Consider the following 56,961-nt stretch of genomic DNA (forward strand, 5'->3'; position numbering starts at 1 on the left):
TTTCAATAATGGAAGAAACGGGCTACATGAGCCGCGTGGTTTATTTAATGGACAGATGGTTAAAACCATTTGGATTAAGCGGAAAAAGTGTCGTTCCGTTAATTTCTGGAGTTGCCTGTGCCGTTCCTGCAATCATGTCTGCACGTAATATCGAAAATGACAAAGAGCGTCTATTAACGATACTTGTAACGCCTTTTATGACGTGTTCGGCTCGTTTACCAATTTACATCGTTTTAATTGCTTTAGTAATTCCCGACGAACATATTTTTGGATTAAGTTACCAAGCTTTGGCGTTATTTGTGATGTACATTTTAGGTGTTTTAGGCGCATTGGGAAGTGCTATTTTATTGAATTTAATCATTAAAGCAAAACATAAAAGTTACCTAATTTTAGAAATGCCAACATACAAACTTCCTGATTGGAAAAATGTTGGAATTAATGTTTGGGAAAAAACGTTAGGATTTTTAGTTGATGCGGGTAAAATCATATTTGCAATTTCGATTATTCTTTGGGTTTTAGGAACTTTCGGACCTGGAGAACAATTCAGAAATGCAGAAGAAATTGTAACTGCTCATCATCCAAAAATGAATGAAGAAGATTTAGCAAATGAAATTGCTTCTTATAAATTAGAACATTCTTATTTGGGTAGATTAGGGTCAGTTATAGAGCCAGTTGTAGAGCCATTAGGATACGATTGGAAGATGGGAATTGGTTTGATTTCGTCATTCGCTGCGCGTGAAGTTTTTGTCGGAACAATGTCAACGGTTTACAGTTTAGGAGAAGTTGATGTAGAGGACAATGGTCAAAAAGATCGTTTACTTCATCGTATGAAAAATGAGATTAACCAAAATACAGGAGAACCAGCATATAATCTTGCTACAGGAGTTTCGTTGTTGTTATTTTATGCATTCGCAATGCAATGCATGAGCACAATTGCAATCGTAAAACGCGAAACAAATTCTTGGATATGGACATTGATTCAGACAGGGTTTATGACAGGTTTGGCATATGTAGTTGCATTTATTGCATATCATTTTTTAAAATAATAGTATGGACAATATTTGGATACAATATATTTTTATCGCTTTCCTTTTCGGATTTGCAGTTTGGTATGTTGTAAAATTAATTAGAAGCTCATTTAGTTCAAAAGGAGATGGATGCTCAAAAGGCTGTGGTTGTTCTCCAAGCAAAGATGAATTTCAAAAAAGGGCTAACTCTTAAAAGTTAGCCTTTTTTATTTCAAAATTTCGGAGTATTTTTACAATAGTATAATCATTGAAAATCAATTATTTTAATGATTATCAATTGGTTTTATTTTATTAATTCGGAATATAAATTTTACAAAAAATGGAAACTTGGTTAATCATTTTATTATTAATTTCAGCGATAATTATCTTAGGATTAATTATTTACTTTGTTTCCAAAAAAACTAAACAATCAACTGAGATTTCTGTCGAAGAAATAAGTTCTGTAAAAGAGATTAAAGAAATTCCTTCTGAACCAATCAAAGAAGAGGTTACAAATAAAATCATTTCTCCAACTCCACCAACAGAGGTTATGATTGAAGAAAAACCAACGAATAACCTTAGCATTTCATCTAAAACCGAGAATGACTTACTTCGAAAATTAGAGTTATTTGAGAAGAATAAAGGCTTTACTAAGAAAGATATTAACCTTGCTTCATTATCAAAACAATTTGAAACGAATACAAAATACCTTTCCGAAATCATTAAAACTCATCGTCAAAAACAATTTAATTCCTATTTAAATGAGTTGAGAGTAAATTACATTGTGAATCGCCTTCAAAATGAGCCAAAATACATTAATACGAAAGTAAGTTATTTAGCAAGTGATTGCGGATTTGCTTCTCATAGCACATTTACCACAACTTTTACTCAAATCATGAACGAATCTCCTTCTGCTTTTGTAAAAAGAATTAAAGAGGAACAAAAAAAATCCTAATTACGAATTAATAAAGTTTATACAAATGAATTTTAAATAGATAATCATTTATATTCATTTTATTTTTTACACCAATTAATACAAGAGCAATATAAAACAACTTCACAAATTTCGATTGTATTTTTTTATTCTTAATTAAGACTTTATCTTTAATCTAAGATTGTGTCTTATGCGAAAAATTGACCCCGAAATACTTGCTCAAAAAATAAAAGAAGGCGATCGTTTTGCCTTATCAAGAGCTATTACACTAGCCGAAAGCAATCGTTTAGACGATTTGAAATTAGCGCAACATATCATTAGTTTATTACCTGTTTCCAAAACTTCAAAAAGAATTGCCATTACAGGAATTCCCGGTGTTGGTAAAAGTACTTTTATCGAATCTTTGGGGAAATATATTCTAAGTAAAGGTGAAAAAGTAGCGATTTTAGCAATTGATCCAAGTAGTTCCCTTTCAAAAGGAAGTATTTTAGGCGACAAAACACGCATGGAGGACTTATCGCGAGAAGAGAATGCTTATATACGTCCAAGCGCTTCTAACGGTTCTTTAGGTGGTGTTACCTCACGTACATATGAAGCAATTTTATTATGCGAAGCAGCAGGGTTTGAAAATATTTTGATTGAAACTGTCGGTGTTGGACAATCTGAAACCTTAGTAAATGAAATTTCAGATCTCTTCTTATTTCTTCAACTTCCGGGTTCTGGAGATGATTTACAAGGAATAAAACGAGGAATTATGGAAATGGCTGATTTAATTTTTGTCAATAAATCAGATTCGTTTCAAGAAAAATTAGTGAAAGATGCAAAATTGGATATTGTTCGTTCATTGCAATTTTTACCAACCAAATCTTCTCAATGGAAAAGAAAATCAATTATCGGTTCTGGATTAATCGGAAAAGGAATTCCTGAACTTTGGGAATTGGTCAATGATTATTTCAATTTTATTAATGAAAATAATTATTACGCATCAAACCGAGAAAAACAACAGCTTAATCAAGCGGAACGCTACACAATTGATTTGATTAATCAACAATTTTTAAAATTACTTAAGGAACACCCACTAGAATTAAGCAAAAATTTATCTGCATTCGAAATGGCAAAAGATTGGTTGAATAACCACACTGAAATTGATGAATTTCTTAATAAGTAAGTTTACGATTATTGAATCAAAATAACAAAAAAACGGCTCAAAATTGAGCCGTTTTTTTGTTAATCATCTTTATCAACTCCTGTTTTTTTGTTGATATTTTCTTGTATTTTTTGATAATATTCTTTCTCAATTTTATCAAATTCTGGTGTCGAAATTACTTTTCCTTTCGTTGGTTTTTGTAGTTTCAGCTTATCGTCAATCGAAATTGATTCTAACTTATAAGTTGTATACTGATTTTCATCTTTCAAAGAAGTTTTCTTCAGTTCTAATAATAATCCTGGCAAACCATTGTATTCATCTGGTCCACATTTTGATTTTATCGAAGGAACATACCACGCTTCTATGTTGAAATTAGCGTCAACAGCTACTGCTTTTCGTACATCATAACCTTTTATTTTTTTGGATTCTCGCGTAATACTCCATTTATAAGTTGCAATGGAATCAGAGATATTATACAATTTGGAATCCATTTCTCTCATGATTATTTTTGAATTCGTATCGAAATCATAAAAGCTTTCCAAATCTTTAAAACCACCTAAAACTTTCATCGAATATTTTGGTCCTTGCGAATTATCAATTCGTTCTATTTCTTGTGAAAGACATTGATTTGCATCGACAGAAAGAGCAATATATTTTGGTTTCGAAAACATTTCCTCTCTTAATCTTTTCGATTCTGGATTCGGATCATTCAAATTAATAAAATTCCGTCTTTCATATTCTACTTTAAATTTTTCTTGACCAAAAACTGAAACTGAAAACAACAACAATAAGATATACTTCATTTTAATGCAATTAGAAATTTAAAGATAACAAAAAAAGCTTCACCATTTCTGATAAAGCTTTTTGATTAAATATCCCTCTTGTTTTTAGAAAACTCTTACCAACAATTCTTGTTCTATTTTATCGTGACAATTTTCTAATGCATTTTTCTCTGCTTTTCCAGCTTTCCAATGCGATGTACAATAAAATTCGTCTTTTTTCCATTCTAAATCATCTTTAAAAAATGATTTTATTTCCTTTACAGATTTAGATTCCCCCGCAACATAAGCAAAACGTTTTCCATCTTTGCGTTTCGGAAATTTCTGATTTTTTGTCAAACTATATAAAGCTATTCCGCTTCCTACATTTTGATTCACAATCCATTTAAATTCTAAATTTGCTTTCGTTTCAATTTGGTGAATATCATCTTCTGTTGGGACTTCCACACAAACAATTCCGTTTGTTTTAGCAGGAAGCGACTCTATAATTGCTGAAATTACAGGCAAGCCTGTTAAATCTGCAGCCAAGAAAATGAAATCTGTTTTTGGAGCCAAATCTTTTTTTTTCGACTTCATCGAAACTCCAATCATATCTCCAACTTTCGCCTCATTTGCCCAACGCGATCCTGGACCATTCAATCCATGATTTGCAATATCAATCACAATCACATTGTTTTTTGCATCAATATCGCGCAACGTATAGGTACGAGAAACTGGTTTAAATTTTTCTGATGGCGAAATCCATTTTTGATTCTCTTCATCATACTCAGCATAGTGAATATCACGGATCCCAAGCGGAGGAAAAAGTAATTTACATGTTCCGCCCAACGTTGTATCCTTAAAAAAAGATACATCATCATTTTCCAAATGAACGCGAATAAGATGTGGTGTCACAAATTCTTTCTTTTTTAAGATGAACTTCTCCTTCGCAATTTTCACTTTATCTCCCATCAGATTATTTAGATTTATTCTAATTCTATGCGAATATAAAGTAAATTTAGATTGAATAAGAATAATAAAATGTTAAAGTAAAAAGTTATACTTTTTTTAATACGATTTTAATATGATAACTAAATAATTAACCTTAACTTTTACATATTAAAAATAACCTAAAAAACGAACAGAAAATGGAAAATACTTTATGCGAAATCTCGCTCGGACAATGAACTCTTCCACTTGAAGGCGGATTTAATTGCAGAGATTTAGGTGGAATAATTAACACAAAAAATGAAGTCATTAGAAAAGGATTGTTAATTCGATCTGATGATTTAGCAAATTTGACAGATGATGATTTGGAGATTTTAAACGATTTTCCAATTCGAACAATTATTGATTTACGCACGACTTACGAACGTTTAAAAAATCAAGATCGCATTCCAAATAGTTGTAATCACGAAGTTCATTTGGATATTTCTTCTGGACATTTCGAAAATTTAGTGAAACAATTCAAAGCTGGAATTTCAAATCCAAAAGAATTTATGTGTAAAATCTACGAGGATTTTGTTTTAGATAAGACGTGTCAAACGCAATACAAAAGCTTTTTTGATATTATTCAACATAAAAATAGAACGCCAATTTTATTTCATTGTACTGCAGGAAAAGATCGAACTGGATTTGCAACAGCAATGATTTTATCTGCTTTGAAAGTCGATTTAGATACAATTATGGATGATTACTTGGCTTCTAATATCTTTTTGGAACAAAAATATGCACACATCTTAAAGATCGATCCGAATTATAAATATCTAATTGATGTTTTACCTGAATATTTGGAAAGCTCTTATGAAGCGATTAATAAGAATTTTGGTTCAGTCGAAAATTATTTAACTGATATTTTAAAGGTTGATTTAGATTTGATGAAAGATTTATACATAAAAAAATAAGCGATCAATTGATCGCTTTATTTTTTATCTAAAATTTCATTCGTTGAATTCGAACAGCATTCAAAATTGCTAATAAAGCAACACCTACATCTGCAAAAACAGCTTCCCACATATTGGCAATTCCTTCTGCTCCAAGGAAAAGCACGATAATTTTAACGCCCATTGCTAAAATGATATTCTGAATCACAATCTTTTTTGTTTCACGACCAATTTTTATCGCCGTTGCAATTTTAGAAGGTTGATCGGTTTGGATTACAACATCTGCAGTTTCTATCGCAGCATCGCTTCCAAGTCCACCCATCGCAATTCCGACATCAGAAAGCGCTAGAACAGGCGCATCATTGATTCCATCACCTACGAAAGCCACCACTTGATTTTGATCTTTTTTCAATGCTTCAACTTTCTCTACTTTTCCTTCTGGTAACAATCCACCAAAAGCTTCATCAACACCAACTTCTTTTGCAACTTTTTGCGTAATGGTATTTTTATCTCCACTCAACATAATCGTTTTCGAAACACCTAAAGCTTTCATTTTCTGAATTGCTTGTTGCGCATCTTCCTTGATTTTATCAGCAATTGTAATATATCCAGCATATTTTTCATCAACTGCAACCACCACAATGCTTTCTACAATATCATGAATTTCTTGTGGATATTGAATCGAGAAATAATCTAATAATTTAGTATTTCCAGCTAAAACTATTTTTCCATCAACTTTTCCTTTCAAACCTTTTCCAGAAATTTCTTCCACCTCTATTGCTTTCAATTCTGATGGATGACTTGCCACAATCGCTTTCGCAATTGGATGTGTAGATTGCTTTTCTAAAGCCGAAACAAGATTTAAAAAATCATTTTCAGGGAGATTCGTTTCAATTTTTTGCACTTCGAAAACACCTTCTGTCATTGTTCCAGTTTTATCCATCACAACTGTGTTTACTTTCGCCATTAAATCTAAAAAGTTAGAACCTTTTACTAAAATTCCGTTACGAGAAGCCGCTCCAATTCCACCAAAATAACCCAACGGAACCGAAATAACCAACGCACAAGGACAAGAAACAACCAAGAAAACTAAACCTCTGTACAACCAATCATGAAAATCATAATTGTCAACAAAAAAGTAAGGAATAATTACCAAAGCTGCAGCCAAAAAGAAAACGATTGGTGTATATATTTTTGCAAATTTTCGGATAAATAATTCAGTTGGTGCTTTGCGAGAAGCCGCATCTTGAACCATTTGTAAGATTTTTGCTATCGAACTATCTTCAAATTTTTTAGTCGTTTGAATTTCGATTACATTTTCAAGATTTAACATTCCTGCCAAAACAGTTTCTCCAGTTTTATAAATTGAAGGCTTACTTTCTCCCGTCAAAGCAGCAGTATTAAAACTTCCTTTATCTGAAATCATAATTCCATCTAACGGAACTTTTTCCCCAACTTTTACCTGAATTGTTTCTCCAATTACCACATCTTGCGGTTTTATTGTTTCGAAATTACCATTGCGTAAAACATGCGCTGTATCTGGGCGAACATCTAACAAGGCTTTGATATTTCCTTTTGCCTTATTAACCGCAGCTTCCTGAAACATTTCGCCAATAGTATAAAACAACATTACCGCTACACCTTCTGGATATTCTCCAATAATGAAAGCACCTAAAGTTGCAATTCCCATCAACGAAAATTCATTGAAAAAATCTAGCTTTTTAGCTAATTTAAAGGCTTCTCCCCAAACAGGAAATGCTACTATAATATAAGAAATGCCAAACCATATCAAACGAATAGTTTGATTATCAACAAACCAAGTTGGTTTTAAAACATATTGAACAAAAATCCCAGCAAAGAAAATAGCTAAACTGGCACCTAATAAAATTTTACTATTATTGTGTTCGTGGTCATGACCTTCGTGATTGTGATCATGAGTATCTTTATGTTCGTCATTTGACGTACTACAACAAGCTTTAGACATAATTCAAAAATTTATATTTCAAAATTATAAAGTTATTGCTGCAATCTGGTTGCAAAGTTTAGGATTTACATTGATCACATACTCCTTTCAGAATAAATGAAGATTGTTCGACTTCGAAATTTTTGGGTAGATTGATTTCTGGCAAATGAATATTTCTCAAACAAAACGTCTGATTACAATTGTTACAATGAAAATGAGCATGCGTAAACTCGGGCGTACATTTGCAACTCGATTCACAAAGCGCATATTTTATAGACCCCGTTCCGTCCTCGATTGAATGAATTAATTTATTTTCTTCAAACGTTTTTAAGGTTCGATAAATTGTTACTCGATCTGCTTGATCCATCTCAATTTCTAGATCAGCCAAACTCAACGCAACTTCTGCATTCATCAGTTTATCCAAGACCAACAATCGCATCGCAGTCGGATTGATAGAACGATTTTGTAATGTTTTGTTTAAAATTTCTGTTTGCATTTTCTTCGATTTCGAATATAAAGTTACGAAAAAGTTAACTAAAGTTTAGTTAATAAAGTTTTTCCCTTTTTATTGCATCTAATTCTTTTTGCATTCGTTTCTTCCAATCTTTACCATTACGTTTTTCAAGATAAGGCTTTACAGTTTCTTCATATTTTAGTTCTAATTTATCATGTTTAAAATCTAAAACTCCAATATTTATATAATCTACTCCATATTTATTGTGAATACTGTCAATTTTAGCATAGGTTTCAGAACTAAATTCTGGTAAAGGAAATCCTCCTGAATGAAGAAAAATAATTTTATCATTTTTAATATCTTCTTTTGCTCTTTCTATGTATTCTTTTTCTTCCTTTTTTAATTTAATTATGTCATTTATAAATACTCCAATTATAATCATTAAAAAAACTGAAGTTAAAACTAAATTAACATTAATCAACTTACTGTATTTAAACAAACTAATTAAACTTGAGAAAATAATTATTCCAATAAGAATGTAAATAATTTCATGATATTCGGTTTGATAATAAATATCCCAAAAAGTATAATTTGAAGAACTATGTATCCAACAAAAATTTATTATTGGAAATAAAAGTATTAATCCAATAACGATTAAATTAAAAACAATTAACTTTTTATTCACTATTTCACTGTTATTTCATCTACAAAAATATACGACTTTCCTTGAAAAGGTTCTGCTAAATGACCTTTTGGAAATGCACCATAATTTGTCGCTTTTACCTTGATATAACGTGCTTTTTCTTCTTTGAACTGAACTTTCCATGAATCAGAAAACACATTATTATCAAATGCATCAACTTGTTTTTCTAACATTCCAACCAATTTAAAATTCTGATTATCTTTCGATGTATAGACTTCTAATTTTGTAGGTAAGACAATCCAAGAACGAGAATCTTGCAAGAAATTCATGACAACCGAAGAAACGGATTTCGCTTTTTTCATGTCAACTATTGCTTCAAAGTTTTGGTCATAATATCCCTGCCAATCGCCTTTTTTCCAATTGCTATCACCAATAATACCGTCCAATAAACCTTGTGATCCACCTGCATGATATTGCGGTGTGTAAGTAGAATTAAGCTGAATGGTATAATCATTTGGTTTCTTAGTAAACGTTCCAGAAATCGTTTTACTTTTCTTTCCATCCACTTCCACAAAAGAAGAAATTGTAGTTGTTTCTTTAATCGATATTGGCTTTTTATAGATTTCAGCTTTTTTACCATTCACCGAAACATAAATTTTTGCATTAGGTTCGGAAGATTTTACTTCTACATTCATTTTATTTTGAAATGATCTATCTTCAGCAACCAAAACTGGAACCGTTATAATTTTTTCACTTTCAGAAATAGGTTTAATCTCTCTATCTTTCAAGAATTCAAATCCTAAAAATTGATTTTCTTTATAATTATTTTTCGTGATTACACGCTTCGTTCCATCTTCTAAATTAATCGTGATTTCATCAAAATACGGCTCAACAGTCGTCCACATTCCAGAACCTGGCGTAACACTGTAAATTCCCATCGAAGCCAAAACGTACCACGCGCTCATCTGTCCACAATCTTCATTACCAATTAATCCATCAGGCGAATTTTTATAATGTTCGTCCAAAATTTTATGGACTAATTCTTTCGTTTTTTCAGGTTTATCAATGTAATTGTACAAAAACGCTACATGATGACTCGGCTCATTTCCTTGCGCATATTGTCCAATAAGTCCCGTAACATCCACTTGTTCTCGACCTGTTGTTTCTGATGGTGCATTAAATAATTCATCCAATTTTGCCTCAAAACCATCTTTTCCGCCATAAATATCAATCATTCCATTGATATCTTGCGGAGCGAAAAATGTGTATTGCCAACCATTCGCTTCTGTGTAATTATTGTTTACTTCACGCGGATCAAAAGGCTTTAACCAACCTCCATTTTTCTTTGGCTGAATAAATTTTGTCTCATGATTGAATAAATTTTTCCAATATTGCGCACGCTCAATGAAGTAATTATAATCGTCTTGTTTATTTAAAATCAATGCCATTTGCGCAATACACCAATCATCGTACGCATATTCTAATGTTTTAGAAACTGATTCATGTTCATCGTCAATCGAAATAAATCCGTTTTGTTTGTAAGCTTTCAATCCCAAATGATCTAACATTGCCGAATGTTTTGCTGCTTCATAAGCTTTCTCATAATCAAAGCCTTTGAAACCTTTTACCATTGCATCAGCAATCACAGAAACCGAGTGATAACCAATCATACAATAGGTTTCGTTACTTGCTAATTCCCAAACAGGTAAACGTCCACCTTGTTCGTAATGCTTGATAAATGTGTTAATAAAATCAATCGTTCTTCTCTTCTCAATCAACGTATACAAAGGATGCGCCGCACGAAAAGTATCCCAAAGCGAGAAAACCGAATAATAATCGAAGTTATTTGCCAAATGAATTTGATCGTCCATTCCACGATAATTTCCATTCAAATCTTGCGAAATATTTGGTTGCATCATCGTGTGATACATCGCTGTATAAAAAATAGTTAGTTTATTCTTATCTGAAGATTTCACTTCAATCTTCGATAATTCTTTGTCCCAAGCTTTTTCAGCAGCGGCTTTCGTTTTAGAAAAATCAAAAGTTGTTAATTCTTTGCTATTAACATCCGTTCCATTATATCCAGTTGTAGATAAGGTCACTTTTACCATAATCTTCTCACCTTTCTTTACCTTTTTACCAAAAGCCAAGGCAATTTCATTTCCTTTGAATGTTTTAGATGTAATATTTCCGTCTTTTGAAGCAGTTAATTTCATCGGAACATTAAATTCTATTTTGGCAAAAATCTTTTGATTCTTCGCCCACTCTTCCGAATTTCTGTAAACATAAAGTGTTTTAGCGTCTACAATTTTCACTTCTCCATCAACTAATTTATCACGATGATTAAGATCTAAAATGATCTTTGCATCACCTGCTTTATTAAAAGTATACTCATGCAAACCAACGCGAGTTGTCGTTGTTAATCGGACATTGACATTATATTTATCTAACAAAACTTGATAATATCCTGCTGTAGCTTTTTCATTTTTATGCGAAAATTTAGAACCATAATCAGCTTGAATAAATCCTTTCTGATTAAGCGTTGGCATCAACATAATGTCACCATAATCAGAAACTCCAGTTCCATTTAGATGTGTATGTGAAAAACCATAAATAAAATCATCTGAATAATGATAACCACCACAACCATCCCAACTTCCATCAATTCGAGTATCTGGAGAAAGTTGAACCATTCCGAATGGTAAAGTCGCTCCAGGAAATGTATGTCCATGTCCACCTGTTCCAATAAACGGATTAACATATTGTGCATAATTATTTTTCTGAGCAAAAATTAATGATGAAAACATCATCAGAATAAATGATAGTAAAGTTGATCTCATTAGTTTTTAGTGTTTTGATTGACAGAAATTCTGTTATACAATAATATGGATTATATTTGTTTTAACACAATTTAGAAATCGATTAACACATGAGTAATAGAAGAAATTTCATAAAAAATCTTGGAGCTTTAGGCTTACTTTTAGGTACAACAAAACTTGATCTTAATGCGCAAACTACATCTAAAAGATCAACTACTTCAACAAAAATCAATAAACCAATTGTTCTTTCTACTTGGCGTTTTGGAATTGAAGCTAATGCCGAAGCTTGGAAAGTTTTAGGTAAAAATGGAACAGCTTTAGATGCTGTAGAGCAAGGCGTAAAATTGGTCGAAGCTGATCCAAATGAACGAAGTGTTGGTTATGGTGGACGTCCTGATCGCGATGGAAAAGTAACTTTAGATGCATGTATTATGGACGATCAAGCAAATATTGGTTCTGTTGCTAGTTTAGAGTATATCAAACATCCAATTTCTGTTGCGCGAAAGGTAATGGAAGATACACCACACGTGATGTTAGTTGGAAATGGGGCACTTCAATTTGCGTTGGAAAAAGGATTTAAAAAAGAGAATTTATTAACTGATGTTTCCGAAAAAGAGTGGAAAGAATGGTTGAAAGATACCAATTATCAGATGCCAATTAACATCGAAAATCATGATACAATTGGAATGATTGCCTTAGATTCCTATGGAAATCTTTCTGGAGCTTGTACTACGAGCGGAATGGCGTACAAAATGCACGGACGTGTTGGTGATTCACCAATTATCGGCGCAGGTTTATATGTTGATAACGAAATTGGTGCAGCAACCGCTACTGGTCATGGTGAAGAAGTGATTCGTATTGCGGGAAGTCATTTGGTTGTGGAGTTGATGCGTCAAGGTTATTCGCCAGAAAATGCATGTAAGGAGGCTGTTCATCGAATCATTAAATTAACAAAATCGCGTAAAAAAGATTTATCGGCGATTCAAGTTGGTTTTATTGCAATCAACAAACAAGGCGAATATGGTTCATATTGTATTCATCCAGGCTTTAACTTTGCGGTTTATGATGAAAATGGAAATCGTTTAATTGACGGAAAATCTATTACAAAATGAAAAAATTAGAAATTGCTTGTTTCAACTTAGAATCAGCTTTAGTTGCAGCAAAATCAAATGCAGATCGAATCGAGTTATGCGCTGATGCTTCTTCAGGTGGAATTACGCCAGATTTTGAAGATATCAAAACATTGCGAAAAGAAACTGACAAAGATATTATGGTGATGATTCGCCCCCGTGGTGGAGATTTTTGTTATTCTAATGAAGAATTTGAACAAATGAAATCTGATATTATTATGATTAAAAATTTTAGAATTGATGGTTTTGTTTTTGGAATTTTGAATGAAGACAACGAAATTGATTTTAAACGAAATCATGAATTAATTGAACTTGCAAAACCTTTTCCTTGTACTTTTCATCGCGCTTTTGACAGAACTTCTGATGCCGAAAATTCACTTCAAATCGTGATTGATTTAGGATTCAAAACTATTTTAACTTCTGGCTTGGATAGTAATGTAGATTATGGGAAACGTGAATTAAAAAATCTGGTTAAAAAAGCAGAAAATCAAATTACAATTATGCCTGGAGGTGGTTTGCGCTCAACAAATATTAAAGAAATTGATTCATATACAAACGCTACTTACTTTCATTCATCAGCGATGATTGACGATTCTGGAATTGCTAATTTAGAAGAAATCAATCGATTAAAAAGTTTGATAAATTCTGAAAAATAAAAATAGTAACTTTGGACTATGCTTTGGGAAAATGTAATTGGACAACAGGAGATTAAAAACAAACTTCAACAATCTATAAAAGATGGTCGTATAAGTCATGCGCAGCTATTTTCTGGTCCAGAAGGTTCGGGAACTTTGGCTTTGGCTATTGCTTATGCACGTGAGGTTTTGTGTGGTTTGAATAACGAACAATGCAATCTAAAAGTAGATAAATTACAACATCCCGATTTACATTTTTCTTTTCCTTATTCAGCAACAGAAAGTGTAAAAAAGCCACTTGCTAAGTATTTATTAAACGATTGGAGATCTTTTGTAGACGAAAATGTCTATGGAAATCTAACCGATTGGATGTCTCATCTTGGAATTGAAAAAAAACAAGGCGTTATCCCTGTTGATGAAGCAGATGAAATTGTTAAAACACTAGCGCTGAACAGTTACGAAGGCGGTTACAAAATCATGATTATTTGGCAAGCTGAGGAAATGACTACTGCAGCTGCAAATAAATTGTTGAAAATAATTGAAGAACCGCCTCAAAAAACACTTTTTTTATTGGTAACAGAACGTGAAGATTTGATTCTACAAACTATTACTTCTCGTTGTCAATTGGTTAAAATTCCTCGTTTATCGCAATCGGATATAAAGGATTATCTAATTGAGAAGAAAAATATTAATCCAGAAAAAGCGCAACATATTGCTTTTCTATCGCAAGGAAATGTACGAGAAGCGTTGCATCAATTGAATGATGACGAACATTTATTCGATAAGTATTTTGTGACTTGGGTTCGAAAAGCCTTTATGGCAGCCAAAACTCCAACCGTTTTAAAAGATTTGATTGATTGGTCGAATCAAATTGCAAGTTGGTCGAGAAGTGAGCAAAAAGATTTTTTGAATTATTGTTCAGAGATTTTTCGTCAAGCTTTATTAAAAACGTATCAATCTGATGATTTAGTTTTTCTACAAATCAATGCAGAAGGTTTTAAATGGCAAGGTTTTGCGCCTTTTATACATGGAGCAAATATCGAAGATATTTTAAATGAAATTAATGAAGCGTCGTATCATATCGAACGAAATGGTAATTCTAAAATTATACTTTTAGATTTATCAATCAAGCTAACGAGATATTTACATCGCAAAACAGCATAAAAAAAACCACTTATCTAATAAGTGGTTTCTTTATATGATCTGAATGTTATTTCAAATTATTTTGCTGGAGCTTCAGTAGCTGGAGCTACTTCTTTAGCTGCACCTTCAACTTTAGTTGCTGCTGAATCAACTTTAGCTGCTGCTGAGTCAACTACTGCTGCTGCTGAATCAACTACTGCTGCTGCTGAATCAACTGTTACTGCTGCTGAATCAACGTTAGCTGGTGCTTCTTCTGCTTTTTTCTCACCACAAGATACTGCTCCTAAAGATAAAGCTGCTACTGCAACTACTGCGAAAAATTTTTTCATTGTTTTATTGTTTTAATTATTAATAATTTTCGATTAATTTTCTTTGACAAATGTATTTCGAAATGCAAACAACAGCATGTAAAATCAATGTAATATAGTTGTATTAATAAATTCTCAATAAATAAAGTTTAACACATTAATTATCAATTAATTATAAAATATTTTACAATTTTTGAATATTATTTGTAAAAAACATTATATCAATTATTTATCTAATAAAGACAGTAAAATTTAAAAATAAGTAGATTTTGATTAATTTTTGATACTAAATCATTTAATCTTTATTCTAAAAAATTAATTATTTATACATTTGTATAAATTTAATAAAAGTATGCTAGTAGTTTCTTACATTCAAGAAAACAAAGATCGTGTAATTGAAGGACTAAAAAAACGTAACTTCAAACAATTAGATCTTGTTGATGAAGTTTTAAATGTGGATGAACTTCGTCGTAAAACACAATTTGAATTAGATAATGTATTAGCTGAATCCAACAAATTAGCAAAAGAAATTGGTAATTTGTTTAAAGATGGAAGATCGGAAGAGGCTAATGAATTAAAAAACAAAACGGTTGATTTAAAAACTCAATCAAAAGAGTTACAAGATTTATTATCGTCTTACGAAACATCCGTTAAAGATATTTTGTATCAAATCCCGAATATTCCGAACGAAATCGTAAAAGCAGGAAAAGATGCTGATGATAATGAAATCGTTTTTGAACACGGAGATGCAACTGCAAAACCAAACAATTTGCCACACTGGGAAGTTGCTAAGAAATTTAACATCATTGATTTTGAATTAGGTGTTAAAATTACCGGAGCTGGTTTCCCTGTTTACAAAGGAAAAGGTGCTCGTTTGCAACGTGCTTTAACACAATTTTTCTTAGATAAAAATTCTGATGCTGGCTATACAGAAATTGTTCCTCCCTTCGTTGTGAATGAGGCTTCTGGTTATGGAACTGGACAGTTACCAGACAAAGAAGGACAAATGTATTATATTGGAGAAGATGATTTGTACTTGATTCCTACTGCGGAAGTTCCTGTGACGAATATTTACCGTGATACAATTGTAAAAGCAGAAGATTTACCAATTACGTTGACTGCATATTCACCATGTTTCCGTCGTGAAGCGGGTTCTTATGGAAAAGATGTTAGAGGATTAAATCGTTTACACCAATTTGAGAAAGTTGAGATTGTACGTATCGAAAAACCAGAAAATTCTTACGCTGCTTTAGACGGAATGATTGAGCACGTAAAAGGAATTTTAGAAGATTTAGAATTACCATACCGTATTTTAAGACTTTGTGGTGGTGATACAGGATTTACATCTGCAATTACATACGATTTTGAAGTTTTCTCTGAAGCGCAAGAAAAATGGTTAGAAGTTTCATCTGTATCTAATTTTGAGACTTTCCAAGCGAATCGTTTGAAATTACGTTACAAAGATGAAAACGGAACTCAATTAGCACATAGTTTAAATGGTTCTGCTTTGGCTTTACCACGTATTTTAGCCTCAATTTTAGAGAATCACCAACAAGCTGATGGAACAGTAAAAATTCCGAAAGCGTTGCAACCTTATACTCGTTTTGAGATTTTAGATTAATCAATAATCTGTCAGATAAATAAAAGCTCGAGAATTTCTCGAGCTTTTTTATGTTATTAAAATTGAAACTAAATCAGGTGTTTCAATTCTTTTTTCAAACTATCTTCCCAAGTCGGAATATCAAATTGATAAACTTCTTTTATTTTCGATTTATCCAATAAACTATACGCAGGACGTTTCGCTTTTGTCGGATAAGCTGAAGTTGGAACAGGATTAATTTCGATTGTTGAATTAGACAATTCTTTAATTTTTTGCGCAAATTCAAACCAAGAACATTTTCCTTCATTCGAATAATTAAAAATTCCATAGGTTAAATCATCTTTCAAAATAATCGTTAAGATTACATCAGCCAAATCAATTGCATTTGTTGGCGAACCAATTTGATCTGCTACAACAGAGATCGAATCTTTGTCATTAAACAACCTAAGCATCGTTTTAACGAAGTTATTTCCAAATCGAGAATAAACCCAAGCTGTGCGCAAAATAATCGTTTTAGAATTGTTTTCTAATGCTAAATTTTCGCCATCTAATTTTGTTTGACCATACACCCCTATAGGATTTGTTTGATCTGTTTCTAGACGAGGTTGAGCTTCAGTTCCATCAAATACATAATCTGTCGAAACGTGAATAAAAGGAATTCCTTTTTGATTCGTGATTTTTGCTAAAAATTCTGTTGCTTTTGCGTTTACTAAATAAGCATTCTCTTGATCATCTTCAGCTTTATCAACCGCTGTATAAGCTGCACAATTGACAACAAAATCGAATGATTTATCTTCGAAATAATGATTAATTAATTCTTCATTCGTAATATCTAATTCATTTCGAGTGACAAAAAAACATTCAATTTCCTTGTAGTTTTTTGATTGCTCTAAAATCGATTGACCTAACTGACCATTCGCTCCGGTAACTAAAATTCTTTTCATATATAAAAAAAGCCACTAAAATAGTGGCTTGAAGGTATTATTAATATCTTAAAATTATAATCCTAATTCTTTTTTAACGTCATTTAATAAGTCGTATCCTCCAGCTTTGTAAACTAAAACACCTGCAGGTAAAACATATTTAACTCCTTTTTTTGCAGCAGCAGCATTAATTGCATCCATTACTCTTTTCTCGATTGGATCCATTAAAGCTTTCTCTTTTGCTTGCATTTCATCTTGAGCAGCTTTTGCATACGTTTCGTATTTCTTTTGCATTTCTTGCTCTTTCTCTTGGTATTTGTTCGCTGCAATTAATTTTTGAGCCTCTTCTTGAGATTTACCAGCTAAATCTTTTTGAGCAGTTTCCATAAAAGTTTTATAGTCTGCTTGTAATTTTGCGATAGCATCTTCGTGTTTTTTACCTAATGCTTGTAAATCAGCCTCTGCTTTTTTGTAAGCTGGCATTGCTTCAATAACTGCTTGCGTATCAATATGTGCAATTTCTTGAGCGAAAGATAAAACGCTTCCGAAAACCATCATTGTAAATACTGCTATCAATCTAATTTGTTTCATTTCTAGTCTAATTTGTTTTAAAATTTATTTTCTTGTTGTATTATTTGTGTTCTTATTCTTTGTTTTAGAATTTGAATTATTTGGTTTCAACTCTGGTCTTAAAGTCATTAATACTTCTCTACTTATGTCAAACTTTGGATCTGTATAAATCATGATTAAATCACTTCCTTTATCAAATACAAAACCATATCCTCTTTTATCTGCAACTTCTTTTGTCGCATTATAAATTTGATCTTGTAAAGGCTTTACCATTGATCTTCTCAGATTCACTAAATCACCATTTGGTCCATAACGTTTGTCTTGCAAAATTCTTACAGCCGCTACTTCATCCGCTAGCTTTTTCTCTTGCTCTTTCACCTGTTCTGCCGTTAATAAAATCTTTTCGGCTTCGAATTCGGCTTGTAATTTAGCTAAATTTTCTTGTTTTTGCTCAATTTCTTTTTGCCAAGACTCTGTTTGAGATTTTAATTTGTTTTGAGACGATGTATATTCTGGTAAATTTTCTAAAATATACTGACTGTCTACGTAACAAAATCTTTGCGCGAAAGTGAAACTTGCTAATCCAAAGAACAACGCTATAAAGCTAATCCATTTTTTCATATTTGTGATGTGTTAATTCTAAAATTATGCCAAAACGTTCTAAGCAAAATTAATCAATTTATTAGAATTGTTGTCCAATAATAAAGTGAGTTTGCCATCCTGAGCGTTCTGTTTGGTTAAATCCTTTATCAAATCCGTATCCGAAATCAAATCCTAACAAACCAAATGCTGGCATGTAAATACGAACACCTGCACCAGCAGAACGTTTTAATTCAAACGGTTTAAATTCACTTGTATTGTTCCAAACGTTACCTCCTTCCGCAAAAGTTAATGCATAAATCTTAGCTGTTTGGCTCATTGTGATTGGATAACGCAATTCTAACGAATATTTATTATAAATTGTTCCACCTCCTTCTGGCGTAATATCTCCTGTTTGTCCACCAGAGTTTGTTGCATCTTCGTAACCTCTTAATGAAATGATCTCACGTCCATCGAAACGGTTTTGTGTAAGACCTGTTCCTCCTAAGTAAAAACGTTCGAAAGGAATTGTTCCAATTTTACGGTTATATGTTCCTAAAACTCCAAATTCTCCACCAGCTTTTAAAACTAATTTACCAGTTAATTCTTTGTAGAAATATGCTTTAGCTTTGAATTTATAATACTCTAACCATTTGAATTTTTCTACATCAGACATGTTTGTATAGTCTTTATTATTAAAAGCTGAATAAGGAAATGTTGTCGTAAACGATAAACTAATTTCTGATCCTGATTGTGGGAAAATAGGATCTGGCCCAGCTGAATTACGTGTTAAACCTAATGTATAGTTCAAGTTGTTTGACGAACCATTCTCATAGTTCAAATTACCAACAGTCATCGCATAATTATCGAAGTTATATAACTGATAAGAAATTGAGTTTGATAAACGGAAATAATCATCTGGCCAAGTTAATAACTTTGTTAAACCAACTGATGCTCCTAAGATATCCAATTTCGATTTTATTCCATAATTATCGCGGTAATCGTATTGTGAATAATAAAAAGATGTTGATAAAGCTGTAGGGCGTTTTCCTCCAATCCAAGGTTCAACAAATGATAAACTATAATTTTTATATCCGTTACCAGCTTGTGCTCTTAATGATAATTGTTGTCCATCTCCCATTGGAATCGGTTTCCAAGCTTTTTTATTGAAAAAATTCTTCAATGAGAAATTCCCGAAAGTTAATCCTAATGTACCAATGAAAGTACCTGCACCATATCCTCCTTGTAATTCTACTTGAGAAGATGATTTTGGCGCAACTTTCCACTCTACATCAACTGTATTATTATCTTGATTTGGTTGAATGTCTGGAACAATTTGCGTTGGCTCTAAATATCCTAAAGAAGCTAACTCCATCATCGTACGTTTAATGTCCGATTTAGAGAATAAATCTCCTGGTTTAGTTCTTAACTCACGGTATAAAATATGATCGTGTGCTTCTGTATTACCGTTAATCGTTACTTTATTAAGTGTAGCTTGTGTACCTTCGAAAACTTTAATTTCAAGATCGATTGTATCATTTTTCACACTTTTTTCTACAGGAATAGCACGAGCAAACAAATACCCTCTATCCATATATAGTGTAGAAATATCATTGTCTTTTTCTGATCCAGAAATCTTTTTGTTGATACCTACTGCGTCATAACGATCTCCTGTTTTGTAACCAAAAATTCGTTGTAATTGTTCAGAGGTATAAATTGAGTTTCCAGAAAACGTTACATCTCCTAAGAAATATGGTTTCCCCTCGTTAACTTTAATTTTAACTAATAAGTTTTTATCATCAACTTTTTCGATATTGTATGACTCAACTTTAGCATCTCTAAAACCAACAGATTTGTATTCTTCAACCAATGTTTTTAAATCTTCCTGGAATTTTTCAGGAATCATTTTAGATGACTTGAAGATATTGATAGATTTCTGTTTGGTATTTTTCATCCCTTTTTTACGTAAACGAGCAGCAGTTAAGTTTTCATTTCCTTCGAAAATGATTTTCTTAATCTTTACACGCTCTCCACGATTCACATTTAATGTAATGTTTTCTTCGTCTTCTTTACCAACAATTGGCTGACGTTCTACATTAATTGTTGTGTTAGGATAACCTTTTCCAGTATAATAATCTTTAATTTTATTATTTGTCGTATTGATTAAACTTTGTGTAATCTTAACACCTGGATTTAATTTATTTTGTTTGATTAAATCTTCGCGTTGCGATTTTTTCACACCATTAATCTTAATTTCTCCTAAACTAGGAACTGAAACCAAGGCAAGCTCTAATGTAACTTCGTTACCTTCTATTTTATCTACATACAAGTCGATGTCTGAGAAAATATTAGATCTCCATAATTTTTTTACAGCATTATTTACCTTCGTACCTGGTAATTCTATCTCTTCACCGATAGCAAAACCTGCATAACGGATAATTTGATTCTTAGAATATTTAGAGTCACCTGTTACAACGATATCTTTCAATTTGAAAGTTCGTGCATTGGTATAATCTAAGACAAAATTATCTTGTTGTGTTGAATCAATGGTTTTCGTAGAATCTACGACTTGCGCTTGTGCCATGTAAGCTCCAAGCATACACATTGTCCAAAAAATTTTCTTCATAATCCTCTATTTCAGTTCGATTAGTTCGTTAGTTGCTCGCTTATCTTACCAAATCTACGTTCTCGATTTTGGTAATTTAAAATTGCTTTATAAAATTCTTCCTCGTTAAAATCAGGCCACAAAACCTCTGTAAAATATAATTCTGCGTAAGCAATTTGCCACAACAAGAAATTACTAATTCTGGTTTCGCCACTTGTTCTAATCATAAGATCTACCATAGGTAAATCGTGTGTATATAAGTTTTGATGAACTAATTCTTCATTAAAATCATTGTCGGATATTTCTCCGTCTTTATATTTTTGTGCAATAGACTTCATCGCTTGTAATAGTTCTTCTTTCGAACCATAACTTAATGCTAATGTCAAAACACAAGCTGTGTTGTCTTTCGTTTTTTCTATTGCTTGAGTCAAATCTTTGAATGCTTTTTTTGGTAATTTTGATAAATCTCCAATCACATTCAAGCGAACTCCATTTTTGTGTAATTCATTTATTTCGTCCTTAATTGCAGAACTTAATAAAGTCATTAAAACATTGACTTCTAATTTTGGACGATTCCAGTTTTCTGTAGAAAATGCGTAAAGTGTAAGATGTTTTATTCCTAATCTACGACATGTCTCTATAGAAGATCGAACAGCTCCTAAAGCACTTTTATGTCCAAAAGTTCTTTCTTTACCGTTCTTCTTGGCCCATCTTCCGTTACCATCCATAATGATTGCAACGTGATTAGGTATATTATTTTTATCTATTTGTTCTACTAAACTAATTTCCATTCTTTTTTAATCACAATAACAAGCAGGTCGACCAAAACTATATGTCAACGAAATTCCTGTTATAACATACCAATCTTTGTTAGATAGATTTCCGTAAACTACTTCATTATCATAAGGAAAATTTGGGAAAATATTTTTATATTCCTCACTAAATTTGCCTGTATTATAATCGATATAATCCACATTTGTATATCGAATTCCTGTTTCAAAAGATAAAATCCAATTGTAATTAAATCTAACTTTATAGCCAACTCCAAAAGGAATTGTTAAATCGGTATTATATTTTGTTTTTTCAATAATTCTATCTTCAGGATATTCTGTGGTAATAGTCTCATCGTAATCATATTCTTTTCCTTTTGCAGAAAAAGCTCCAACTCCTACAAAAATATAAGGTGATTGCGCATTTTGTTGATCATCATTGATATTAAAGAAATTATACTCAAACATCAAAGATCCTTCTACAATATTATTTCTAAAATTTTTATTTCTTTCTAATTTGTAATACTCTTTCGAGCGGTGGTCACTTGCACCAACTTTTGAATAAGAGATATTTGCTCTAAAACCCATTTGTGGATTTATATTAAAACGATACAATCCCCCTATTGAAATTGGTAAATAAATTTTACCATCTGGTTCAGTTTTAGTAGGAAATGGATTGATATAACTGGCTTTACCAACATCTCCAATCACATTTGCTCCACCAGCAAAAATTCCGAGTTCATGTCTTTGCGCAAAAGTTAATTGCGAAAAACATAATATAAAAACAAACAAAAATAATCTCCTCATAAGTTGTGTTATTTTTTCGGCTTTTGCTTTTTCTTCTTTTTAAATTCGAACAAATATAAACAAAAGTCAATTCAACGTAACTGATTTAACAAAAATTAAGAAGTTTTATTGTAAATTTTAATTCCTTTTATCTGAACCCCAAAGCATTTTTTCTCTCAAAGTTGTGAAATAAGTCGCGTCAATAGCTTCAACGATTAAGATTTTGAAGTCAGCTTTTTGTATCGTCAATTCGACGTCAGTTGTTAAAGGAAAGTTACGAGAATCTAACGAAAGGAAATATTCATTAGCTCTACTGCGTATTTTTAAGTCAATTTTTTCGTTTTCTGACACAACTAATGGACGCACATTTAGATTATGTGGCGCAACAGGTGTAATGACAAAATTTTGATTAGACGGATGAACAATTGGTCCACCACAACTTAACGAATATCCTGTAGAACCTGTTGGCGTAGAAATAATCAAACCATCAGACCAAAAAGAATTTAAAAATTCATTGTTTAAATAAGCATCAACCGTAATCATACTCGTTGTTTCACGGCGAACTACAGTCACTTCGTTAATCGCAAAATTATTTTCAATTTCTACACCATCACTTCTTTTAACGGTTAATAAAGTTCGTGGAATAATGTTATAATCATCATTGAAAAAACTATCCATTTGCTCCAATAACACACTTTTATTAATTGTTGCTAAAAAGCCTAAACGTCCCGTATTTACACCAATAATTGGAATATTAGAATCCCTAACAATTGTAGTTGCTGATAAAATTGTTCCGTCTCCACCAAAACTGAATAAGAATTTAACCGATTTGTCTAAATCATCATGAGAAGTATAGGTTTCTACATTATCAGTATCAAAATCAGTTGTTTCTTTTAAGATTTGAAGAAAATTTTGCTCAACACAAAAAGCAATTTCGTTCTGAATTAAATAATTAATAAATGGTGGAATAATATCCGTTAAAGACGTACTTGTTTTTTGTCCAAAAAGTGCAACTTTTATCATTAGGTATTCATGTATTTTAACAATTGTGCATAACGACTTTGCAGAAGTTCTTGTTTTTCGTCGTTATAAAATTTTTGAATCACTTGATATCCATATCGCTCAAATGTTTCACCAATTGTTAACAAGTTTGATGAACTAAATTTCAGCAAAACATAAACGCTATCTTCTTTATTTCCAACAATCATCATTCCCAATATTTTTCCGTTATTCACTTCTATAATATTAGAAATCGCCGTCATCGACAAGTCTTTTTCCGCAATCGAAACTAACATCGAAACGCCTTGTGCAGCGACAAAAGGGAAATTTGCAAACGTGTTGATAATATCCGTTTCCGTAATAAAACCAACATAACGCGATTGTTCATTAATAATCGGTAAGATATTCGCCTGATTCGTATACATCATCTGAATTGCATCTAAAAGCGTACTCGATTCAGAAAGATAAAAACTCTCCAAATACGAAGTATAATCTACTTTTTCATCATCAATTGATAATTCAATCAAATCTTCTTCCGAGATATTTCCAACAAAATCCAACCCTTTAAACAAAGGTAAATGCGTCAATTTATTCTCTTGCACAACTTCTAAAAGCTGACTTGGAGAAGAATTAACTTTCCCTGGTTTTATCTCATTCGATAGATATTCGGTGATATACATGGCACAAATTTATATATTTTAATACATTAATTCTCTATTTTTAATGCTAATTCGGTTAAAATCATTGATTATTAATTGAAATTTAACCAATTTATTCTAAATTATTTAGTCAAAATATATTCCAAAAACTACTATTAATCAAAAAATAATGTGATTTACAATTTTTTAAAACAAAACTCTTCCTCAAATTAAAAAAAGAATGGCTTAAATTTTGTAACTTTGCAGTACCAATTTTAGCATTGAATGAAGAACCCATTATTTTATGCCAAAATCTTACTTTTTGGCGAATATGGAATTATTGAAAACTCGAAAGGATTAACAATTCCTTATAATTTTTACCAAGGTGCATTAAAATTTGAGCCTTCTGAAATTGCAGAAGAGTCAAATGCTCACTTGAAAAATTATGCGAAATTTTTAGAAGAGAATTTTGCAGATACTTTTGATACAAAATCTTTTTCGGAAGATGTTGCAAACGGAATGTACTTCGATTCTAACATTCCTCAAGGATATGGTGTAGGTAGTTCTGGCGCTTTGGTTGCAGCTATTTATGACAAATATGCCTTGAATAAAATTGATATCAATCAAAATCTAAACAAAGAAAAAATTAGCAAATTAAAAGCTCTTTTCGGAAATTTAGAATCTCATTTTCATGGAAAAAGTTCTGGAATTGATCCTTTGATTTGTTACATGAATATTCCTTTATTAATTCAATCAAAAGATGATATCTCGACAATTGGTTTACCTTCTGCAAACGTAGACGGAAAAGGAGCTGTTTTCTTAATCAATTCGGGTACACCAGGAGAAACGGCGCCAATGATTCATATTTTCTTCGAAAAAATGAAAAAAGAGGGTTTTCGTAAAACATTGAAAGAAGAATTTATTAAATACAACAACGCATGTATCGAAAACTTTGTGAAAGGTGAATACAATCCACTTTTTTCAAATCTTCAAAAATTGTCAGCTTGGGGTTATGAGCATTTCAGACCAATGATTCCTCAAAAACTGGTGAATGCATGGAAAACTGGAATTGATACAGATACGTATTACCTAAAACTTTGTGGTTCTGGCGGAGGCGGTTATGTTCTTGGTTTTACACAAGATTATGACAAAGCGAAAAGCTACTTAAAAGACTTCCAGACCGAAGTTATTTACAAATTCTAAAAAATAATTTATAAAAATATAATCAATGAACGTTCAGAAAATAATCTTAAAAGTTTTTGCATTATTTTCTGTTGTTCGTGGCTATAATTTAATTGTGTTAATATTGGCACAATACCTTGCTGCACTTTTTATTTTTGCGCCAGAAGTTGGTCATCGTCAATTGTTGACAAATCCAAAGTTGGACGGGCTTATTCTTTGTTCGATACTTTGTGTGGCCGCGGGATATATCATCAATAATTTTTACGATTTAGAAAAAGACGAACTCAAACGTCCTTTACAAGTTTATCTTCAGAAACAAGTTTCGCAAGGTTTCAAACTAACTGTTTACATTGTTCTGAATGCTTTAGCATTGATTATTGCAGCCTTAATTTCGTGGAAGGTTTTCATTTTCTTTTTGATTTATCAATTTCTAGTTTGGTTTTATAGCCACAAAATCAATCGATTTGCATTGATCAAAAACTTTTATTTGGTTATTATTCGTGTCATGCCATTTTTCGCCTTATTGGTTTATTTTGATCATTTCACGTTCAATTTGGCTTTACATGCTACTTTTTTGAGTATTTTATTATTGATTACTGATATTGTAAAAGATTTGAGTTCTCAAAAAGCAGATTTGATTTATAATTATGATTCAATTCCAATCAAATATGGAATAGATTTTACAAAAGTTTTGATTTCATGTTTAATTATTACAGAATTAATCATTGGAATTATTATCATTATGAAAAATGATGTTGGCGCGATGAAGTACTTTTTTATTGCTGCGAATATCGCTTTCACAGTGATTTTATTTATCATTTGGAGAATAAAATCGACACAAGCATATAAGATTTTACATTATTTTTTTAAGGGAATGATTGTTGCGGGTGTATTTAGTATCGTATTAATCGAAATAAATCCCTTAACTTTGCAAACTATTGCGCAAAATTTTAATCAGCGCATAAATTAATCAAATTCAGATGAATAACAGACGAAATCAATCCAACGACAGAAATTCCCAAGGCGGGAACAATCGTGGAAAAGGTGGAGCAAGAGGAAATTCTTCTTCTAAACCATCTTCAGGGAAAGGAAAACCAACTTTTGGTGGAAAACCATCAGAAGAAGGAAAGAAAAGTTTTGGACCAAAGAAACCGTTTAACAAACCAGGTGAAAAACCATTTGTTAAAAGACTGAAAAAAGCACCAGTTGATGACGGGACTATTCGTTTAAATAAATATGTAGCGAATGCAGGGATTGCATCCAGAAGAGAGGCTGACGAGTTGATCAAAACTGGAATCGTTACAGTGAATGGTCAAGTGATTACTGAAATGGGTTATAAAGTACAACCCGATGATGAAGTTCGTTTCGATGGTCGTAAAATCTCTTCAGAGAAAAATGTATATTTTGTGTTGAATAAACCAAAAGGTTTTATTTCAACATCAAATGATGAAAAAGGACGTAAAACTGTGATGGACTTAATGTCTACAGCAACTACAGCGAGAATTTTCCCAGTAGGACGCTTGGATAGACAAACAACAGGAGTTTTATTGTTTACAAATGATGGTTATTTAACTAAGAAATTAACACATCCAAGTCATGATATCAAAAAAATATATCACGTTACATTGGACAAAAAGTTAACAGCAAATGATTTGGCTGACATCAAAAAAGGTGTTCGTTTAATTCCTGAAGGAATTGCAGTTGTTGACGAAATTTCTTTTATTGAAGGTAGACCGAAAAATGAAGTTGGTGTAGAATTACATATTGGTTGGAACCGCGTTGTACGTCGTATTTTCGAAACAAAAGGATACGAAGTAGAAGCGTTAGACCGCGTTTCTTTTGCAGGACTTACAAAGAAAACTTTACAAAGAGGTGATTTTAGAAGATTAACGGAATTAGAAGTTAACTTCTTGAAAATGTTATAATACCTCAGCTATAAAATTTAAAAACCACTTCTAAAGAAGTGGTTTTTTTATGTTTTAATCTTTCGAAACCTTGTTATTATAAGCTTCCATCATCTTTTTATTTGCTTCTTTCACAAAATCATCTTTCTCAATTTGTGTCATTTTCTGACCTTTTGATGGAATTTTAATCACTTCGTTTTTAGATGCTTCTTTTATATTAATTGCTCTGAAAATCGTTTCATAACTTTCGTCTTTCATTGTTGTTACAGCTTTCAATTCTAAAATTAAACCTGGTAACCCATTGAAAAATATTGGTCCTCCTTTTGGTTGTAAAGTTGGCGCAAACCAAACTTCTATCTTAGAATCTTTGTATTCGGTTATTGCTTTTTTTACTTTAATTCCCAAAATTTCTTTTGATTCTCTACTAATTGTCCAAGTGTATTTAGGCAAATTATCTATTATTAAAATATTCTTGTTCACATAATTTCCTTCAATTTTATATTGTAGAGTTTTATAATCTATGTAAATATTATTATCAATTGTACTCATCGACATAGATGATTGATTTTGACTATTATCAATTCTTACAATTTCAGAAAAAAACGACTGATTTTCATTAAAAAGTAATTGATAGTATTTTGGTGTAGAATTGTTTTTATCTAATTCTGCCTTAAAAACAGGATCTTTTTCGTCAAAAAACATTTTATCATAGGTTTCATATTCTACTTTCCACAAATTTTGAGCAAATAGAAATGGAGAAAAAATCATTAGAAAGAAGAGTAAAGCTTTTAATTTCATAGTTGATTAATTATGAACTAAATATAATAATTATTTACAATAAAAAAGCGATTCAAAATTGAATCGCTTTTCTTATATTGAGAATTATTTCTTTTCAGAATTTTTTCCTTTGTTTTTCACATATTTCTCTAACCATTGATCTTGTTCCCACAACATGTGAAGAATATTTTCTCTGGCTGCATATCCGTGAGATTCTTTTGGTAATAAAACCAAACGAGTTGTCGCTCCCAAACCTTTCAATGCATTGAAATAGCGCTCAGATTGCATCGGGAAAGTTCCTGTATTATTATCTGCTTCACCATGAATTAACAACAATGGTGTTTTCATTTTATCTGCATTTTGGAAAGGCGCCATTGTGTTGTAAACATCTGGAGCTTCCCAATAATTACGTTGTTCAGATTGAAATCCAAAAGGCGTCAATGTACGGTTATAAGCACCTGAACGTGCGATACCTGCCGCAAATAAATTAGAATGCGTTAATAAATTTGCTGTCATAAATGCGCCATAAGAATGTCCACCAACCGCAACTCTTTCACGATCGATAAAACCTAATTTATCCACCGCATCAATCGCAGCTTTTGCATTGGCAACCAATTGAGGAACGAACGTATCATTTGGCTCCTCTTTTCCTTCTCCAATAATTGGAAAAGCCGCATCATCTAAGACCGCATATCCTCTCAATGCCCAATAAATAGGACCTCCGTAAGAAGGAGAAGTAAATTTATTTTCAGAAGTTGTTACCTGACCAGCCGTAGATGCATCTTTGAACTCGCGAGGATAAGCCCACATTAACATTGGCAACTTTTCCTTTTTCGTTTTATCGTAATTTGGCGGCAAATATAAAGTTCCTGATAATTCTACACCATCAGCACGTTTGTACGTAATTAATTCTTTCGAAATTTTGTTCATTGCCTCAAAAGGATTTTTTGTAAACGTTACTTGTTTTGGCTTTCCTCCTTTCTGAAAAATATTACGAACATATAAATTTGGATAATCTGTTTTCGATTGAATCTGTTCTAAAATGATCCCTTTCTTCGGATCGATAACTCTAGCAATCGCTTCTAGTTTATCTGATTTCTGTGCTCTCCATAAACGAGAAGTTTTTTGCGTTTTGATATCAAAATCATCTACAAAAGGTAAGATTCCTTCCGCAGAAACTCCTTCTCCAACTAACATCAATTTTCCTTTGTTAATTGCTAAAACATTGTAACCATAATCATTCATTTCAGTTACAAAACTTCCAGGATTATTGTAAGCATCTTGCGAGTTTCTACTAAAAAAGCGTATCGGTTCTTGATTTGGATTTGACGGATTGAACAAATAACTACTTTCGTTACGTGTATTATACCAAGCATCTCTCACAATCGCAACCTCATCATTCCCCCAAGTCACTCCTCTATAGCGATCTTTTACTTTTACCAACAACTCTTTATTCGCTGTAAATGGCGCCGTTACTTGATAAAGCGCATCGCGATATTCCGCAGGCTTGTTTGCATCACCACCATCTAAAGCCTCAACCCAATATAAAGTATTTGGTTTATCTGCTCTCCAATTCAAACCTCTTTTTCCCATAATCGTAGAAGAAAATCCTTTCGGAACAACTTCTTGTAACTCTTTATGATCAACTTCTTTTATTAATTTTCCGTTGATATCATACACAATATTGGTTGAAGGAAAACTATTGTACGTTACTAAATATGAAAAAGGTTTTTTGATTTCGTTCACCAAAACATATTGTCCATCTGGAGAAGTCGAAATATCTGTGTACATCGCAGCGTCTTTCCATTTCGATTTTGCACCTGTTTCGATATTTACTTTTACTAATTCAGAAATTGCTAATTGTTCGAAGTTAAACTCATCATTTTTATTTTGTAATAAATCTTGATAGGTTCTGTTTTGCGCTTCTTTTCCGTCAGCAACAGAAACTGTAGGTCCAGTTGCAATCGCATCTTTCGTGTCAATCAAAGCTTTTTTAGAAGCTGGAATTACATTCACAATTAATTCTGTATCTGAAATCCAATTGAAAGGACGACCTAAGTTTGCGTTTAATTTATCTTCATAAACTTTTGTTGCAGCTTGTGTTTTTACATCAACAATCCATAGTTCTACACCTTTATTTGTTGTATTTGTAACGGCAAATTTCGATTGAGAAGTGTTCCAAGATTGATTAGAAAAACGACCTTTTGCAGGTAAACCAGCAATCGTTTTTTCTTTTGAAGTTTTTAAATCAAAATAAGTAATTTTCTCGCTGAATGTTTCACGTGAATTAATATTTGTAACTGGATTAATTCGTAATCCTGCTAAACGTAATTCCGTTTCTGACAATTCATTAATCGTTTTATAACGACTTCTATAAGACAAAAATGCATTCTCCGCTTTACGATCTGTACTAATTGACGGCGGCATATCTGCATCTGCCAATTGTAAAATTTCTTGCGGAGGCAATTGATAAGTAACATTTTCTTGTGCTTTTACCGATGCACCAAAAGTCATCGCTATAAAAAGCAACGAATAAACAATTTTCTTCATGTGTTTTTAAGATTTTACTTTATAAAGATATTGAATCTTTGGTAAAATGACATGATAGAAGTTAGTTTTGACTAAAATGTATAAAAAAAGACGAAAAATATTCGTCTTTTGATTTTATCTTCTTTTACCAAATTTACCTCCTTTCGTATTTGTAGGTGGTTTACTTTTTCCTACTCTGGCTTGAGTTGTTGATTTTTTTACTGGCTTTTTAATTGATTTTCCTTTCGAATCTTTAAAATCTGGAGAAATTTCTTTTGTTTTTTTCGCTGATGATTTTTTTGATTTTGAAGCTGGTTTCTTTTCTTCGTGTTTTTCCGAATCTTTCGTCAAGCGATTGATTTCTGCTAATTCTTCTGCCGTTAAATCTCGATGTTGACCAATTCCTACATTCAACGTTAAATTCATAATCCGAACACGTTCTAATTTTTTTACACCATATCCAAAATATTCGCACATACGGCGAATCTGTCTATTCAAACCTTGGATTAATGTAATTTTGAAAACATTTGTACTTATTTTTTCGATCTTACATTTCTTCGTAACCTGATTAAGAATCGGAACACCTTTCGACATTCGTTCGCAAAATTCATCCGTAATTGGTTTATCAACGGTTACAATGTATTCTTTTTCGTGATTATTTCCAGCACGTAAAATCTTATTCACAATATCACCATCGCTTGTCAATAAAATCAATCCTTGCGAATCTTTATCTAAACGACCAATCGGAAAAATTCGTTCTCCAAACGAAAGAAAATCGATAATATTATCTGGATCTGTAGGATCTGTTGTACACGTAACGCCCACAGGTTTATTCAGCATAATATAAACCGCATGCTCCTTTTCGCGCGGTTCTATTTCGACACCTTTTACAGTCACCACATCATTTGGTCCTACAAATTGCCCAATTTTAGCAACTCGTCCATTAATTTGTACCAAACGATTTTCGATGTATTGATCTGCTTCACGACGCGAACAAAAACCACTATCGCTAATATATTTGTTTAAACGCAAAAAATTAGTTTCTTCCATACTTGCAAAGATAGTTTTTTATCGATTTGAAATATATTTTGACAAAATTCTTTATCATTCTGCAAAACGATGAAACTTATTTATCTTTACAAAACCAAAGATTTTGAGAAATGAAAAAAATATTTTTTTTGAAAACTTGCGATACGTGCAAACGTATTATGAAAGAGTTTGATTTTACAGGTTTTGATTTGCATGAAATAAAATCGACTGCGATAACAGCAGAAGAATTAGAAGAAATGAAGAATTTAGCTGGCAACTACGAAGCTCTATTTTCACGTCGTGCACAGAATTACAAAAAATTAGGATTGAAAGATCAACAGCTTTCTGAAGATGATATCAAAAATTATATTTTATCAGATTATACTTTCCTAAAACGTCCTGTCGTGGTAGATGGAGACAAAATTTTTATTGGGAATGAAAAGAAAAACTTAGAAGCACTTGGGCAATATTTGAAATAGAAATCACACATGAAAAAAACAATTTTATTGAGTACACTTTTGATGAGCGCGAGTTTACTTGCTCAGAAAAAGAACATCACAATGGAGGACGCTGTACTTGGATTATCGACGAATTTACGTATCGAAAATCTAAATCAAGTTCAATGGATTCCGAATCAAAATGCGTACACGCAAAATGTAAAAACGTCTTATGGAGAAGCTTTAATCAAGAAAGAAGTTCCTTCTCTTAAAACGGATACAATTTTTAGAAGTTCTCAATTTGAGAATAAAAGAATACCTTCTTTGAATTGGATCAATGATAAGCAAGCTTATTATTCGACAAAAACAGGTTATAAAACAATTACAACTGCTGGTCAACAAAATGATTGGTTGAAATTACCTGATAATGCAGAAAATGAAGAATTTGATGCAACAAATAATCAAGTTGGATATGTGGTTGATAACAATTTATTTTTTGTTGATAAAACTGGAAAAACGCATCAAATTACCAAAGACGGAAAATATGAAATTGTGAATGGAAAATCGGTTCATCAAAATGAATTCGGTATTCACAAAGGAATTTTTATTTCGCCAAAAGGAAATTTAGTTGCATTTTATAGAATGGATCAAACAGTAGTTACAGATTATCCAATTATTGATTGGTCTGTGCAACCTGCGGTAAATAAGAACATCAAATATCCTTTTGCTGGAACAAAAAATCATACGGTTACGTTAGGTGTTTATAATCCATCCACTCAAAAAACGATTTTCTTAGAAACTCATCCAGAAGTTGATCATTATTTAACTTCGGTTACGTGGTCGCCAGACGAAAAACATATTTATATCGCGTTACTTTCTCGTAATCAAAAACATTTGGAATTGAATCAATATGACGCTGTTTCAGGGAAATTGATTAAAACATTATTCAAAGAAGATGATGCAAAATATGTAGAACCTCAAAATGAATTACATTTTATTCCAGGAAAAAATAATGAATTTGTTTGGTGGTCGCAACGCGATGGTTTTATGCATTTGTATCGTTTCAATACAGATGGAAAATTATTAAACCAAATTACAAAAGGAGATTGGATTGTAACGGATCTTGTTGGTGAAAATGCGAAGAAAAAAGAATTCTTAATTATGACAACAAAAGATTCTCCGAAAGATCGTCATTTATATGCGGTGAATTGGGAGAATGGAAAATTGCGTAAAATAACAACAGATGCAGGAACGCACAATGTTTCGGTTTCATCAAACGGAGAATATGCAATTGATAATTGGAGTAATGATAACACACCTCGTAAAATTGATGTGTTAGATGCGAATGGAAAATTCAAACAAAATATCTTAACTGCTCAAAATCCTTTGGCAAATTACAACACAGCGAAAGTTGAAAATGTAACATTAAAAGCAGATGATGGAACAGATTTGTATGGAAAATTAATCTATCCAACAAACTTTGATTCTTCGAAAAAATATCCCGTTATCGTTTATTTATACAATGGTCCTCACGCGCAATTAATCACAAATCGTTTTCCTGCAACAGGAAATCTTTGGTACGATCATTTAGCGGAAAAAGGTTATGTTGTATTTACAATGGACGGACGCGGATCGGCGAATAGAGGTCTTAAATTTGAACAAGCGATTCACGGAAATGTAGCAACTACAGAAATGAATGACCAAATGAAAGGTGTTGATTTCTTGAAAACTTTGCCTTTCGTAGATGCGGAACGCATGGGAATTCATGGTTGGTCTTATGGTGGATTTATGACTACTTCTTTTATGTTACGTAAGCCTGATGTTTTCAAAGTTGGTGTTGCTGGTGGACCAGTTTTAGATTGGACACAATACGAAATTATGTACACAGAACGTTACATGGAATCGCCACAAGATAATCCTGAAGGTTTCAAAAACACGAATTTAATTAACCGTGTAAAAGACTTAAAAGGTAAATTATTGATGATTCACGGAGCGCAAGATAATGTGGTTGTTTGGCAACATTCGATTGATTTTATTCGCGAAGCAGTGAAAAATGGTATGCAAATGGATTATTTTGTTTATCCTGGACATGAGCATAATGTTCGTGGAAAAGATCGCGTTCATTTGATGCAAAAAATTACAGATTACTTCGATTTATATCTTAAACCAGAAGGTACATCTCAAAAATAATAGTCAACAAAAAACCACTTCTTATGAAGTGGTTTTTTATATTTTATGATGTGATGCTAAAACGGGTTCAGTATGAAAATTTAGAACAAATTTACTTCTTTGTAAACTCAAACTTTTGTCCAGCTTCTTCTACAGAAAATGTCTTTTTATCTTTTGCAAAAGTCAACTCCAAACCGCCTTGTTCATTCACAAATTTACCATCACCTTGATAATCTAATGGAATAGTTTGTCCACCAAAAACTAAATTCAATTTATCGTTTTCAGCTTTCAACACAAATTCTGAATTAATTTGTTTATTCGTAAATGTACCTTCGTATTCTTTTGGATTAATCTTTTCAACAGGTTTTACATCCGCCATATTGAATGTATTATTCTTCAAATCAATATCTGGTAAAGCTCCATTTGGATCCAATTTAATCATCGAAACTTCTTTTGTTGAAGGCACTTTGAATGTCCATTCTGTATTACGTTTCCAAACTTCAATCGGTAATTTAACTTCTTGAGAAGTCCCATCTTTAAAGTTCACTTGAACAGTAGTTGGCATTGGTAATTGTCCAAAATTTTCAACTTTCAAAATCAAGCCTTTTTTGTAATCTCCATCTACATATTTTGCACTGTTAATTCCTTGATCAATTGTCCATTTATTCAAAAACCAACCTCTCCAAAACCAAGATAATTCTTCTCCTGAAACATTTTCCATCGTGCGGAAAAAATCTTCTGGCGTTGGATGTTTATATGCCCAATATTTGATGTATTGACGCAATGCTTTATCGAATTTTTCTTCACCCAAAATTGTTTCACGCAAAACTTTCATTCCTGCACCTGGCTTATAATACAACAATGCACCGATATTTCTTTCGCGCATATTATCTGGTTGAGTCGTTACAGGCTCAAGATTATCGCTGAATAAATAACCCGCCATTCGTTGTGCAGATTGCTTTTTGTAATATTCGCCATTGTTGAAATTCTTCGTCGAAATATCATTGATAAACGTATTAAAACCTTCGTCCATCCAACCATGAACACGCTCATTAGAACCAACAATCATCGGGAACCAAATATGTCCAAATTCGTGATCTGTAACACCCCAAAGTCCTTCACCTTTCGAAGTCATATGACAAAAAACAATCCCAGGATATTCCATTCCACCCTCATTTCCTGCCACATTTGTCGCCGCTGGATAAGGATACTCTAACCATTGTTTCGAGTAATGCTCAATAGAAGCTTTTGTATATTCTGTCGATCTTCCCCAAGCATCATTTCCGTCACTTTCTACTGGATAAGCCGAAATTGCCAACGATTTTTGACCACTTGGAAGATTAATTTTTGCTGCATCTAAGATGAACGAAGATGATGAAGCCCAAGCAAAATCACGTGTATTCTGAATTTTAAATTTCCACGTTTTTGTTCCTTTTGCAACTTTTGTCGCTTTGTTTACCTCATCAGCAGAACGAATAATAATGGTTTTATCACTCGCTTTTGCTTTGTTCCAACGATTCACTTCTTCTTTCGAGTAAACTTCGTTTTCATTCAATAATTCTCCCGAACCAACCACATAATGCGTAGACGGAACCGTAATACTTGCTGTTACATCTCCATATTCCAGATAAAATTCTCCTGGACCTAGATAAGGCAAAGTATTCCATCCCATGATGTCATCATAAACCGCCATGCGAGGAAACCATTGCGCCATCGTAAAAATCTTTCCATTTTTAGTTGGCTCTACTCCCATTCTATCGGCTCCATAATCTGGCGAAACAAATGAATATTCGATTTTTATTTTTGTTTTTCCTCCACGAGCTTTCAAATGATTAATCAAATCAATTTGCATGCGTGTATCCGAAACAGTGTATTTCGCTTCTTTTCCGTCGATTTGAACAGATTTAATTTTATAACCTCCTTCAAATTCAGAAGTTGAATCGCCATAACGGCTTCCAGAAATCGGTAATAAAGCACTTCCACGAGATTCTTTTTTGAATAAATTTTGATCCAATTGTAACCACAAAAAGTCTAAATCATCAAAACTATTGTTGGTATATGTAATTTCAGTTGTTCCCGAAATTTCATTCTTTTCTTCATTCAAACTAACATTCAGATTATAATCTGCACGATTTTGCCAATAATTATGACCTGGTTTTCCACTCGCCGAACGAGTTTCTGTTGCATTATTCTGATAAAAAAATGGTTTGAAAGCTTCTTGATAATCGTATTTTGGTTTTTCTTGTTGACCAAAAACCGAAATCGAGAATAAACTTATTCCTAAAAGTAAGGGTTTGAAATAATTTTTCTTCATGTGTGAAATTTTACAGTAATTATAAAATTACCTCATATTTTTCAATACGAGGTAATTTCAACTTTATAATTATTCTAAAATTTTAGTTTGAAGCTTTTTAAATTCTTCTGGTGTTAATTTTTAGGTTGATTATAAGGTAAAGCAAGTAATAAATTTCAGTTTTTTCATTCTAATATTTTGATTAGATGAAATTAACATATTTGTACGCAATAAAAAAACTCATCCAAAAAAGATGAGTTTTCTATATTTTATTAATTTTTCTGAAAATTATTTCTTGTTTGCATAAAGAACTGGATTCAAATCCTCGTCATTATACATTTTCATTTGTTTATACACTTTCATGTATTTTTTACCTGCTTCAAAATCAGCCAACAATTCTTCAATCGCTGTTGATAAATCTTGATGTTGTTGATTCAAAACATCTAATTTCACTTGACAAGCTGCTTTATGCTCCGGTGTTGCATCCTCACGTTCTACCTCTTGTTTCATGTGATAAACCTTAAGCGATAAAATAGAAAAACGGTCTACAGCCCACGCAGGAGATTCTGTATTGTAAGTTGCATCTGCTTTTACTTCTACATTCGCATATTGTTGTAAAAACCAGCTATCCACATATTCTACCATATCTGTACGTTCTTGGTTTGATTTATCAATCCAACGTTTTAAGCTTAATGCTTCTACTGGATCAATTTGTGGATCACGAATAATATCTTCTAAATGCCATTGAACTGTATCAATCCAATTTTTTTTGTACAATAAATGAGCGATTAAATCTTCTTCGCTATATGGATTTTCGATTTGACGATTTACATCATCATATTTGTGATAATCATTGATACTTTGATTAAAAATAGACCAAGCTTTATCTGTGAATTTCATGTTTTGTTTTAGTTTATAAAATAAAAGCATTGTAATTGTATACGCAACTACAATGCTCTATTATCTAATTAAAAATATATTTTAATTTTCTTTTTTGTCAGAAGTACTTTCAGTAGCTTCTGATTTGTTATCATCTTTTGTTGCTTTCTTGAATTCGTTTAATCCAGAACCTAATCCTTTCATTAATTCAGGAATTTTCTTTCCTCCGAATAATAATAACACAACAAGTACGATTACGATCCATTCTTTACCTCCTAATCCCATACTGAATTGATTTTAATGCAAATATATAATTAATTTATTACATTCCCGCTACCCAAGAAGCAGGATTTTGTTTTGTTGTTCCGCTCCAAACTTGGAAATTCATGATTGTTTCTCCATCTCCACTTGTATAGATAATTCCTAAAGACTGACCACGTTTTACATCATCACCTTTCGAAACACTTACACTTGATAAGTTTGTATAAACTGAATAATACGAACCATGTCTTACCAATACAGACTTACCATTTCCAGATACACTCATTACAGCTTGAACAGTTCCTTCGTAAACAGCACGTGCATGTGCTCCACGATAAGTTGAAATATCAACACCACTATTTTGCGTTGTAATATTAGATAAAACTGGGTGAGAATTAGCTCCAAATCTACTTACAACCGTTCCTTTATCAACAGGCCAAGGTAGACGACCTTTGTTTGATGAGAATTCTCCCGAAATACCTTCAGAATCTGGACGTTCTGCAAAAGTCTCAGCCGGTTTTACTGCATCTACTTTTACAACACGTTCTTTTTCTGGCACTTTTACAACAACTTTCTGCTCAGCTTCTATCTTCGCTTTACGCTCAGCTTCAGCTTTAGCTGCTGCAATTTTACGAGCATCTTCTTCTTTTTGAGCTTTTAGACGAGCATCTTCTTCTGCTTTACGTTGTGCAATGATGCGTTGACGTTCTGCTTCAGCTTCGCGTTCTAATTGTTCAAATTTAGCAACTTCTGTTTTTGCTGTAGATACGAAACTTCCTGTTGGATGATGATTTAAATAAGATTGATAAGCTTGTTTTGTATGCGCTGAACGTGCAATATTCCATGCTTTGGCATCATTCTCAATTCTTAAAATTGCTGTACGAGCAGATTTCGCATAATCTCCTTTCGGATTATCACGTAAATATTCGTTATAAGAAGCAATAGAGTTTCCTCGTTTTGCTTCATTCCAATCTTTTAAATCTTTTTCTGCACGAATCTTTGCTTGTCGAATCTCTTCTTCAATAATTGCTTTAATCTGTGCATCAATTTGACGTTGTTGTGCTTCTTTTGCATTAATTTCAGCAGCAATAACACCTTCGTTTTTACGGAATTCTTCGACCGCTTTCTCTTTTGTTAATCGTTCTTTTTCAAGATTTTGACTAAACAAAGTTTGCTGAGAAAGTACTTTTTCTTTTTCGTCTTTCGCTTTTTCTTTTTTTGCTTTTTTCGTCTGAATATCAGTTTGTTTACCGATAATTTCATTTGCTTGTCCTAATTGAAAAGCCGAATATTTTTCTAAATATTTGATACGACGATATGCTTCTCCCAAACTTTTAGAAGAAAGCACAAAAAGTAATTTATTTTCAACAGATTTGTTCTTATATGCTCGAACCAAAACCTGTTTGTAGTCTTTTTTTAGCTCAACCAACTCGCGCGAAAGTTTATTAATCTCTAATTGAGTTAAATAAATTTCGTCCTCGATAAAGCGTTTTTCTTTCGATAAGTTGTTAACTAATTTTGTTTGTACCTGAATTTTTTTCGTCAAATTCTGCACAAAATCAACATTTAACTTCGAATTTTGCTTATTAACCTCGAGTTGTTTGTTTAAGTTTATAATCTCTTTTTTAAGCTGAGCATTCTGTTTTTGTAAGTTCGCTTTATTGTACGGAACCTGCGCAAACACTGATAATGACAACGTTAAAAGTACAGTTGATAAAACAAACTTCATTATTTTATTTCTTTTTTCTTATACCCATCTGGAATTGAGAACGGTGTGTTCGTTTCCTGAAACGTAAAACTATTATATTCCAAGTCTATTTGACGCGTTTTTTTCTCTTTTATAATAATTTTAACATTTTTCGGAAATTCCTCTGCTCCAGCTTTTACCCAATTGTCGTAAGCCAAATCAACTTCCATTTTTCGTTTTGGATCTTTCAGATGTGCTTCTTTCAATCGGAAACCATTATCAAAAACATATGTTTGTATATATTCGCCTTCTTTTGGAGAAGTTGCAATCGCTTGATTTTTATTATATGTAATCGTATATTGATTATTCGCAAAAGTCGCTGTATAATCTGTAGGATTTAGATCAACGAAAACTTTTCCTAACATCAAATTTTGTAATTTTTGATAATCGATAAAATCAACTTTCAATAATTTATTTGCGATAGAAAAATCTCCTTCATAATATGTTCCACCGATTTTTTCGAAAGCCGAAAAACCATCAGGCGTAATCAATGCGCGTGCACCTGTAAGTCCAAATTTCGTAGCATTAACCCATATCTTTTGCCCATTTTTTACAGCAATTGTAGCATTTGCATCTCCCAAATCTGCTGAAACTTTTGCCTTAATCGTCAAATCTTTGAATGATGATTTTTTTGATAAGGTTTGTTGAATAATTTTTGAAGAAGCCGAAACAACTTCTGTATTATCTTTATCTACTTTTGCTACTTTCTGAGTGTTACAAGCTGTTGCAAGAACTCCTAAACAAAAGATATACGTTAATTTTTTAATCATAATTTTTTAAGCTTCGTGAGATTTAAAATCCAATTCTGAGTAATCTCCCAAACTGATACTGCGCGAAACACCATAATATTTGGCATTATTTCCGATCATTGTATCTGTAAGATTTGCATTACTGATGATTGAATTTTCTTGAATCAAACTGTTATCAATATTCGAGTTTTCAACAACCGTTCCATTTCCTAATGAAACAAAAGGTCCAATTTTCGAATTTTTAATCACAACATTTTCTCCAATAAAACATGGCTCGATGATTAATGAATTGTCAACCGTTGCTGATGCAGCAATTCCTTTAAATTCTTCTTTATCTAAGTTAAGAACACGAGTGTTTGTATCTACAGTAACGGCTTTGTTACCACAATCCATCCATTCGTCTACTTTTCCAAGCGTAAATCTATCACCCGCAGCACGCATATTTTCTAATGCATCCGTCAATTGATATTCACCTCCTTTTTGAATATCATTTTCTAATAAATATTCGATTTCTTTATATAGCTTTTGTCCATCACGGAAAAAGTAAATTCCGATAATTGCTAAATCCGAAACAAATTCTTTTGGTTTTTCTACGAAATCTGTAATAACACTGTTATCATCTAATTTCACAACGCCAAAAGCCGAAGGATTATCGACCTGTTTTACCCAAACAACGCCATCCGATTCCATATCTAATTTGAAATCTGCACGAAATAATGTGTCTGCATACGCCACAACCGTTGGTCCATCCAAAGCTTCTTTTGCCATCCAAATAGAATGCGCTGTTCCAAGCGGCTCCAATTGATGACAAATTGTTCCTTTTGCTCCTAATTTTTCTGCAATTGCAATTAAATCAGCTTCAACCTCAGCTCCAAAATCACCAATTACAAAAGCAATTTCGTCAATTTTTTCTGAACAAACCTTCGCAATATCTTCTACCAAACGATGCACGATTGGTTTTCCTGCAATTGGAATTAATGGTTTTGGTGTTGTTAATGTATGAGGGCGTAAACGTGAACCACGTCCTGCCATTGGGATAATAATTTTCATTTTATTTCTAAAAATATTTTTTGTTAGATTGATATTTTATAATTGAATTACTTCTTTTTTAGATTCTTCGACAAGCTCAGAATGACAAAAAAATTATTGTTTTCCTGTACTTCCGAAACCTCCAGCTCCGCGTTCAGTTTCATTTAAAGCGTTAGATTCTTCCCACTCAACCGTTTCGTGTTTCGCGATCACTAATTGTGCAATACGCTCCCCATCGTTGATTGTAACGGCTTCGTTTGAAACATTAGCTAAAATAACACCGATTTCTCCACGATAATCTGCATCAATTGTTCCAGGAGAATTCAAACAAGTTAAACCATATTTTAACGCCATTCCACTACGAGGACGAACTTGTGCTTCGTAACCTGCTGGTAATTCGATGCTCAATCCTGTTGGAATTAATCTTCTTTCCAAAGGTTTTAATTCGATTGGTGCATCAATGTTAGCTGTTAAATCCATTCCAGCCGATAAAGCTGTTTTATATTCTGGTAAAGCGTGTTTCGAGATGTTGATAACTTTTACTTTCATCTTTATTTTCTTAGTTTTTTAAGTGTATTTTTTTCCGCAAATGCAATAAACGCAATGTACACGATAAGAATCAGATTACCAATAATCAAATTAGAATCGAGAATGTAATAATTTGTACATGCTAAAGCAATTGCAATTCCCATGTAAAGTACAATTTTATTGACTTTATACGGAATCGGATAAACTTTCTGACCCCAAATGTACGAAATCACCATCATTACACCATACGCCAATAAAGTTGTCCAGGCAGAAACCATAAAACCATATTTTGGCAATAAAAAAACATTCAAAATAATAGTAATCGCACCACCAACCAATGAAATTATAGTTCCGATACTTGTTCTATCCGTTACTTTGTACCATGTTGAAAGGTTATAATAAATTCCGAAAAATAAATTCGCAATTAAAATAATTGGGACAATATCTAAAGCATTCCAATACGTTGAATTTGGAACAAATATTTTCTTAATCCAGTCAATATTTGCTAAAATTCCAAGAATTACAATATTACAAATGATACTGAAAAAGAACAAAATATTCGCGTATGTCTGTTTTGCATCTCCTTTTTTGGCAACTTTAAAGAAAAATGGTTCTATTCCCATTCGATAAGCTGTTACGAAAAGCGTCATTAATGTTGCTAATTTGTAACAAGCGCCATAAGAACCCGCTGCTGCTGGATCTATTAATTGTCGTTGAACTAATTTATCGAAATTTTCATTTAAAATATACCCCAAACCAGCAATCATAATCGGATAACCGTACAAAAACATTTGTTTGAAAAGTGATTGATCAAATTTGAATTGAACATGACGTACAACGCCTATTAATAATACAAATCCTAAAATACTCGCTAATAAATTCGCTATAAAAGGATAGGAAATCGCATTATCAAAACCTAAACCTAGCATAAAATCTTTCGAAACATAATACAACAAACCAATTGTCAAAACTGCTTGAAAAACATTCTGAATTACGCGAATTGCTGTATATAATATTGGTCGATTTTTAAAACGTAGAACTGCAAAAGGAATCACACAAATTGCATCAAAAAAAGCAATCCAGGCAAACCATAACAAGTATTCGGGATGATCGCTATAGTTTGCAAAATCTGCCAAAGGTTGTAAAAAAAGAAAAACCAAAACGAGCATCGCAGTGGAACTCATTACCATAAACCAAAAAGCTGTATTCAACACTTTTTGATACATTCCTTCTTCGGTTGCGTAGCGGAAAAAGGCTGTTTCGAAACCAAATGTTAAAATGACATTCAGGAAAGAAACCGCAGAATATAATTGAGAAAACATTGCAAAATCTGAATTATCAACTTGCTTGATAATAAAAAAATTCAATGCTAAAATAATTACCCTCGGCAAAATAGAGCCAATACCGTAGATAATGGTCTCACTAAAAAGCTTTTTATACAAAGTCGTTAAAATTTTTACAAAATTGAGTTTCTTTTCGTAAAATTCAAAATACCTAAGCTACAAATTAATTAACTTTGTCTATTCAATACATATATTATGATAGAGTTATCTAATCGTAAAGTTGGATTAATAGGGAATGGAAGCTGGGCAACTGCGATTGCAAAAATGCTGAATAAAAACCTTGAAACTTTCAACTGGTGGGTAAAAGATGAATACGTAAAAGGATATTTGGAGCGAAATAGACACAATCCAAATTATTTAACTGATGTCGAATTTAAGTCAGAAAAGCTTAAAATTTCAACGGATATCAACGAAGTTGTCATGAATTCGGATATCATCTTTTTGGTTGTGCCATCTATTTACGTTGTCGATTGTTTGAGTAAATTAACTGTTCCGTTGACAGATAAATTTGTAGTGACATCAATCAAAGGAATTATTCCAGATCATTATCAATTGGTTGGACAATATTTGTTTGATAAATTCGACGTAAAAGAAGAACAATTAGGAATTGTAAGTGGACCTTGTCACGCTGAAGAAGTAGCTTTGGAGCGTCTTTCATATTTGACAATTGCGGCGCAAGACGAAAACAAAGCACAAATTGCTGCGGATTGTTTGGCTTGTGATTTTATCAAAACAAAACTTTCAAACGATATTTACGGAACTGAATTTGGCGCGGTATTGAAAAATATTTACGCGATTGCAGCAGGTATAGCGCATGGTTTGGGTTATGGAGATAATTTCCAAGCAGTTTTGATGAGTAATGCGATTCGAGAAATGAATCATATTTTAAAAACTGCAAGTCCAATGAAGCGTAAAATTAACGATTCGGCTTATTTAGGCGATTTGTTAGTAACAGGATATTCGTTCTTTTCACGAAATCGAATGTTCGGAAATATGATTGGAAAAGGTTACACCGTAAAATCTGCTATTTTGGAGATGAATATGGTTGCCGAAGGTTACTATGCGACAAAAGGTGTGGCAATTATGAATGAGCAATACCAAATAAAAGCGCCAATTATCAACGCTGTTCATAAGATTTTATACGAAGATAAAAACGCAAAAAAAACTTTCGAAAAGTTATCTAAAAAATTAGATTAAGATGATTAAACAAGATTTTATTTCAAAATATATTCAAGAATTAAACAAAACATTAGCACGAATTATTTCGTTAGAAGTCGGAAATGCTGATGAAGGTTTTTTGATTATTTTCAATCAAATGTTACAATCGTATTACAAAATTGATGACAATAATTTGTCGACTTTATTGGAAGCAAACGAAGAACGCGATCAGTTTTTGTTGGCAGATGAATTGAAAAAGAAAAATATTTTGACGTTTATGAAAGCGATTCGTATTTATCTAAATCGAGAAGATATTGTAAAAGCAAAAGCATCTTACGAAGTCTTGAAACGCATTGAAAGCATCAATTCTGGAATTTTTCAATTTCCGACAGAAGAAGATAATTTGATTGCGCAAGAACGAAAAGTTGTGGAAGAAAAAATGAGTAATTTGTAAGACCTTGTCAAGGTTTTGAACCTTGACAAGGTCTCTAAAAAATAATTAAAAGCTAACCAATAATTTGATTGTTGTGTTGGCTTTTTTTATTTTTGATTAAAACCTTCTATTGAAAAAATTAAAAAAAATATTGATTTCAACATTTGTTTTCATTTTTCTAATGATGAATATTATTGCCATTTTTCATGCATATAAATTCACTCATTTTATTGAAGTAGATCAATCATTCAAAAGAAAATCCCCAAATGATTTAACAACCTTCGAAAAAGTTAAAATGATTTTCTTAGGTGTTGAAAATCCTAAACCTTCATCCAATTTAGCTGTTCCGAAAGAATATAAAGTAGAGCGATTAAAGAGTAATGTTGAGCTTGAAATTTGGATAAAAAATGTTGAAAACGAAAAAGGAATTGTACTTCTTTTTCATGGATATTCATCAGAAAAAACATCGCTTTTAGAAAATGCTAATTATTTTAATAAATTGGGATATTCAACGATTTTGACTGATTTTATGGGAAGTGGAAATTCTGAAGGTTATCAAACAACCATCGGATTTTTTGAAGCCGAAAACGTGAAAACAGTTTATAATTTTGCATTAAAAAATCATAAAAACGTTATTTTATATGGAAATTCAATGGGCGTTTCCGCAATAATGCGAGCTGTTGCTAAAAAAGACGTAAATCCTTCCTCTATAATTATTGAATGTCCTTTTGGCACCATGAAAAAAACGGTTGATAATCGTTTCAAAAACATGAATATTCCAACATTTCCTATGTCTAATTTATTGACCTTTTGGGGAGGAACGATTAATAATTTTTGGGCTTTTGATCACAATCCCGAAGATTATGCAAAATCTATAAAACAACCGATTTTGCTGTTGTATGGTGAAAAAGATAAAAATGTGACAAATCAAGAAACACAACAAATATTTCAAAATATTCAATCCAACTCTAAAATTCTTAAAACGTTTCCTCAAGCTGGTCATGAAAATTATTTGAATAGATTTGGGCAAGAATGGAAACAAACTATTTCCTCATTTTTGGATAAAGTGAAATAATATTATTATCTTAACACAACCTAAATCAATCTACTATGGATAATATTCTCTCATTACTATCATCATTACTTTGTTGTTTTTTACCATTTGCCTTAATTTTTGGAATTGCTTTTTGGGCAAGTAAATCGCGCGAAAAGAAACAAAATGCTTTGTTAGCACAAGTTCCTCCAAATGCAGAGTTCAAAGCAGTTTTGCGTTATAACTTTGGAAATCAACAATCAAAATTCTTTAAAATGAAAGCGTTTCAAGGAAGTGGTGTTTTATATGTTTTGGACGACAAAATACATTATATCACCACAAATAATCCGAATGATAATTTTATTTTCGACCTCAAAACTTCACAAATCAATTGGATTGGTGTTAATCTTACAAATGGTTTATTGGAATGGTTTCAATTGAAAAATGGAGAAAAAGATTATTATTTCAATGTCGAAACTGGCATGTTTATTTTTAATACGAATTCCAAAAAAATGAAAACAACGCAAGTTTTTAATTACTTGAAAGAAGCGCAGAAAAAATATCAATAATGCTAAAACCACTTCACAACGAAGTGGTTTTTCTATTTAATCAGAAAATCATCAACTCAAAACTTAATGATTTATTTTCCAATTTGTCCGTATCTTTGCGCAAACACAACAAAACAATGCAAATTTTAGACGGTATTAAACTGGCAAAAGAGATCAAACAAGAGATCAAGGAGCTGGTGCAGAATTACAAAGACCAAGGAGTTCGTGTACCACATTTGGGTGCAATTTTAGTAGGAAGTAATGGTGCTTCTCAGACCTATGTTGACAATAAAATCAAGGATTGTCATTTTGTAGGTTTTGAATCATCAGAATTACGTTTACCAGATACAATTTCTCAAGAAGATTTAATTGCAGAAATTGAAAAATGGAACAATGATGATACATTGGACGGATTTATCGTGCAATTACCATTACCAAAACACATCGATCAAGAAGCGGTTATCAATGCAATTGATCCTAAAAAAGATGTAGATGGTTTTCACCCGATGAATTTCGGTAAAATGGCGTTAGAGATGGAAACATTTTTACCTGCTACTCCTTACGGAATTATGGAAATGCTAGAGCGTTACAACATTGATACAGCTGGTAAACATACAGTTGTGATTGGTCGTTCTCGCATCGTTGGTCGCCCAATGAGTATTTTGATGAGTAAAAACGGAAATCCTGGAAACAGTACAGTTACATTAACACACTCAAAAACTCAAAACTTAGAACAATTTACAAAAGAAGCTGATATTGTGATTACCGCATTAGGTGTTCCAGGTTTCTTAAAAGCTGATATGGTAAAAGATGGAGCGGTTATCGTTGACGTAGGAATTACACGCGTTGATGACGAAACTAATCCACGAGGATTTAGATTAGCTGGTGATGTAGATTTTGATAATGTAAAAGAAAAAGCATCGTGGATAACGCCAGTTCCAGGAGGAGTTGGACCTATGACACGCGCTATGTTATTAAAAAACACATTGTTGGCATACAACAACAAAAAATAAAATTATGATACACATTGCATCAACAACTGCAGAAGAACAACAATTGATACAAGAAGGGAAATTATTGCCTGTAATGGAGCATTTTTACACAATTCAAGGTGAAGGAATGTATACAGGTGTGGCTTCTTATTTTATTCGATTAGGAGGTTGTGATGTTGGTTGCCATTGGTGCGATGTAAAAGATAGTTGGGATGCTGAAAAGCATCCCTTAACTAACGTTGATGAATTGGTAGAATTGGCGACTTCTCAAGCCAAAACAATCATCATTACAGGAGGAGAACCTTTGATGTGGGATTTGACTTATTTGACAAAAAAACTACACGAAAAAGGTGCAAGAATCCATATTGAAACTTCGGGTGCCTATCCGTTGAGCGGAGAAATTGATTGGGTTTGTCTTTCTCCGAAGAAATTAATGTTGCCGTTAGACGAAGTTTGCGAAGCTGCAAATGAATTGAAATGTATTGTGTTCAATAATCACGATTTTCAGTTTGCTGAAGAACAAGCTGCTCGTGTTGGAAAAGATTGTACACTTTTCTTACAAACAGAATGGAGCAAACGCGACAAAAATCTTCCATTGATTGTGGAATATGTAAAAGAAAATCCGAAATGGCGTTATTCTTTACAAACACACAAATATTTGGATATTCCTTAGATATTTATCTGTTTAAAATCAGTTCTATTTAGACTGAGTAAACTTTTTTAAGTTACTGGATTTCATTATTTTTATATCAAACAAAAAATTGAAATAATGAAAAAAATAGTTTTGATGAGTTTCGCGGCAATTTTGATGATGAGCTGCGGAGGTTCTAAGAAAGATGAAACAACTCAACCAGAAATAGATTATAGTACAGCTCCATCAGAAGATGCTGAAACTTCTACAGCTACGCCTGCTACAAACAACCATATTGTTTTGAAAGCGAGTGATGATATGCGTTACGATAAAACTGAATTTACAGTAAAAGCTGGCGAAGAAGTAACTTTAATCTTGATGAATGCTGGTGAAATGTCAAAAGAAGCAATGGGACATAATTTTATTTTATTAAAGCCAGGTTCTGATGCTTCTGCTTTTGCAAATACAGCGGCTTCTGCTAAGGCGACAGATTATATTCCGACCGAATTACAATCAGAAATTATTGCGCACACAAAATTGTTAGGTGGTAAAGAAAATGATCAAATCAAATTTACTTTAGAAGAAGGTACATACGATTTCTTATGTTCTTTCCCTGGTCATTTTGCCACAATGAATGGAAAAATAAAAGCGGTTAAATAGATTGTGCAATTATTTTTTATGTCGAATATAGTTTTGGCACAAATATTGAAATATTCATGTACGTATAAGATTTAGTAGAGTAAATTTTGTCCTCATGTGTTAATTTTAAGCCTGTTTCTTAACAGGCTTTTTTATTTTTCAACAATTTAATATTCAAATATTTAACACTTATTCCAAATATTTTCATTCTATAATTTCATAACTTGTTAGTCACAATCAAAAAAATACTTTATTATGGGAAAGAATGTAGCACATCAAATTGTAGAATTACTAGAAAAAGCGAATATAAAACGTGTTTATGCAATAACTGGTGATAGTCTCAATTTTTTTTAATATTGCAGTTAAACAAAGTGACAAAATTGATTGGGTTCATGTAAGACATGAAGAAACTGGTCACAAAAATTCATAAAAAAATCCGCTCATTGAGCGGATTTTTTAGTAGTTATATTGATAAATTATTTTCTCCAATATTTATAAGCATTGATTAATCCATTTGTAGAATCATCATGAGAAGTAACTTGCTCATCATTTTCTAATTCTGGTAAAATAACATTTGCCAATTGTTTTCCTAATTCAACGCCCCATTGATCAAAAGAAAAGATATTCCAAATCACACCTTGTACAAAAATCTTGTGTTCGTACATGGCAATTAAGTTTCCTAAAACTTTTGGTGTCAATACTTCATATAAAATTGAGTTTGTAGGACGATTTCCTTCAAAAATTTTGAAAGCAGTTAAGAAATCAATTTCTTCTTTCGATTTTCCTGCTTTTTCTAATTCAGCAACAACCGTTTCTTCATCTTTTCCAAATGCTAAAGCTTCTGTTTGAGCAAAAAAGTTTGATAATAATTTTGCATGATGGTCGCCTAAAACATTCAACGAATTAGCTCCTGCAATAAAATCGGCTGGAATTAATTTTGTTCCTTGATGGATTAATTGATAAAAAGCATGTTGTCCATTTGTTCCTGGTTCTCCCCAAATAATTGGTCCAGTTTCATAATCAACTTTCTTTCCATCACGACCAACATATTTACCATTCGATTCCATATCACCTTGCTGAAAATATGCTGCAAAGCGCGATAAATATTGTTCATAAGGTAACAAAGCAACCGAATCTGCACCAAAGAAGTTGTTGTACCAAATTCCTAAAAGTGCCAAAACTACTGGTATATTTTGATCTAAAGTTTCTGTTTTGAAATGCACATCCATTTCATGCGCTCCCTCTAACAATTCTTCGAAATTATCGAAACCTACTGCCAAAGCAATGCTCAAACCAATCGCACTCCACAATGAATAACGACCACCAACCCAATCCCAAAATTGGAACATATTTGCCGTATCAATTCCGAAATTAGCAACACCTTCTGCATTTGTCGATAACGCCACAAAATGTTTCGCTACATCAGCTTCTTGAGCATCAGAATTCAAAAACCATTCTTTTGCTGAAAAAGCATTTGTCATCGTTTCTTGCGTTGTAAATGTTTTTGAAGCAACAATAAATAAGGTTGTTTCTGGATTTATTTCTTTAAAAGTTTCTGCTAAATGCGTTCCATCAATATTCGAAACAAAATGAATATTCAAACGAGTTTTATAATGTTTCAACGCTTCCGTTACCATCACAGGTCCAAGGTCAGAACCTCCAATTCCAATGTTGACAACGTCTGTAATTTCTTTTCCTGAAAAACCTTTCCATTCACCCGAAATTACTTTCTCCGAAAAAGATTTCATCTGATCTAACACCTCATTAATTTGAGGCATCACATCTTTTCCGTCAACCAAAACTTCTTCATTAGAGCGATTGCGTAAAGCTGTATGCAGAACAGCTCTTTTTTCTGTCACGTTAATGACATCTCCTTCAAACATTTGTTGAATCGCTGCATCAACATCCATTTCTTTCGCCAAATCAACCAAAAGTTGAATCGTTTCTGCATTAATTCTATTCTTCGAATAATCCACTAATAATGAAGGATATTGAATCGAAAATTCTTCAAAACGATTTACATTTTGAGCAAATAATTCTTTGATTGACGTATGTTGAATCGTTTGAAAATGTTGTTCTAACGCATTCCAAGCATTCGTAGTTGTTGGATTGATTGTATTTAAAGCCATAATATTTTTAGTATTCTTTCCTTAACAAATTTAATCATTTCAAATTCATCTCAAAATCAATATTATTGCGATAACGTTGTAGCAGAAAAATTTTAAGAAATAATTATCTATCTTGTCATGTAACCTTTTTAAAAACAATTCGTCTTATAAACAAAAACAATAAAATATGCGCAACTATTTTTTTATATTAATCGTAACAATTTGTACAATTCTTCAAGCTCAAATTCAATTGAAAGGAAGTGTAAAAGACAGTAATAATTTAGCTATACCTTATTGTTCGATTGGAATAAAAAATTCAGAAGTTGGAGCTATTACAGATGAAAATGGTCTATTTTCAATCGAAATTCCAGAAAATTTCACACAAAGTCATTTAATTTTTGATGCAGCTGGTTATAAAGAAGTTTCGAAATCTATTGAAGAAATTCAACAAAACTCAGTTATAATTTTAAAGGAAAAAGAAGTTTCATTAGCTGAAGTTATTGTTAAATCTGAAAAAATGAAAGAAAAAATAATTGGTCAAAAAACTCGTCCAATGCTTACTTTTTCTAAAATGTTTGATGAAAATGTACCTACAATTGAACAAGGAAATATTTTTGAAATTTACCAAAATACAAAACTAAATGCATTTAACTTTCATATTATTCCAAGTTCAAAATTTGAAGAAATTACGCTGAAAGTTAATATTTATTCAGTCAAAAATGGATTACCCGTAGAATCTATTTTAGATGAGAATATTATTTATAAAACTTCTACAACTGCATGGCAAAAAATTGATTTAACTCCTTATAAATTTCGATTCAAAAATGTAGAGCAAATTGCTGTAACATTACAATTAGTTCGTTATAAAAAACTTGATCAAGAAGATTTTGTTTTTGGTATTTCTGCTAAGAAATCTTTAGGAAAAGACTTGTTGTTTAGGTATCAAAGTCAAGGAAATTGGGAAGCTTCTGCAGGAGTTTTTATCGCTAACTTAGAAGTTTTATACTCAAAAGATAAATTAACTATAAATGAAGAAAAGTCTGAAGAAATTGATACAAAAACACAAGAATTGATTTCATACTATCAGCATAAAGAGAAAGCTAAAAGGTCGATTTACGGAAAAAATAAGTCAGGAAAATATGTTGATATAAACGATGCGAAGATTTATTATGAAGAATATGGAGAAGGTGAGCCTTTGATATTTTTGCACGGAAATAATGGAAGTATTGAGGATTTTTATCAACAAATTCCATTTTTTGCGAAGCATTATCGAGTAATTGTTCTTGATACGCGCGGACAAGGTAGAAGTACCGATTTGACACATACACCTTACACTTACGAAGAATTTGCAAACGATTTACTTCAAATCATTCAAAAATTTAATCTAAAGAAAGTCAATCTTATTGGCTGGAGTGATGGTGGAAATACAGCTTTAATTTTTAATTCTAAATATCCTGAATTAGTTAATAAAATTGTAACTATTGGAGCAGTTCTTAATCCAAATGGAGTAAGCGAAGAACTGATTGGGAGTTTGAAAAGTTTAGCAAATAAGCCTTCCGAAAATACCAATTTACGTTTAATCAACTTAATGTTAAATGAACCAAATATCACAAAAAATGAATTAAATAAAATTCAAAATCCTGTATTGGTTATTGCTGGTGAAAAAGATGAAGTAAAAGAGATTCATACAAAAGAAATTCAACAAAATATTTCAAAAGCAGAGTTATTGATTATTCCAAATTCGACACATTATGTTCCTTTCGAACAGCCAAAAATATTAAATGAAGCTATTTTGAAGTTTTTGAAAAAATAGGAACATAGGTTTAGTTTTCATTTTCTCCATATCTTTACTCCACTAAACCAACTCAATGAAATACATCACAGGTTTTTTTGTCCTTATTTGGCGCATTTGGATGATATTTTTAGCTGCAATTTATGTCCTAACAATAGGCGTTTTTATCGTACTACCTTTGGCAAGTTTCGAAAAAACATTCCCATATATTTATCCGTTAATTAGATATTGGGGCAAATTTGTGTTGTATGGAACGGGATTCAGAATAGATTACAAAAAACTTGTTCCACTCGATCCAAAAGAAAATTATGTTTTTATAGCTAATCATACTTCGGTGATGGATATTATGTTGATGTTGACGATTCTAAAACATCATCCTATCGTATTTGTTGGCAAGGCAGAATTGCTTAAAATCCCTATCTTTGGAAGAATATTCGAACGAATTTGTATTCCTGTCGACCGAAAAAGTGTACGTAGTAAAGCACTAGTTTATCCAGAAGCAAAGAAAAAATTAGACAAAAATCTGAGTATTTTTATTTTTCCAGAAGGTGGTGTAACAAACAACAAAGAATTCAAGATTTATTTGGATCCTTTCAAAGATGGAGCGTTTAACATTGCTATTGAAACACAAACGCCTTTGGCTGTTTTGGCGATTCATGGATTGAATAAAATGTTCCCATTCAATTGGTTTCGAGGATATCCAGGAAAAATAAAAGTTCGATTATTAGCTACTTTCGAAACCAAAGATTTAGACGTTAAAAAAGATAAAGTGGCGCTGAAAGAAGCTGCTTACAACACAATATTAAAAGACTTAGAACAATGAAAAATTTAGTTTATATCGCATTAGGAACGGCTTTAACGGCGGTTAGTTGCAATAAACAAATCTCTTCTAGCACAGAAACTGAAGTAAAGGATAATCAAACTTTTGCTGATTTAGATAAAGCTCGCATCAAACATTTGAGTTTGGATATCGAAACCGATTTTGATACGCATCAAATTAAAGGTTCTGCGGCTTATACATTCGAAAATAATCAAGCAAAACAATTGATTTTAGATACCGAAAAGTTAACAATTGATTCTGTTTTATTAGCGAATGGTCAAAAAACAACATATAAATTAGGCGAAAAAGATTCGATCAAAGGTCAAGCATTAATCATAGATGTTACACCAAATGATACAATTGTAAAAGTTTTTTATAAAACTTCGCCTGATGCAAATGCCTTACAATGGTTAAATCCGCAACAAACGCACGATAAAAAACATCCATTTTTATTGTCACAAGGACAAGCAATTTTAACTCGTTCTTGGATTCCGATTCAAGATACACCAAGTGTTCGTCTTACATATGATGCGAAAGTAAAAACACCGAAAGATTTATTGCCTTTGATGAGCGCAATCAATCCGAAAGAAAAAAATGCAGAAGGAGTTTATACTTTCAAAATGCCTCAGCCAATTGCGCCTTATTTGATTGCTTTAGCTGTTGGAGATGTGCAATATCAACCAATTGATAACAGAACGGGTGTTTATGCAGAACCTGGATTATTGAAAGCTGCCGCTTGGGAATTTGCTGATATGGGAAAAATGGTGACTGCTGCTGAAAAATTGTACGGAAAATATCCTTGGGAACAATTTGATGTCTTGGTTTTACCACCTTCGTTTCCGTTTGGTGGAATGGAAAATCCGCGTTTAACGTTTGCTACGCCAACTGCTATTGTAGGTGATCGTTCGATGACGAATTTGATTGCACACGAATTGGCGCATTCTTGGTCTGGAAATTTGGTAACGAATTCTACTTGGGATGATTTCTGGGTAAATGAAGGATTTACAGTTTATTTCGAACGTAGAATTATGGAAGAATTAGAAGGAAAAGATTATGCGGATATGATTTCGGTAATCGGTTTTCAAGATTTAGAAACATCAATGAAAAATATTCCAGAAAAATATACTTCATTAAAAGTAAACATGAAAGGGGCAAATCCTGATGATGCTTTTTCTGATGTTCCTTACGATAAAGGTTATTTATTTTTGAAAATGTTAGAAGATAAATATGGACGAGAAAAGTTTGATAAATTCTTGAATCAATATTTTTCTTCGCACGCTTTCCAAACAATGACTACAGAAAAATTTGTCGAATATTTGAAAGCTAATTTGACAAATGGAGACGATTCTTTTGTTCAAGAATGGATTTATAACATAGGTTGGCCAAAAGATTTGAAAAAACCTACTTCAAAATTATTCGATTTAGCAGAAGCACAATTACAGCAAGATATTACAAACGGAAGAAATAAAGTTGCACCAAAAAAAGTGGCAATTTCTACGAAATCTACAAACGAATGGGTTCATTTTATTCGTCAAATTGATACGACTAAAAACACAAAGGAAGATTTAGCTTATTTGGATGCTATTTATGATTTTACGAATTCTAAAAATCCAGAAATAGAAACAGCTTGGTACGAAAAAGCATTTTTAATGCATTACGATAAAGTCAACACAAATGCGAAAGAATTCTTGGTAAATGTTGGTCGTCGTAAATTTTTAGAGCCTTTGTATTTAGCATTAAAAGAATCTAATCAATTAGATTTAGCGAAGAATATTTACAAAGATGCTCGTCCAAATTATCATTTTGTTGCGCGTCAAACAATTGACACAATGTTAAACTACAAACCATAAAACATGGCGATTGTAGCATATACAGACGGTTCGTCGTTGGGAAATCCTGGTCCAGGAGGATTTGGTTGTATTTTGTTGGAAACCGAGAAAAAAGTCAAAAAAGAAATTTCTCAAGGTTTTCGATTAACAACGAATAATCGAATGGAATTGTTGGCAGTCATTACGGCTTTGGAAACGCTAAAGTTTACCAACACGGAGATTACCATTGTGACGGATTCTAAATATGTGGTAGATGCTGTGGAAAAACGTTGGGTTTTTGGTTGGGTGCAAAAGAATTTCAAAGGAAAGAAGAATGCTGATTTGTGGAAAAGATTTTTAGAGGTTTATAAAATTCATCGCGTAAAATTTCAATGGATAAAAGGTCATGCTGGACATCATTGGAACGAAGAAGCTGATAAATTGGCGGTTGCGGCAGCAAATAAACCAGAAAATTTTAAGATAGATTCTTACTTCGAAATTCATCAAAACGAAGAATAATTTTCTACTTTTGTGAGGCAGAGAGAAAAATGAAAATGAAGACGTTGTGGAGATTTCTCCTACTACTTTTAATTACAATTTACAGTTGTTCGCCTAAAAAAGAAAAAGGTGAACTTGTCTACTTTAGTGGACGAATCGCAAATGCGCAAACAGATAGCATTTATCTATTATTGAATAATCGTGAAAAAGCTTTTGCTTTAGATTTTGATGGAAACTTTTCGGATACTCTTCAGTTAGTTGACGAAGGCTACAAAACACTTTCTATCGAGCGCGAAGAGTTTACAATTTATTTGATTCCAGGTGATAGTTTGATTCTAAATACAGATTTAAAACATTTGGAGAATAATTTCAAATTCTCTGGAATAGGAAAAAATCGAAACAATTATTTGGTTGACAAAAGTTTTAAAACGGATAAATTCTTAACTGAACATACCGAATTATTTAAACTTGCTCCGCCAGATTTCAAAAATCAAATCAAAAAGTTTCATCAAAAAGTTTTCGAAAATTTAGAAAAATTAGAAGTTAATTCTTCATTCATCAAAACAGAAAAAACGAATTTAAATTACGATTTTATCAATTTGTTGTACATATACAAGGATTCGTACACTTACTACAATCCTGCTTCACAACAATTACCCGTTAATTTTTTGACAGAATTAGACAAAATTGATTTAGATAATGACGAGGATTATAGAACGTATCAGAGTTACCGTAATATTGTCTTAACAAACTTACAAGAAAAATTATATCAAGGTCTTTCCCCAGATACTTTATTGGAAAACATCAAAAGTCAATCGATAAAAAACGGATTTATTAATTCATTAATCTATGAACTTGATCCAAAAGATCCGAATAGCAACGGAATTTATCAAGCGATACAAAAACACTGTAATTATCAACCTTGGTTGAATGAGGCTGCAAAGCGCATGAAAAAATTTGGTTGATAACTTAAAAAAATAAAAGCCACTTCTTTCGAAGTGGCTTTTATTTTTAATATTATATCTCTTATTGTCTTTGTCTCACTGCTTCGTAAACACAAATCGCTGCAGCATTACTTACGTTCAGTGAATCTACAAAACCTAACATCGGAATTTTAATCAACGAATCTGAATGATCAGCCCAAAAATCCGAAAGTCCTGTTGCTTCAGTTCCTAAAATAATCGCAGATGATTTTGTAAAATCAGTCTCGTATAAATTCTTTGTTTCATCTCTCAAAAATGTTGAAACCACTTGAATATTTTTCAACTTTAAGAAATCCAAAACAGCCTCTTTACTCGCCGATGCAATTTGATTAGTAAACAATGTTCCAACCGAAGAACGAATCACATTT

At 32.2% G+C, this 56,961-nt stretch carries 52 protein-coding genes and 1 pseudogene (1 of these 53 cut by a window edge); 26 read left to right on the plus strand and 27 right to left on the minus strand.

What is annotated here, in order from left to right:
• The 3 genes from feoB to meaB form a co-directional block, all read left to right on the plus strand.
• Positions 1–1,046: the 3' end of a ferrous iron transport protein B gene (gene feoB / locus N5D46_RS03885; protein ID WP_280049230.1), read on the plus strand. 1,054 nt of this gene lie to the left of the window's left edge; 1,046 of the gene's 2,100 nt are visible here — the last part of the coding sequence; its start codon lies off the left edge, out of view; its stop codon occupies positions 1,044–1,046.
• Positions 1,047–1,347: 301 nt separating this feature from the next.
• Complete coding sequence (locus N5D46_RS03890) at positions 1,348–1,962, plus strand: helix-turn-helix domain-containing protein (protein ID WP_280049231.1); 615 nt, start codon at positions 1,348–1,350, stop codon at positions 1,960–1,962.
• A 169-nt stretch (positions 1,963–2,131) separates the two neighbouring features.
• Entirely contained in the window at positions 2,132–3,109 is a 978-nt protein-coding gene (gene meaB / locus N5D46_RS03895) for a methylmalonyl Co-A mutase-associated GTPase MeaB (protein WP_125349934.1), read from the plus strand.
• Positions 3,110–3,168: 59 nt separating this feature from the next.
• Here meaB and N5D46_RS03900 read toward each other — a convergent pair whose 3' ends face one another.
• Positions 3,169–3,891 carry a GLPGLI family protein gene (locus tag N5D46_RS03900; protein WP_125349935.1) on the minus strand — a complete coding sequence of 241 codons (723 nt, stop codon included), beginning with the start codon at positions 3,889–3,891 and terminating at the stop codon, positions 3,169–3,171.
• A gap of 84 nt (positions 3,892–3,975) precedes the next feature.
• On the minus strand, positions 3,976–4,818 hold the full coding sequence (locus N5D46_RS03905) for a siderophore-interacting protein (protein WP_125349936.1): 843 nt from the start codon (positions 4,816–4,818) through the stop codon (positions 3,976–3,978).
• A gap of 230 nt (positions 4,819–5,048) precedes the next feature.
• Between N5D46_RS03905 and N5D46_RS03910 the strand changes: the two are divergent.
• Positions 5,049–5,750: pseudogene (locus N5D46_RS03910) on the plus strand (tyrosine-protein phosphatase); the annotation flags it as partial.
• Positions 5,751–5,778: 28 nt separating this feature from the next.
• On the opposite strand, the gene N5D46_RS03915 reads toward N5D46_RS03910, so the two are convergent.
• Genes N5D46_RS03915 through N5D46_RS03930 form a run of 4 tightly spaced genes read right to left on the minus strand, consistent with a single transcriptional unit; the run spans position 5,779 to position 11,629 of the window.
• Positions 5,779–7,713 (minus strand): heavy metal translocating P-type ATPase, encoded by a 1,935-nt coding sequence (locus N5D46_RS03915; RefSeq protein WP_280049232.1) that lies wholly within the window; start codon positions 7,711–7,713, stop codon positions 5,779–5,781.
• 58 nt (positions 7,714–7,771) lie between these two features.
• Positions 7,772–8,188: a transcriptional repressor gene (locus N5D46_RS03920; protein ID WP_125349939.1), complete on the minus strand. Its 417-nt coding sequence runs from the start codon at positions 8,186–8,188 to the stop codon at positions 7,772–7,774.
• Between the two features lie 49 nt (positions 8,189–8,237).
• Positions 8,238–8,831 carry a hypothetical protein gene (locus N5D46_RS03925; protein ID WP_125349940.1) on the minus strand — a complete coding sequence of 198 codons (594 nt, stop codon included), beginning with the start codon at positions 8,829–8,831 and terminating at the stop codon, positions 8,238–8,240.
• Positions 8,831–11,629 (minus strand): GH92 family glycosyl hydrolase, encoded by a 2,799-nt coding sequence (locus N5D46_RS03930; RefSeq protein ID WP_280049233.1) that lies wholly within the window; start codon positions 11,627–11,629, stop codon positions 8,831–8,833. Before N5D46_RS03930 ends, N5D46_RS03925 begins: the two co-directional genes overlap by 1 nt.
• Positions 11,630–11,718: 89 nt before the next feature.
• Between N5D46_RS03930 and N5D46_RS03935 the strand changes: the two genes are divergently transcribed.
• The 5 genes from N5D46_RS03935 to serS all read left to right on the plus strand — a co-directional run bounded on the left by N5D46_RS03935 (position 11,719) and on the right by serS (position 16,445).
• Positions 11,719–12,720, plus strand: coding sequence for a N(4)-(beta-N-acetylglucosaminyl)-L-asparaginase (locus N5D46_RS03935; RefSeq protein WP_125349213.1), 1,002 nt, complete (start codon positions 11,719–11,721; stop codon positions 12,718–12,720).
• Positions 12,717–13,394, plus strand: coding sequence for a copper homeostasis protein CutC (locus N5D46_RS03940; RefSeq protein ID WP_280049234.1), 678 nt, complete (start codon positions 12,717–12,719; stop codon positions 13,392–13,394). Before N5D46_RS03935 ends, N5D46_RS03940 begins: the two co-directional genes overlap by 4 nt.
• An 18-nt stretch (positions 13,395–13,412) precedes the next feature.
• Positions 13,413–14,537 (plus strand): DNA polymerase III subunit delta', encoded by a 1,125-nt coding sequence (locus N5D46_RS03945; RefSeq protein WP_280049235.1) that lies wholly within the window; start codon positions 13,413–13,415, stop codon positions 14,535–14,537.
• 21 nt (positions 14,538–14,558) lie between these two features.
• A complete protein-coding gene (locus N5D46_RS03950) occupies positions 14,559–14,861 on the plus strand; it encodes a hypothetical protein (RefSeq protein ID WP_180905654.1) in 303 nt (100 codons plus the stop codon).
• Positions 14,862–15,176: 315 nt separating this feature from the next.
• Positions 15,177–16,445, plus strand: a complete 1,269-nt coding sequence (serS, locus tag N5D46_RS03955) for a serine--tRNA ligase (RefSeq protein ID WP_038334750.1) — start codon at positions 15,177–15,179, stop codon at positions 16,443–16,445.
• Between the two features lie 68 nt (positions 16,446–16,513).
• Here serS and rfbD read toward each other — a convergent pair whose 3' ends face one another.
• From rfbD to N5D46_RS03995, 8 genes are all read right to left on the minus strand, one after another.
• Positions 16,514–17,368: a dTDP-4-dehydrorhamnose reductase gene (gene rfbD, locus N5D46_RS03960; RefSeq protein ID WP_038334743.1), complete on the minus strand. Its 855-nt coding sequence runs from the start codon at positions 17,366–17,368 to the stop codon at positions 16,514–16,516.
• A gap of 54 nt (positions 17,369–17,422) precedes the next feature.
• The gene (locus N5D46_RS03965; RefSeq protein ID WP_280049236.1) at positions 17,423–17,938 is read right to left on the minus strand and encodes an OmpH family outer membrane protein; all 516 of its coding nucleotides are present in this window, start codon (positions 17,936–17,938) and stop codon (positions 17,423–17,425) included.
• Between the two features lie 24 nt (positions 17,939–17,962).
• Positions 17,963–18,538: an OmpH family outer membrane protein gene (locus N5D46_RS03970; protein WP_125349210.1), complete on the minus strand. Its 576-nt coding sequence runs from the start codon at positions 18,536–18,538 to the stop codon at positions 17,963–17,965.
• A gap of 61 nt (positions 18,539–18,599) precedes the next feature.
• Positions 18,600–21,122, minus strand: coding sequence for an outer membrane protein assembly factor BamA (gene bamA, locus N5D46_RS03975; protein WP_280049237.1), 2,523 nt, complete (start codon positions 21,120–21,122; stop codon positions 18,600–18,602).
• A gap of 20 nt (positions 21,123–21,142) precedes the next feature.
• Positions 21,143–21,886 carry an isoprenyl transferase gene (locus N5D46_RS03980; protein ID WP_280049258.1) on the minus strand — a complete coding sequence of 248 codons (744 nt, stop codon included), beginning with the start codon at positions 21,884–21,886 and terminating at the stop codon, positions 21,143–21,145.
• A 12-nt stretch (positions 21,887–21,898) separates the two neighbouring features.
• Entirely contained in the window at positions 21,899–22,678 is a 780-nt protein-coding gene (locus N5D46_RS03985) for a DUF6089 family protein (protein WP_280049238.1), read from the minus strand.
• Positions 22,679–22,795: 117 nt separating this feature from the next.
• On the minus strand, positions 22,796–23,680 hold the full coding sequence (locus tag N5D46_RS03990; protein ID WP_280049239.1) for an NAD kinase: 885 nt from the start codon (positions 23,678–23,680) through the stop codon (positions 22,796–22,798).
• A complete protein-coding gene (locus N5D46_RS03995; RefSeq protein ID WP_114998381.1) occupies positions 23,680–24,336 on the minus strand; it encodes a CBS domain-containing protein in 657 nt (218 codons plus the stop codon). The genes N5D46_RS03990 and N5D46_RS03995 overlap by 1 nt, the downstream gene beginning before the upstream one ends.
• A gap of 243 nt (positions 24,337–24,579) precedes the next feature.
• On the opposite strand from N5D46_RS03995, the gene N5D46_RS04000 reads away from it, so the two are divergent.
• Genes N5D46_RS04000 through N5D46_RS04010 form a run of 3 tightly spaced genes read left to right on the plus strand, consistent with a single transcriptional unit; the run spans position 24,580 to position 27,401 of the window.
• A complete protein-coding gene (locus N5D46_RS04000) occupies positions 24,580–25,497 on the plus strand; it encodes a mevalonate kinase (RefSeq protein ID WP_280049240.1) in 918 nt (305 codons plus the stop codon).
• A gap of 25 nt (positions 25,498–25,522) precedes the next feature.
• Positions 25,523–26,446 (plus strand): UbiA family prenyltransferase, encoded by a 924-nt coding sequence (locus N5D46_RS04005; RefSeq protein ID WP_114998383.1) that lies wholly within the window; start codon positions 25,523–25,525, stop codon positions 26,444–26,446.
• A 10-nt stretch (positions 26,447–26,456) separates the two neighbouring features.
• Complete coding sequence (locus N5D46_RS04010; protein ID WP_038334708.1) at positions 26,457–27,401, plus strand: pseudouridine synthase; 945 nt, start codon at positions 26,457–26,459, stop codon at positions 27,399–27,401.
• Between the two features lie 54 nt (positions 27,402–27,455).
• On the opposite strand, the gene N5D46_RS04015 is transcribed toward N5D46_RS04010, so the two are convergent.
• The 3 genes from N5D46_RS04015 to rluF form a co-directional block, all read right to left on the minus strand.
• On the minus strand, positions 27,456–28,178 hold the full coding sequence (locus N5D46_RS04015; protein ID WP_280049241.1) for a GLPGLI family protein: 723 nt from the start codon (positions 28,176–28,178) through the stop codon (positions 27,456–27,458).
• 84 nt (positions 28,179–28,262) lie between these two features.
• On the minus strand, positions 28,263–30,707 hold the full coding sequence (locus N5D46_RS04020; protein ID WP_221854112.1) for a prolyl oligopeptidase family serine peptidase: 2,445 nt from the start codon (positions 30,705–30,707) through the stop codon (positions 28,263–28,265).
• Positions 30,708–30,821: 114 nt separating this feature from the next.
• A complete protein-coding gene (rluF, locus tag N5D46_RS04025; protein WP_038334704.1) occupies positions 30,822–31,736 on the minus strand; it encodes a 23S rRNA pseudouridine(2604) synthase RluF in 915 nt (304 codons plus the stop codon).
• Between the two features lie 110 nt (positions 31,737–31,846).
• Between rluF and N5D46_RS04030 the strand changes: the two genes are divergently transcribed.
• Entirely contained in the window at positions 31,847–32,194 is a 348-nt protein-coding gene (locus tag N5D46_RS04030; RefSeq protein WP_038334703.1) for an ArsC/Spx/MgsR family protein, read from the plus strand.
• 9 nt (positions 32,195–32,203) lie between these two features.
• Complete coding sequence (locus N5D46_RS04035) at positions 32,204–34,342, plus strand: DPP IV N-terminal domain-containing protein (RefSeq protein ID WP_280049242.1); 2,139 nt, start codon at positions 32,204–32,206, stop codon at positions 34,340–34,342.
• 91 nt (positions 34,343–34,433) lie between these two features.
• Here N5D46_RS04035 and N5D46_RS04040 read toward each other — a convergent pair whose 3' ends face one another.
• The 8 genes from N5D46_RS04040 to N5D46_RS04075 form a co-directional block, all read right to left on the minus strand.
• Complete coding sequence (locus N5D46_RS04040; protein WP_280049243.1) at positions 34,434–36,635, minus strand: M1 family metallopeptidase; 2,202 nt, start codon at positions 36,633–36,635, stop codon at positions 34,434–34,436.
• Between the two features lie 267 nt (positions 36,636–36,902).
• Positions 36,903–37,514, minus strand: coding sequence for a DUF4254 domain-containing protein (locus N5D46_RS04045; RefSeq protein WP_114998393.1), 612 nt, complete (start codon positions 37,512–37,514; stop codon positions 36,903–36,905).
• An 81-nt stretch (positions 37,515–37,595) separates the two neighbouring features.
• Positions 37,596–37,778, minus strand: a complete 183-nt coding sequence (tatA, locus tag N5D46_RS04050) for a twin-arginine translocase TatA/TatE family subunit (RefSeq protein ID WP_038336575.1) — start codon at positions 37,776–37,778, stop codon at positions 37,596–37,598.
• A gap of 37 nt (positions 37,779–37,815) precedes the next feature.
• Positions 37,816–39,483: a peptidoglycan DD-metalloendopeptidase family protein gene (locus tag N5D46_RS04055; RefSeq protein WP_280049244.1), complete on the minus strand. Its 1,668-nt coding sequence runs from the start codon at positions 39,481–39,483 to the stop codon at positions 37,816–37,818.
• Positions 39,483–40,271, minus strand: a complete 789-nt coding sequence (locus tag N5D46_RS04060; protein ID WP_280049245.1) for a DUF4292 domain-containing protein — start codon at positions 40,269–40,271, stop codon at positions 39,483–39,485. Before N5D46_RS04060 ends, N5D46_RS04055 begins: the two co-directional genes overlap by 1 nt.
• A gap of 6 nt (positions 40,272–40,277) precedes the next feature.
• Positions 40,278–41,300, minus strand: a complete 1,023-nt coding sequence (locus tag N5D46_RS04065; protein WP_280049246.1) for a sugar phosphate nucleotidyltransferase — start codon at positions 41,298–41,300, stop codon at positions 40,278–40,280.
• A 93-nt stretch (positions 41,301–41,393) separates the two neighbouring features.
• On the minus strand, positions 41,394–41,828 hold the full coding sequence (gene dut / locus N5D46_RS04070; RefSeq protein WP_038336568.1) for a dUTP diphosphatase: 435 nt from the start codon (positions 41,826–41,828) through the stop codon (positions 41,394–41,396).
• A gap of 2 nt (positions 41,829–41,830) precedes the next feature.
• Complete coding sequence (locus N5D46_RS04075) at positions 41,831–43,249, minus strand: oligosaccharide flippase family protein (RefSeq protein WP_280049248.1); 1,419 nt, start codon at positions 43,247–43,249, stop codon at positions 41,831–41,833.
• A gap of 96 nt (positions 43,250–43,345) precedes the next feature.
• Between N5D46_RS04075 and N5D46_RS04080 the strand changes: the two genes are divergently transcribed.
• The 7 genes from N5D46_RS04080 to N5D46_RS04110 all read left to right on the plus strand — a co-directional run bounded on the left by N5D46_RS04080 (position 43,346) and on the right by N5D46_RS04110 (position 48,605).
• Positions 43,346–44,347, plus strand: coding sequence for an NAD(P)H-dependent glycerol-3-phosphate dehydrogenase (locus tag N5D46_RS04080; RefSeq protein WP_180905634.1), 1,002 nt, complete (start codon positions 43,346–43,348; stop codon positions 44,345–44,347).
• Between the two features lies 1 nt (position 44,348).
• Positions 44,349–44,762, plus strand: coding sequence for a hypothetical protein (locus N5D46_RS04085; protein ID WP_125349195.1), 414 nt, complete (start codon positions 44,349–44,351; stop codon positions 44,760–44,762).
• A 109-nt stretch (positions 44,763–44,871) separates the two neighbouring features.
• A complete protein-coding gene (locus N5D46_RS04090) occupies positions 44,872–45,816 on the plus strand; it encodes an alpha/beta hydrolase (RefSeq protein ID WP_280049249.1) in 945 nt (314 codons plus the stop codon).
• A gap of 35 nt (positions 45,817–45,851) precedes the next feature.
• Positions 45,852–46,343: a hypothetical protein gene (locus N5D46_RS04095; protein ID WP_280035190.1), complete on the plus strand. Its 492-nt coding sequence runs from the start codon at positions 45,852–45,854 to the stop codon at positions 46,341–46,343.
• Positions 46,344–46,459: 116 nt separating this feature from the next.
• Positions 46,460–47,335, plus strand: a complete 876-nt coding sequence (locus N5D46_RS04100; protein ID WP_038336522.1) for a bifunctional 5,10-methylenetetrahydrofolate dehydrogenase/5,10-methenyltetrahydrofolate cyclohydrolase — start codon at positions 46,460–46,462, stop codon at positions 47,333–47,335.
• Between the two features lie 4 nt (positions 47,336–47,339).
• Positions 47,340–47,987 carry a 7-carboxy-7-deazaguanine synthase QueE gene (locus N5D46_RS04105; protein ID WP_280049250.1) on the plus strand — a complete coding sequence of 216 codons (648 nt, stop codon included), beginning with the start codon at positions 47,340–47,342 and terminating at the stop codon, positions 47,985–47,987.
• Positions 47,988–48,083: 96 nt separating this feature from the next.
• Positions 48,084–48,605: a plastocyanin/azurin family copper-binding protein gene (locus tag N5D46_RS04110; RefSeq protein ID WP_114998433.1), complete on the plus strand. Its 522-nt coding sequence runs from the start codon at positions 48,084–48,086 to the stop codon at positions 48,603–48,605.
• A 455-nt stretch (positions 48,606–49,060) separates the two neighbouring features.
• Here the strand turns inward: N5D46_RS04110 and pgi are convergent, their stop codons facing one another.
• The gene (pgi, locus tag N5D46_RS04115) at positions 49,061–50,713 is read right to left on the minus strand and encodes a glucose-6-phosphate isomerase (protein ID WP_280049252.1); all 1,653 of its coding nucleotides are present in this window, start codon (positions 50,711–50,713) and stop codon (positions 49,061–49,063) included.
• Between the two features lie 166 nt (positions 50,714–50,879).
• Here pgi and N5D46_RS04120 point away from each other — a divergent pair, with 166 nt between their 5' ends.
• Genes N5D46_RS04120 through N5D46_RS04140 form a run of 5 tightly spaced genes read left to right on the plus strand, consistent with a single transcriptional unit; the run spans position 50,880 to position 56,575 of the window.
• Positions 50,880–52,505: an alpha/beta fold hydrolase gene (locus tag N5D46_RS04120; RefSeq protein ID WP_280049253.1), complete on the plus strand. Its 1,626-nt coding sequence runs from the start codon at positions 50,880–50,882 to the stop codon at positions 52,503–52,505.
• Positions 52,506–52,560: 55 nt separating this feature from the next.
• A complete protein-coding gene (locus N5D46_RS04125; protein WP_280049254.1) occupies positions 52,561–53,307 on the plus strand; it encodes a lysophospholipid acyltransferase family protein in 747 nt (248 codons plus the stop codon).
• Positions 53,304–55,154, plus strand: coding sequence for a M1 family metallopeptidase (locus N5D46_RS04130; protein ID WP_280049255.1), 1,851 nt, complete (start codon positions 53,304–53,306; stop codon positions 55,152–55,154). Before N5D46_RS04125 ends, N5D46_RS04130 begins: the two co-directional genes overlap by 4 nt.
• Before the next feature lie 3 nt (positions 55,155–55,157).
• The gene (gene rnhA / locus N5D46_RS04135) at positions 55,158–55,631 is read left to right on the plus strand and encodes a ribonuclease HI (RefSeq protein ID WP_038336544.1); all 474 of its coding nucleotides are present in this window, start codon (positions 55,158–55,160) and stop codon (positions 55,629–55,631) included.
• 29 nt (positions 55,632–55,660) lie between these two features.
• The gene (locus tag N5D46_RS04140) at positions 55,661–56,575 is read left to right on the plus strand and encodes a hypothetical protein (RefSeq protein WP_280049256.1); all 915 of its coding nucleotides are present in this window, start codon (positions 55,661–55,663) and stop codon (positions 56,573–56,575) included.
• Between the two features lie 61 nt (positions 56,576–56,636).
• Here N5D46_RS04140 and N5D46_RS04145 read toward each other — a convergent pair.
• The coding region (locus tag N5D46_RS04145; protein WP_280049257.1) for a TrmH family RNA methyltransferase at positions 56,637–56,961 on the minus strand (325 nt) is incomplete at its 5' end.

The sequence above is a fragment of the Empedobacter sp. GD03865 genome (genome assembly GCF_029840775.1).
GTDB classification, from domain to species: Bacteria; Bacteroidota; Bacteroidia; order Flavobacteriales; family Weeksellaceae; genus Empedobacter; species Empedobacter falsenii_B.

What these genes read in the sequence shown, in the direction of transcription:
- N5D46_RS03905 (WP_125349936.1), bottom strand. Translation starts at nt 4,818, where the DNA reads ATGGGAGATAAAGTGAAAATTGCGAAGGAGAAGTTCATCTTAAAAAAG.
- dut (WP_038336568.1), bottom strand. Translation starts at nt 41,828, where the DNA reads ATGAAAGTAAAAGTTATCAACATCTCGAAACACGCTTTACCAGAATAT.
- N5D46_RS04040 (WP_280049243.1), bottom strand. Translation starts at nt 36,635, where the DNA reads ATGAAGAAAAATTATTTCAAACCCTTACTTTTAGGAATAAGTTTATTC.
- rfbD (WP_038334743.1), bottom strand. Translation starts at nt 17,368, where the DNA reads ATGAAAAGAATTTTAGTTACCGGAGCGAATGGTCAGTTAGGTCAATCG.
- N5D46_RS03940 (WP_280049234.1), top strand. Translation starts at nt 12,717, where the DNA reads ATGAAAAAATTAGAAATTGCTTGTTTCAACTTAGAATCAGCTTTAGTT.
- N5D46_RS03985 (WP_280049238.1), bottom strand. Translation starts at nt 22,678, where the DNA reads ATGAGGAGATTATTTTTGTTTGTTTTTATATTATGTTTTTCGCAATTA.
- N5D46_RS03900 (WP_125349935.1), bottom strand. Translation starts at nt 3,891, where the DNA reads ATGAAGTATATCTTATTGTTGTTGTTTTCAGTTTCAGTTTTTGGTCAA.
- rnhA (WP_038336544.1), top strand. Translation starts at nt 55,158, where the DNA reads ATGGCGATTGTAGCATATACAGACGGTTCGTCGTTGGGAAATCCTGGT.
- N5D46_RS04030 (WP_038334703.1), top strand. Translation starts at nt 31,847, where the DNA reads ATGAAAAAAATATTTTTTTTGAAAACTTGCGATACGTGCAAACGTATT.
- N5D46_RS04065 (WP_280049246.1), bottom strand. Translation starts at nt 41,300, where the DNA reads ATGAAAATTATTATCCCAATGGCAGGACGTGGTTCACGTTTACGCCCT.
- N5D46_RS03970 (WP_125349210.1), bottom strand. Translation starts at nt 18,538, where the DNA reads ATGAAAAAATGGATTAGCTTTATAGCGTTGTTCTTTGGATTAGCAAGT.
- N5D46_RS04045 (WP_114998393.1), bottom strand. Translation starts at nt 37,514, where the DNA reads ATGAAATTCACAGATAAAGCTTGGTCTATTTTTAATCAAAGTATCAAT.
- N5D46_RS03915 (WP_280049232.1), bottom strand. Translation starts at nt 7,713, where the DNA reads ATGTCTAAAGCTTGTTGTAGTACGTCAAATGACGAACATAAAGATACT.
- N5D46_RS04010 (WP_038334708.1), top strand. Translation starts at nt 26,457, where the DNA reads ATGAATAACAGACGAAATCAATCCAACGACAGAAATTCCCAAGGCGGG.
- N5D46_RS04000 (WP_280049240.1), top strand. Translation starts at nt 24,580, where the DNA reads ATGAAGAACCCATTATTTTATGCCAAAATCTTACTTTTTGGCGAATAT.
- N5D46_RS04125 (WP_280049254.1), top strand. Translation starts at nt 52,561, where the DNA reads ATGAAATACATCACAGGTTTTTTTGTCCTTATTTGGCGCATTTGGATG.
- N5D46_RS04095 (WP_280035190.1), top strand. Translation starts at nt 45,852, where the DNA reads ATGGATAATATTCTCTCATTACTATCATCATTACTTTGTTGTTTTTTA.
- N5D46_RS03920 (WP_125349939.1), bottom strand. Translation starts at nt 8,188, where the DNA reads ATGCAAACAGAAATTTTAAACAAAACATTACAAAATCGTTCTATCAAT.
- bamA (WP_280049237.1), bottom strand. Translation starts at nt 21,122, where the DNA reads ATGAAGAAAATTTTTTGGACAATGTGTATGCTTGGAGCTTACATGGCA.
- N5D46_RS04120 (WP_280049253.1), top strand. Translation starts at nt 50,880, where the DNA reads ATGCGCAACTATTTTTTTATATTAATCGTAACAATTTGTACAATTCTT.
- N5D46_RS03890 (WP_280049231.1), top strand. Translation starts at nt 1,348, where the DNA reads ATGGAAACTTGGTTAATCATTTTATTATTAATTTCAGCGATAATTATC.
- N5D46_RS03945 (WP_280049235.1), top strand. Translation starts at nt 13,413, where the DNA reads ATGCTTTGGGAAAATGTAATTGGACAACAGGAGATTAAAAACAAACTT.
- N5D46_RS04085 (WP_125349195.1), top strand. Translation starts at nt 44,349, where the DNA reads ATGATTAAACAAGATTTTATTTCAAAATATATTCAAGAATTAAACAAA.
- N5D46_RS04130 (WP_280049255.1), top strand. Translation starts at nt 53,304, where the DNA reads ATGAAAAATTTAGTTTATATCGCATTAGGAACGGCTTTAACGGCGGTT.
- N5D46_RS04035 (WP_280049242.1), top strand. Translation starts at nt 32,204, where the DNA reads ATGAAAAAAACAATTTTATTGAGTACACTTTTGATGAGCGCGAGTTTA.
- N5D46_RS04140 (WP_280049256.1), top strand. Translation starts at nt 55,661, where the DNA reads ATGAAAATGAAGACGTTGTGGAGATTTCTCCTACTACTTTTAATTACA.
- N5D46_RS03965 (WP_280049236.1), bottom strand. Translation starts at nt 17,938, where the DNA reads ATGAAACAAATTAGATTGATAGCAGTATTTACAATGATGGTTTTCGGA.
- N5D46_RS04020 (WP_221854112.1), bottom strand. Translation starts at nt 30,707, where the DNA reads ATGAAGAAAATTGTTTATTCGTTGCTTTTTATAGCGATGACTTTTGGT.
- N5D46_RS04005 (WP_114998383.1), top strand. Translation starts at nt 25,523, where the DNA reads ATGAACGTTCAGAAAATAATCTTAAAAGTTTTTGCATTATTTTCTGTT.
- N5D46_RS04080 (WP_180905634.1), top strand. Translation starts at nt 43,346, where the DNA reads ATGATAGAGTTATCTAATCGTAAAGTTGGATTAATAGGGAATGGAAGC.
- serS (WP_038334750.1), top strand. Translation starts at nt 15,177, where the DNA reads ATGCTAGTAGTTTCTTACATTCAAGAAAACAAAGATCGTGTAATTGAA.
- N5D46_RS04060 (WP_280049245.1), bottom strand. Translation starts at nt 40,271, where the DNA reads ATGATTAAAAAATTAACGTATATCTTTTGTTTAGGAGTTCTTGCAACA.
- N5D46_RS03935 (WP_125349213.1), top strand. Translation starts at nt 11,719, where the DNA reads ATGAGTAATAGAAGAAATTTCATAAAAAATCTTGGAGCTTTAGGCTTA.
- N5D46_RS04055 (WP_280049244.1), bottom strand. Translation starts at nt 39,483, where the DNA reads ATGAAGTTTGTTTTATCAACTGTACTTTTAACGTTGTCATTATCAGTG.
- N5D46_RS04100 (WP_038336522.1), top strand. Translation starts at nt 46,460, where the DNA reads ATGCAAATTTTAGACGGTATTAAACTGGCAAAAGAGATCAAACAAGAG.
- meaB (WP_125349934.1), top strand. Translation starts at nt 2,132, where the DNA reads ATGCGAAAAATTGACCCCGAAATACTTGCTCAAAAAATAAAAGAAGGC.
- N5D46_RS03990 (WP_280049239.1), bottom strand. Translation starts at nt 23,680, where the DNA reads ATGATAAAAGTTGCACTTTTTGGACAAAAAACAAGTACGTCTTTAACG.
- N5D46_RS04105 (WP_280049250.1), top strand. Translation starts at nt 47,340, where the DNA reads ATGATACACATTGCATCAACAACTGCAGAAGAACAACAATTGATACAA.
- N5D46_RS04110 (WP_114998433.1), top strand. Translation starts at nt 48,084, where the DNA reads ATGAAAAAAATAGTTTTGATGAGTTTCGCGGCAATTTTGATGATGAGC.
- N5D46_RS04015 (WP_280049241.1), bottom strand. Translation starts at nt 28,178, where the DNA reads ATGAAATTAAAAGCTTTACTCTTCTTTCTAATGATTTTTTCTCCATTT.
- N5D46_RS03995 (WP_114998381.1), bottom strand. Translation starts at nt 24,336, where the DNA reads ATGTATATCACCGAATATCTATCGAATGAGATAAAACCAGGGAAAGTT.
- tatA (WP_038336575.1), bottom strand. Translation starts at nt 37,778, where the DNA reads ATGGGATTAGGAGGTAAAGAATGGATCGTAATCGTACTTGTTGTGTTA.
- N5D46_RS03930 (WP_280049233.1), bottom strand. Translation starts at nt 11,629, where the DNA reads ATGAGATCAACTTTACTATCATTTATTCTGATGATGTTTTCATCATTA.
- rluF (WP_038334704.1), bottom strand. Translation starts at nt 31,736, where the DNA reads ATGGAAGAAACTAATTTTTTGCGTTTAAACAAATATATTAGCGATAGT.
- pgi (WP_280049252.1), bottom strand. Translation starts at nt 50,713, where the DNA reads ATGGCTTTAAATACAATCAATCCAACAACTACGAATGCTTGGAATGCG.